Origin of the sequence: Ponticaulis profundi, from assembly GCF_042659465.1 — a bacterium.
Taxonomy (GTDB): Bacteria; Pseudomonadota; Alphaproteobacteria; order Caulobacterales; family Hyphomonadaceae; genus Ponticaulis; species Ponticaulis profundi.
The window spans coordinates 1-57,398 of sequence record NZ_JBHSSW010000066.1 but is presented as its reverse complement, the minus strand read 5'-3'; the positions used below and the strand labels follow the sequence as shown (position 1 = coordinate 57,398).

At 56.6% G+C, this 57,398-nt stretch carries 53 protein-coding genes (1 of these 53 running past the window's edge); 30 read left to right on the top strand and 23 right to left on the bottom strand.

The annotated features are described in order from the left end of the window. The 4 genes from topA to rpmG form a co-directional block, all read left to right on the top strand. Positions 1 to 1,693, top strand: partial view of a type I DNA topoisomerase gene (gene topA / locus ACFQDM_RS16270; protein ID WP_377380872.1) — the 3' portion only. 887 nt of this gene lie to the left of the window's left edge; only the last 1,693 of its 2,580 coding nucleotides appear in the window; its start codon lies beyond the left edge, outside the window; its stop codon occupies positions 1,691 to 1,693. Continuing rightward, the gene (gene rnr / locus ACFQDM_RS16265; RefSeq protein ID WP_377380869.1) at positions 1,690 to 3,945 is read left to right on the top strand and encodes a ribonuclease R; all 2,256 of its coding nucleotides are present in this window, start codon (positions 1,690 to 1,692) and stop codon (positions 3,943 to 3,945) included. Before topA ends, rnr begins: the two co-directional genes overlap by 4 nt. Then, on the top strand, positions 3,942 to 4,679 hold the full coding sequence (locus ACFQDM_RS16260) for an NUDIX hydrolase (protein WP_377380866.1): 738 nt from the start codon (positions 3,942 to 3,944) through the stop codon (positions 4,677 to 4,679). The genes rnr and ACFQDM_RS16260 overlap by 4 nt, the downstream gene beginning before the upstream one ends. A gap of 72 nt (positions 4,680 to 4,751) precedes the next feature. Then, positions 4,752 to 4,919 (top strand): 50S ribosomal protein L33, encoded by a 168-nt coding sequence (rpmG, locus tag ACFQDM_RS16255; protein ID WP_022695665.1) that lies wholly within the window; start codon positions 4,752 to 4,754, stop codon positions 4,917 to 4,919. A gap of 85 nt (positions 4,920 to 5,004) precedes the next feature. On the opposite strand, the gene ACFQDM_RS16250 is transcribed toward rpmG, so the two are convergent. After that, complete coding sequence (locus tag ACFQDM_RS16250; protein WP_377380862.1) at positions 5,005 to 6,369, bottom strand: PleD family two-component system response regulator; 1,365 nt, start codon at positions 6,367 to 6,369, stop codon at positions 5,005 to 5,007. Further along, positions 6,366 to 6,758, bottom strand: a complete 393-nt coding sequence (locus tag ACFQDM_RS16245) for a response regulator (RefSeq protein ID WP_377380860.1) — start codon at positions 6,756 to 6,758, stop codon at positions 6,366 to 6,368. Before ACFQDM_RS16245 ends, ACFQDM_RS16250 begins: the two co-directional genes overlap by 4 nt. A gap of 114 nt (positions 6,759 to 6,872) precedes the next feature. Here ACFQDM_RS16245 and ACFQDM_RS16240 point away from each other — a divergent pair, with 114 nt between their 5' ends. Genes ACFQDM_RS16240 through ACFQDM_RS16220 form a run of 5 tightly spaced genes read left to right on the top strand, consistent with a single transcriptional unit; the run spans position 6,873 to position 11,023 of the window. Next, positions 6,873 to 8,207 (top strand): DNA polymerase IV, encoded by a 1,335-nt coding sequence (locus ACFQDM_RS16240; RefSeq protein WP_377380858.1) that lies wholly within the window; start codon positions 6,873 to 6,875, stop codon positions 8,205 to 8,207. A gap of 23 nt (positions 8,208 to 8,230) precedes the next feature. Next, positions 8,231 to 8,689, top strand: coding sequence for a RidA family protein (locus ACFQDM_RS16235; protein WP_377380855.1), 459 nt, complete (start codon positions 8,231 to 8,233; stop codon positions 8,687 to 8,689). Further along, positions 8,689 to 9,414: a glycerophosphodiester phosphodiesterase family protein gene (locus tag ACFQDM_RS16230; protein WP_377380852.1), complete on the top strand. Its 726-nt coding sequence runs from the start codon at positions 8,689 to 8,691 to the stop codon at positions 9,412 to 9,414. Before ACFQDM_RS16235 ends, ACFQDM_RS16230 begins: the two co-directional genes overlap by 1 nt. A 10-nt stretch (positions 9,415 to 9,424) precedes the next feature. Next, positions 9,425 to 10,588 carry a GNAT family N-acetyltransferase gene (locus ACFQDM_RS16225; protein WP_377380849.1) on the top strand — a complete coding sequence of 388 codons (1,164 nt, stop codon included), beginning with the start codon at positions 9,425 to 9,427 and terminating at the stop codon, positions 10,586 to 10,588. A gap of 3 nt (positions 10,589 to 10,591) precedes the next feature. Continuing rightward, a complete protein-coding gene (locus ACFQDM_RS16220; RefSeq protein ID WP_377380846.1) occupies positions 10,592 to 11,023 on the top strand; it encodes an HIT family protein in 432 nt (143 codons plus the stop codon). A 338-nt stretch (positions 11,024 to 11,361) separates the two neighbouring features. On the opposite strand, the gene ACFQDM_RS16215 is transcribed toward ACFQDM_RS16220, so the two are convergent. The 5 genes from ACFQDM_RS16215 to ACFQDM_RS16195 form a co-directional block, all read right to left on the bottom strand. After that, positions 11,362 to 12,648: a S41 family peptidase gene (locus tag ACFQDM_RS16215; RefSeq protein ID WP_377380843.1), complete on the bottom strand. Its 1,287-nt coding sequence runs from the start codon at positions 12,646 to 12,648 to the stop codon at positions 11,362 to 11,364. Positions 12,649 to 12,844: 196 nt separating this feature from the next. Further along, on the bottom strand, positions 12,845 to 15,202 hold the full coding sequence (clpA, locus tag ACFQDM_RS16210) for an ATP-dependent Clp protease ATP-binding subunit ClpA (protein ID WP_377380841.1): 2,358 nt from the start codon (positions 15,200 to 15,202) through the stop codon (positions 12,845 to 12,847). Between the two features lie 9 nt (positions 15,203 to 15,211). Further along, a complete protein-coding gene (gene clpS, locus ACFQDM_RS16205; RefSeq protein WP_377382477.1) occupies positions 15,212 to 15,553 on the bottom strand; it encodes an ATP-dependent Clp protease adapter ClpS in 342 nt (113 codons plus the stop codon). A 109-nt stretch (positions 15,554 to 15,662) separates the two neighbouring features. Beyond that, positions 15,663 to 16,070: a DUF1499 domain-containing protein gene (locus ACFQDM_RS16200; protein ID WP_377380838.1), complete on the bottom strand. Its 408-nt coding sequence runs from the start codon at positions 16,068 to 16,070 to the stop codon at positions 15,663 to 15,665. A 101-nt stretch (positions 16,071 to 16,171) separates the two neighbouring features. Beyond that, positions 16,172 to 16,612 (bottom strand): phasin family protein, encoded by a 441-nt coding sequence (locus ACFQDM_RS16195; protein WP_377380835.1) that lies wholly within the window; start codon positions 16,610 to 16,612, stop codon positions 16,172 to 16,174. Between the two features lie 221 nt (positions 16,613 to 16,833). Between ACFQDM_RS16195 and ACFQDM_RS16190 the strand changes: the two genes are divergently transcribed. Continuing rightward, positions 16,834 to 17,793 carry a D-alanyl-D-alanine carboxypeptidase family protein gene (locus ACFQDM_RS16190; RefSeq protein WP_377380832.1) on the top strand — a complete coding sequence of 320 codons (960 nt, stop codon included), beginning with the start codon at positions 16,834 to 16,836 and terminating at the stop codon, positions 17,791 to 17,793. Between the two features lie 112 nt (positions 17,794 to 17,905). Continuing rightward, positions 17,906 to 20,341: a TSCPD domain-containing protein gene (locus ACFQDM_RS16185; protein ID WP_377380829.1), complete on the top strand. Its 2,436-nt coding sequence runs from the start codon at positions 17,906 to 17,908 to the stop codon at positions 20,339 to 20,341. A 73-nt stretch (positions 20,342 to 20,414) separates the two neighbouring features. On the opposite strand, the gene ACFQDM_RS16180 is transcribed toward ACFQDM_RS16185, so the two are convergent. Both ACFQDM_RS16180 and ACFQDM_RS16175 read right to left on the bottom strand, forming a co-directional pair. Then, positions 20,415 to 20,927, bottom strand: coding sequence for a MarR family winged helix-turn-helix transcriptional regulator (locus tag ACFQDM_RS16180; RefSeq protein WP_377380827.1), 513 nt, complete (start codon positions 20,925 to 20,927; stop codon positions 20,415 to 20,417). 142 nt (positions 20,928 to 21,069) lie between these two features. Beyond that, positions 21,070 to 22,137 carry an enoyl-CoA hydratase/isomerase family protein gene (locus ACFQDM_RS16175; RefSeq protein ID WP_377380824.1) on the bottom strand — a complete coding sequence of 356 codons (1,068 nt, stop codon included), beginning with the start codon at positions 22,135 to 22,137 and terminating at the stop codon, positions 21,070 to 21,072. A gap of 224 nt (positions 22,138 to 22,361) precedes the next feature. Here ACFQDM_RS16175 and ACFQDM_RS16170 point away from each other — a divergent pair, with 224 nt between their 5' ends. From ACFQDM_RS16170 to ACFQDM_RS16160, 3 genes are read left to right on the top strand one after another with little or no spacing between them, the layout of a single operon-like run. Further along, positions 22,362 to 22,985, top strand: a complete 624-nt coding sequence (locus ACFQDM_RS16170; RefSeq protein ID WP_377380823.1) for a GNAT family N-acetyltransferase — start codon at positions 22,362 to 22,364, stop codon at positions 22,983 to 22,985. After that, positions 22,982 to 23,983, top strand: coding sequence for a porphobilinogen synthase (gene hemB / locus ACFQDM_RS16165; RefSeq protein WP_377380822.1), 1,002 nt, complete (start codon positions 22,982 to 22,984; stop codon positions 23,981 to 23,983). The genes ACFQDM_RS16170 and hemB overlap by 4 nt, the downstream gene beginning before the upstream one ends. Positions 23,984 to 23,988: 5 nt before the next feature. Continuing rightward, a complete protein-coding gene (locus ACFQDM_RS16160) occupies positions 23,989 to 24,699 on the top strand; it encodes a GNAT family N-acetyltransferase (RefSeq protein ID WP_377380820.1) in 711 nt (236 codons plus the stop codon). A 49-nt stretch (positions 24,700 to 24,748) separates the two neighbouring features. On the opposite strand, the gene ACFQDM_RS16155 is transcribed toward ACFQDM_RS16160, so the two are convergent. Then, complete coding sequence (locus ACFQDM_RS16155) at positions 24,749 to 24,997, bottom strand: hypothetical protein (RefSeq protein WP_377380818.1); 249 nt, start codon at positions 24,995 to 24,997, stop codon at positions 24,749 to 24,751. Between the two features lie 101 nt (positions 24,998 to 25,098). Beyond that, a complete protein-coding gene (locus tag ACFQDM_RS16150; RefSeq protein ID WP_377380815.1) occupies positions 25,099 to 25,530 on the bottom strand; it encodes a winged helix-turn-helix transcriptional regulator in 432 nt (143 codons plus the stop codon). A gap of 84 nt (positions 25,531 to 25,614) precedes the next feature. Here ACFQDM_RS16150 and ACFQDM_RS16145 point away from each other — a divergent pair, with 84 nt between their 5' ends. Then, entirely contained in the window at positions 25,615 to 26,487 is an 873-nt protein-coding gene (locus ACFQDM_RS16145; protein WP_377380812.1) for an SDR family oxidoreductase, read from the top strand. Positions 26,488 to 26,531: 44 nt separating this feature from the next. Here the strand turns inward: ACFQDM_RS16145 and ACFQDM_RS16140 are convergent, their stop codons facing one another. The 3 genes from ACFQDM_RS16140 to ACFQDM_RS16130 all read right to left on the bottom strand — a co-directional run bounded on the left by ACFQDM_RS16140 (position 26,532) and on the right by ACFQDM_RS16130 (position 28,635). Next, on the bottom strand, positions 26,532 to 27,146 hold the full coding sequence (locus ACFQDM_RS16140; RefSeq protein ID WP_377380810.1) for a hypothetical protein: 615 nt from the start codon (positions 27,144 to 27,146) through the stop codon (positions 26,532 to 26,534). Between the two features lie 109 nt (positions 27,147 to 27,255). Further along, a complete protein-coding gene (locus tag ACFQDM_RS16135; RefSeq protein WP_377380807.1) occupies positions 27,256 to 28,122 on the bottom strand; it encodes an NAD(P)-dependent oxidoreductase in 867 nt (288 codons plus the stop codon). 3 nt (positions 28,123 to 28,125) lie between these two features. Continuing rightward, a complete protein-coding gene (locus ACFQDM_RS16130) occupies positions 28,126 to 28,635 on the bottom strand; it encodes a flavin reductase family protein (RefSeq protein WP_377380805.1) in 510 nt (169 codons plus the stop codon). 61 nt (positions 28,636 to 28,696) lie between these two features. Here ACFQDM_RS16130 and ACFQDM_RS16125 point away from each other — a divergent pair, with 61 nt between their 5' ends. Genes ACFQDM_RS16125 through ACFQDM_RS16100 form a run of 6 tightly spaced genes read left to right on the top strand, consistent with a single transcriptional unit; the run spans position 28,697 to position 35,698 of the window. Then, positions 28,697 to 29,614 carry a flagellar motor protein MotB gene (locus ACFQDM_RS16125; RefSeq protein WP_377380802.1) on the top strand — a complete coding sequence of 306 codons (918 nt, stop codon included), beginning with the start codon at positions 28,697 to 28,699 and terminating at the stop codon, positions 29,612 to 29,614. 31 nt (positions 29,615 to 29,645) lie between these two features. Continuing rightward, positions 29,646 to 31,499, top strand: a complete 1,854-nt coding sequence (locus ACFQDM_RS16120) for an SLC13 family permease (protein WP_377380800.1) — start codon at positions 29,646 to 29,648, stop codon at positions 31,497 to 31,499. Between the two features lie 18 nt (positions 31,500 to 31,517). Then, positions 31,518 to 32,276, top strand: coding sequence for an arginyltransferase (locus ACFQDM_RS16115; RefSeq protein ID WP_377380797.1), 759 nt, complete (start codon positions 31,518 to 31,520; stop codon positions 32,274 to 32,276). Between the two features lie 53 nt (positions 32,277 to 32,329). Then, positions 32,330 to 33,454: a TRAP transporter substrate-binding protein gene (locus ACFQDM_RS16110; RefSeq protein WP_377380795.1), complete on the top strand. Its 1,125-nt coding sequence runs from the start codon at positions 32,330 to 32,332 to the stop codon at positions 33,452 to 33,454. A gap of 11 nt (positions 33,455 to 33,465) precedes the next feature. Then, positions 33,466 to 34,128, top strand: coding sequence for a TRAP transporter small permease subunit (locus tag ACFQDM_RS16105; protein ID WP_377380792.1), 663 nt, complete (start codon positions 33,466 to 33,468; stop codon positions 34,126 to 34,128). After that, positions 34,118 to 35,698 (top strand): TRAP transporter large permease, encoded by a 1,581-nt coding sequence (locus tag ACFQDM_RS16100; RefSeq protein WP_377380790.1) that lies wholly within the window; start codon positions 34,118 to 34,120, stop codon positions 35,696 to 35,698. The genes ACFQDM_RS16105 and ACFQDM_RS16100 overlap by 11 nt, the downstream gene beginning before the upstream one ends. Positions 35,699 to 35,783: 85 nt before the next feature. Here ACFQDM_RS16100 and ACFQDM_RS16095 read toward each other — a convergent pair whose 3' ends face one another. Beyond that, positions 35,784 to 36,347, bottom strand: a complete 564-nt coding sequence (locus ACFQDM_RS16095; protein WP_377380787.1) for a LemA family protein — start codon at positions 36,345 to 36,347, stop codon at positions 35,784 to 35,786. A 247-nt stretch (positions 36,348 to 36,594) separates the two neighbouring features. On the opposite strand from ACFQDM_RS16095, the gene ACFQDM_RS16090 reads away from it, so the two are divergent. The 7 genes from ACFQDM_RS16090 (at position 36,595) to ACFQDM_RS16060 (ending at position 42,480) form a co-directional block, all read left to right on the top strand. Next, entirely contained in the window at positions 36,595 to 38,157 is a 1,563-nt protein-coding gene (locus ACFQDM_RS16090) for a Vps62-related protein (protein WP_377380785.1), read from the top strand. 232 nt (positions 38,158 to 38,389) lie between these two features. Further along, positions 38,390 to 39,040 (top strand): PepSY-associated TM helix domain-containing protein, encoded by a 651-nt coding sequence (locus ACFQDM_RS16085; protein WP_377382474.1) that lies wholly within the window; start codon positions 38,390 to 38,392, stop codon positions 39,038 to 39,040. Between the two features lie 10 nt (positions 39,041 to 39,050). After that, positions 39,051 to 39,578: a DUF2271 domain-containing protein gene (locus tag ACFQDM_RS16080; RefSeq protein WP_377380782.1), complete on the top strand. Its 528-nt coding sequence runs from the start codon at positions 39,051 to 39,053 to the stop codon at positions 39,576 to 39,578. Between the two features lie 30 nt (positions 39,579 to 39,608). Continuing rightward, a complete protein-coding gene (locus ACFQDM_RS16075) occupies positions 39,609 to 40,421 on the top strand; it encodes a DUF4198 domain-containing protein (protein WP_377380779.1) in 813 nt (270 codons plus the stop codon). Positions 40,422 to 40,513: 92 nt separating this feature from the next. After that, positions 40,514 to 41,362, top strand: coding sequence for an FAD:protein FMN transferase (locus ACFQDM_RS16070; protein ID WP_377380777.1), 849 nt, complete (start codon positions 40,514 to 40,516; stop codon positions 41,360 to 41,362). Positions 41,363 to 41,431: 69 nt separating this feature from the next. After that, the gene (locus ACFQDM_RS16065) at positions 41,432 to 42,295 is read left to right on the top strand and encodes a hypothetical protein (protein WP_377380774.1); all 864 of its coding nucleotides are present in this window, start codon (positions 41,432 to 41,434) and stop codon (positions 42,293 to 42,295) included. A 38-nt stretch (positions 42,296 to 42,333) separates the two neighbouring features. Next, positions 42,334 to 42,480 (top strand): hypothetical protein, encoded by a 147-nt coding sequence (locus tag ACFQDM_RS16060; RefSeq protein ID WP_377380772.1) that lies wholly within the window; start codon positions 42,334 to 42,336, stop codon positions 42,478 to 42,480. Between the two features lie 20 nt (positions 42,481 to 42,500). Here the strand turns inward: ACFQDM_RS16060 and ACFQDM_RS16055 are convergent, their stop codons facing one another. Together ACFQDM_RS16055 and ACFQDM_RS16050 are read right to left on the bottom strand one after the other, a co-directional pair. Continuing rightward, complete coding sequence (locus ACFQDM_RS16055; RefSeq protein ID WP_377380769.1) at positions 42,501 to 45,698, bottom strand: hypothetical protein; 3,198 nt, start codon at positions 45,696 to 45,698, stop codon at positions 42,501 to 42,503. 254 nt (positions 45,699 to 45,952) lie between these two features. Further along, positions 45,953 to 46,099 (bottom strand): hypothetical protein, encoded by a 147-nt coding sequence (locus ACFQDM_RS16050; protein ID WP_377380766.1) that lies wholly within the window; start codon positions 46,097 to 46,099, stop codon positions 45,953 to 45,955. A 204-nt stretch (positions 46,100 to 46,303) separates the two neighbouring features. Between ACFQDM_RS16050 and ACFQDM_RS16045 the strand changes: the two genes are divergently transcribed. Continuing rightward, positions 46,304 to 46,543, top strand: a complete 240-nt coding sequence (locus ACFQDM_RS16045; RefSeq protein ID WP_377380764.1) for a hypothetical protein — start codon at positions 46,304 to 46,306, stop codon at positions 46,541 to 46,543. A gap of 63 nt (positions 46,544 to 46,606) precedes the next feature. Here ACFQDM_RS16045 and ACFQDM_RS16040 read toward each other — a convergent pair whose 3' ends face one another. The 6 genes from ACFQDM_RS16040 to ACFQDM_RS16015 form a co-directional block, all read right to left on the bottom strand. Beyond that, positions 46,607 to 47,770, bottom strand: coding sequence for a hypothetical protein (locus ACFQDM_RS16040; RefSeq protein WP_377380761.1), 1,164 nt, complete (start codon positions 47,768 to 47,770; stop codon positions 46,607 to 46,609). Continuing rightward, entirely contained in the window at positions 47,767 to 48,771 is a 1,005-nt protein-coding gene (locus tag ACFQDM_RS16035) for a hypothetical protein (protein WP_377380758.1), read from the bottom strand. Before ACFQDM_RS16035 ends, ACFQDM_RS16040 begins: the two co-directional genes overlap by 4 nt. Then, positions 48,764 to 49,507, bottom strand: a complete 744-nt coding sequence (locus tag ACFQDM_RS16030) for a hypothetical protein (protein ID WP_377380755.1) — start codon at positions 49,505 to 49,507, stop codon at positions 48,764 to 48,766. Before ACFQDM_RS16030 ends, ACFQDM_RS16035 begins: the two co-directional genes overlap by 8 nt. Positions 49,508 to 49,966: 459 nt before the next feature. Further along, positions 49,967 to 52,201 (bottom strand): DNA topoisomerase IV subunit A, encoded by a 2,235-nt coding sequence (gene parC / locus ACFQDM_RS16025; RefSeq protein ID WP_377380752.1) that lies wholly within the window; start codon positions 52,199 to 52,201, stop codon positions 49,967 to 49,969. A gap of 204 nt (positions 52,202 to 52,405) precedes the next feature. Next, positions 52,406 to 53,200, bottom strand: a complete 795-nt coding sequence (locus ACFQDM_RS16020) for a hypothetical protein (protein ID WP_377380750.1) — start codon at positions 53,198 to 53,200, stop codon at positions 52,406 to 52,408. Between the two features lie 121 nt (positions 53,201 to 53,321). Continuing rightward, a complete protein-coding gene (locus tag ACFQDM_RS16015; RefSeq protein WP_377380747.1) occupies positions 53,322 to 54,161 on the bottom strand; it encodes a hypothetical protein in 840 nt (279 codons plus the stop codon). Between the two features lie 284 nt (positions 54,162 to 54,445). On the opposite strand from ACFQDM_RS16015, the gene ACFQDM_RS16010 reads away from it, so the two are divergent. Then, positions 54,446 to 57,040, top strand: coding sequence for an AMP-binding protein (locus tag ACFQDM_RS16010; RefSeq protein ID WP_377380744.1), 2,595 nt, complete (start codon positions 54,446 to 54,448; stop codon positions 57,038 to 57,040). Positions 57,041 to 57,398 lie beyond the last annotated feature (358 nt).

Here is a 57,398-nt window from a genome sequence, read left to right as displayed (position 1 = left end):
GCGTACTGACGGTGTGCAGATGGCAGAGGAAGCCTATCAGGCGGCCCGTTCTGAGATCCGTTCCAGCTATGGCAGCCAGTATCTGCCGGAAAAGGCACGCCGCTATTCCTCCAAGGCCAAGAACGCTCAGGAAGCGCACGAAGCCATTCGTCCGACTGACTTCGGCCTCAGCCCGAAAGAATTCCGCGGTGATGCCGATCTCGCCCGCCTTTATGATCTGATCTGGAAACGTGCGGTCGCGTCGCAGATGGAAGCCGCGCGTTTCGAACGCACAACCGTCGACATTGTCTCTGCAGACAAGACCGCAGGCCTGCGCGCAACGGGCTCGGTCCTGATGTTTGATGGCTTCCTGACGCTTTATCAGGAAGGCCGTGATGAGCCGTCTGACGATGATGATGACAGCCGCCTGCCTCAGCTGAAGCAAGGCGAGCAGCCTGCCCTGCTCGAAGCAAAGTCCAGCCAGCACTTCACAGAACCGCCACCGCGTTTTTCAGAGGCCTCTCTCGTCAAACGACTGGAAGAGCTCGGCATTGGTCGTCCGTCGACTTACGCGTCCATTATTTCCGTGCTCCAGGACCGTGAATATGTGCGCCTCGACAAGAAGCGCTTCGTCCCGGAAGACAAAGGCCGTCTTGTGACCGCCTTCCTGGAGAGCTTCTTCCGACGCTATGTGGAGTTCGACTTCACAGCGTCACTCGAAGAAAAGCTCGACCTCGTCTCCGACGGCAAGCTTGCCTGGAAAGCCCTGCTCAACGAGTTCTGGAAAGAATTTCAGGCTGCGATCAATGACATTTCAGATCTGCGCGTCAGCGCGGTTCTGGATGCGCTCAATGAAGTTCTCGGCCCTTATGTCTTCAAGCCAGCCGAAGGCGCAGACGAAACCGCCAATCCGCGCACCTGCCCGAATTGCGGTGATGGGCTGCTCTCGCTGAAGCTTGGGCGACATGGCGCATTTGTGGGTTGCTCCAACTATCCGGAATGCAAATTCACGCGCGCCTTCTCTGTCGATGCTGAAGATAGCCAGAACCCGGTCAATCCAGAGGGCAATGTGCTGGGACAGGACCCGGAAACGGGCAAGGATGTCTCTCTCAAATCCGGACGCTTCGGCCCTTATGTGGAACTGGAGCCGGATGAAGGCGAAAAGCCGAAACGTGGCAGCATTCCGAAAGGCTGGGATGTTGAATCCCTGAATCTGGAAAAAGCGCTGATGCTGCTTTCGCTGCCGCGTGAAGTCGGCAAGCACCCGGAAGATGGGGAGCCGATCCTGGCGAATATCGGGCGTTATGGCCCATATGTTCAGCACATCAAGACCTATGCGAACCTGCCGACCGTCGACGAAGTGTTTGAAATCGGCCTGAACCGTGCGGTCTCTGTCATCGCGGACAAGAAAGCCAATCCGGGGCGACGCGCCGCCGCAGCCAAGGTCTTGAAAGATCTCGGCAAGCATCCAGATGATGAAGCGCCGATCCAGGTGCTGGAAGGTCGCTATGGACCTTACGTCAAGCATGGTAAGACGAATGCGACCCTGCCGAAGGATCAGAAACCCGAAGACGTCACGCTGGAACAGGCTGTCGAACTGATTGCCGCGAAAGCCAAGTCTCCGCCGAAAAAGAAAAAAGCCGCGCCGAAGAAAAAGGCACCTGCCAAAAAGAAAACGGCGGCCAGCAGCAAAACCAAAGCAAAGAGTGAATGACCGAAATCACGCGCCAGAATGTTCTAGATTATCTCGCTGAAAATCCCGGCGAGACCAACAAACGGGATATTGCGCGAGGATTGGGGGTCAGCGGTGAAGCACGCCGCGAACTTCGCCTGATCCTCAGGGATCTGGAGAATGAAGGCTATCTGTCGCGCGTCGGCAAACGTGCCTTTGCGCGCGTTGATACGCCGCCGCCAACTGGCGTGGTTCAGTTCGAACGCATCGACGAACATGGCGACCTGATTGGCCGCGCAAGTGGACGCGATGGCCTGTTCGGGCCGGATATTCTCTATGCCGGTCAGAAGGGCAAACGCCGCGATTCAGATCCCGGCGTTGGGGATCGTGCGCTTTGTGATGTTGAAAAAGGCAGTGATGACATCTGGCGCGCACGGATGATCAAAAAGCTGCTAGCGCCCACCAACACGCTGCTTGGTGTCTATGAAGCACATGCCCGTGGCGGCCGCGTGGAAAGCACATCGCGCAAGGACAAACGCACGCTTGTCATCTTCCCCGGTGACCAGAGCGAAGCCAAAGACGGCGATCTCGTTCGTTGCGAGGAGATGCGCTCACGCGGGTATGGTCCGAAACGTGGCCGGGTCATTGAAGTCATCGGCCAGTCCGATGACCCAAAGGCTGCGAGCCTGCTCGCTATGGCCGCTTACGACATTCCGGATGAGTTCGATGATGCCGTCATTGCAGAAGCCGAGAGCGCGCAGCCAACCGATGTGCCGCGAGAAGATCTCACCGGCATTCCGCTCATCACCATCGACCCGGCAGATGCGCGCGACCATGACGATGCGGTCTATGCCGAACCCGATAGCGACCCGAAAAATCCCGGTGGCTGGCGTGTCATCGTCGCCATTGCTGATGTTTCTGCCTATGTGCATTTCGGCTCGCTACTCGATCGGGAAGCTTATCGCCGCGCAAACTCAACCTATTTCCCGGACCGTGTGGCCAGCATGTTGCCCAAAGCCCTTTCGGCAGGCGAATGCTCGCTGAAGGAAGGCGAACTGCGGTGCTGCATGGCGATGGAGATGATCTACTCCAAACACGGCGCCAAGCTTCGTCATCGTGTTCTGCGCGGCATGATGCGATCCGCCGCCGGGCTCTCATATGAAGAGGCGCAGGCGGCCATTGACGGCGATCCGAGTGACCGTGCCGGACCACTTCTGGAACCTGTCCTGAAGCCGCTCTGGGCGGCCTGGAAAGCGCTCGACAAGAAACGCCAGGAACGGGCACCGCTCGATCTCGATATTCCTGAACGCAAGATCAACCTCTCTCCGGAGGGAGAAGTGATTGGCGTGTCCGTCCGTGACCGTTTCGATGCCCACCGCCTGATCGAGGAATTCATGATCCAGGCGAATGTCTGCGCGGCTGAATCGCTCGAGGAAAAGCGCCACGAGCTGATCTATCGCGTGCATGATGAGCCGTCTGACGAAAAGATCATCGGTCTCACCACCTTTCTCGACACGCTCGACATGGAATGGACCAAGGGTGAGAAGATCACGCCGGGCCGTTTCAATCGATTGCTCGCCATGGCGCGTGAAACCGACCGGCATCACGAGATTTCTGAAATCGTTCTGCGCACGCAAAGTCAGGCGATCTATTCCCAGAACAATCTCGGGCATTTCGGGCTGAACCTGCAGCGCTATGCGCATTTCACCTCACCCATCCGTCGCTATTCCGACCTGATCGTGCACCGCGCCCTGATCAGCGCCTATGGTCTGGGACCAGACGGCCTGCCTGATGAGCAACGCGTAAGCCTGGAATCGATTGCCACCCATCTGGTCGAACGTGAACGCGCCAGCATGGCGGCAGAGCGCGATGCGTCCGACCGCTATCTCACAGCCTTTCTGGCCGACCGGATTGGCGCAGAGTTCACCGGGCGCATCACAGGCGTGGCCAAATTCGGCCTGTTTGTCCGACTGGATGAAACAGCCGCTGACGGGTTCATACCGGCCCGCTCTCTTGGTGATGAGTACTGGTATTATGATGAGTCCGCGTCAGCCCTCGTCGCCGAACATTCCGGCCGCCGTTATGAGCTCGGACAACCTGTTACCGTGAAGCTTGAGGAAGCCGATGCCATGTCTGGCTCGCTTCTCCTTGTGATGCTCTCCGAGCCGCGCCCAAAGAAAAAAGGCGAGAAACCGCCCGCCCAAATGCGCCATAAACGTGTTATGATGCATAAAAAGCCTGGAAAAGGCGGGGGCAAACGCCCTGGGGGACGGAAAGGAAAACGCCGGCGATGACAGCCGAACAACTGGATGAAACACAACGCCCTTTCGATCAGATGGAAGATGGCGACGTCGTAGATCGCTCCAAGCCATCCGTCAGACCGAAAGACGCTGCAACGCTTATTCTCGTGCGCCGGGATGGACCAAAGCCCCGGATCCTTGTCGGAAAACGTTCCAACCGTCACGACTTCATGCCTGACAAATACGTTTTCCCGGGCGGCCGAGTGGACCCAACCGACGCGCGGGCCCCAGCAGCCTCAGAGCTGCACGAAACGGTCGAGAGCGACCTCACCATCAGATCTCGTCGCAAACCGCGCGCATTCGGCCTGACAGCCGTCAGAGAGACATTTGAAGAGACCGGGCTCATCATTGGTCAGCCCCGCAACATCGATTCCAGCGGTCCGCAGAACTGGCAGCCCTTTCTGGAACAACGCGCCCTGCCCTGCCTGACGCATTTGCAATTCATCGGACGCGCGGTGACGCCGCCTTACCGGCCCAAACGATTCGACGCCCGATTCTTCATGGCGGAGGCCGAGCAGGCACTGATTGATGAGCGTCCGGCAGCAGTCAGCCCTGAACTGGTGGATTTGCGCTGGATTGACTTCGATGAAGCCGAAGATATGGGCCTGCCGGGCGTCACATTGCACATGGTGCGCGAAGCAAGGCACCGAATAGAGCAACCTGAAACAGAAATCCGGCCCGCATACCTGCGATATGTGTCAAAAGGTCAATTGATTACCAGACTTTGAGCATTCCCCCCTTGACTTAGGGGGGCGAGACAGTGTTTAAGCGCGCTTCGAATTCAATCCGAGGTCTGCACCATGGCGAAGCCAGCAACAATCAAGATCCGCCTGAACTCTACTGCAGGCACCGGCTTCTTCTACGTCACGAAGAAGAACCCACGTAACATCACCGAAAAAATGGTGATGCGTAAGTACGATCCGGTTGTACGTAAGCACGTCGAGTTCAAAGAAGGCAAAATCAAATAAGCTGATCTTCAGCGTTTGATTCAAAAAGGGCCAGCGCGTTTGCGACTGGCCTTTTTTCATGTCTGAATTCTGAATTGAAAGAGGATCAGGCTGCCCGGCTTTTCACCTGATTGCGACCGGCATGCTTGGCTTCATACAGCGCTTCATCAGCGCGCTTGATGACATCATCTTCCGTTTCGCCAGCAGAAAGCGTCGTAGCGACACCCAGACTGACCGTCACATCCAGACGCCCCTTCCCGCTATCGATTCGGAAAGGCTCTCCGCAGACATGGCGGCGCACGCGTTCGGCAACCGAACTTGCAACATCGCCTGCCGTGTTCGGCATGATGACGACAAATTCTTCTCCGCCCTGACGACATGGAATATCCGCCGGACGCACATTTTCTCGCATGCGTTCGGCAAACTGCTTCAGCACTTCGTCGCCAACATCATGCCCATAGGTGTCATTCACGCTCTTGAAGTGATCAATGTCCGCAATGAAGACAGATAATGGCCCATCGCCGCGATTGGCACGGTTCAGGAACTGGCCAAGCTGATTGAGCATATGGCGGCGGTTATACAGCCCCGTCAGCTGGTCGGTGATCGCCAGCTCCATGCTCTCATCCAGGCGGCGTCGCATCGCATCGACATATCGCTTCTTGCGCACCTGCGTTTTCACGCGCGCAGACAGCTCTTCAGTATCGATCGGGCGCATGATGATATCACTGGCACCAAGTTCCAGCGCACGCATGCCGCGCGCTTCATCCTCAAAGTCTGCAATCACCAGAATCGGCAGATCGCGTGTCCCGATGGCTGTCTTGAAATGAGCACAGATGCGCAGCGGGTCGAATGATTTCGATTCCAGTGACAGAATCAAAAGATCAATGCCGGTATTCTTGTTGCCCGACAAACCGCCTGCTTCCTGAATGGTCATCGGAAGATGGTCATCCTTCAGAGCCAGACTGATCCGTCGCGCCTGACGCTCATTGTCATCAACAATCAGTATGCGTGCGGGTGACATCTGACCATTCGGGTCATCACCTTCAATCACGCCCATCCGACGCCCACTCGCCTCGCGCGAACGTAGCTCATCCATGACAAGCTTGTATTTGGTCAAAGCCCGGACACGCGACAACAGCGCGAAATCATCAACAGGTTTGGTCAGGAAATCGTCGGCACCCGCAGAAAGCCCTTTCAGACGGTGCTCACGGTCGCCGAGCGCGGTGACCATGACGATTGGAATGTGCTGGGTGCTGCGATCTGCTTTCAGAATCTCGCAGGCTTCGAAGCCATCCATGACAGGCATCATGACGTCTAGCAGGATGATGTCCGGCTGTAGCGCACGTGCGAGATCCACAGCCTCCTGACCATTACAGGCCGTACTGACCTGAAAGTATTCATGGCTCAGCTTCGCCTGAAGAAGCTTGCGGTTGGCCAGAATATCGTCAGCTACGAGGACATGGGCACTCACCGAACAGTTTCTCCACCGGTCAGGGATTTCACCTTACTCAGGAAAGAGGTCATCTGGATCGGTTTGGACATATAGGCTTCACAGCCCGCCTCGCGAACCCGGTCTTCATCTGACCGCATCGCAAAGGCTGTGACCGCCATGATCGGAATATCCGCCAGGTCGTCATCATCCTTGATCCATCGCGTCAGATCGAGACCGGAGACTTCCGGCAGATTGATGTCCATGATAATCAGAGATGGATGATGCTCGCGGGCAATCTCAAGGGCTTTCAGGCCATCACGGCTTTGCACAGGCTCATAGCCGAATGCGCCGAGCAGGTCACAAAAGAGCTTCATATTGAGCTCATTGTCCTCAACGACGAGAACCTTCTTGCGAATAGCCTCTGACATAAGCCCTGACATTTCCTTGCGATTCGGACGACCTTCAGATCAGCTTATGGATAACCCAAATAGTCTTAAGCCTTATTTACAGTAACTCAGTGAAGGTTTCGCGGACACGTTAATATGCCGGCAAGTTATGATAACAAATTTTCCGAAAATCACGTAGCGCTCTGCCGGAAATGCGCAAAAACCTTCGTGTATTCAAAATCTTGCCCCCAGTGCGGAACCCCTCCATATCTCGCACATCCTGAACTTGAATCCCTCGGCGTTGCGCACATGGATTGCGATGCTTTCTTCGCCGCCATCGAAAAACGTGACAATCCTGACCTCCTGCACAAGCCTGTTATTATCGGCGGTGGTAAACGCGGCGTTGTTGCAACCGCCTGCTATACTGCGCGGCTTTACGGCGTGCGCTCTGCAATGCCGATGTTCAAGGCACTGAAGGCCTGCCCTGACGCCGTTGTCGTCCCACCCAATTTCGACAAATACAAAGCCGCATCGCAGGAGATTCGTCGCCGCATGGACCGGCTGACGCCCCTCGTTCAGCAGGTTTCAATTGATGAAGCCTATCTCGATCTGTCCGGAACGAGCCGGCTTCATAACCGAAGCGCCGCAGAGCTTCTGTGTGACCTTCAGAATGAGATCGCGAGCGATATCGGAATCACGGTGTCCATCGGTCTCTCCTTCAACAAGTTTCTCGCAAAATCTGCTTCTGAGCTCGACAAGCCACGCGGTTTCGCCGTGATTGGCCGGGAGGAAGTGAAAGACTTCCTGTCTGACAAGTCAGTCGACTTTATCCATGGCGTCGGCCCTGCCCTTGCGCGCCAGGTGCGTGGCAAGGGCTATGAAACGCTCAGCGATATTCAGCGCACAGACCTGAAAATGCTGATCCGGCAATTCGGTGAAACAGGCCAGTGGCTGCACGAGCGCGCCAATGGCGTCGACAAACGCCCTGTCGACCCGAATACCGAGCGCAAATCAGTCTCGTCGGAGACAACCTTCTTTGAAGACATTCGCGACCTCGATCAGCTGGAGGACCACCTCTGGTTCCTCAGTGAGAAAACCGCCTTTCGCGCCAAGCAGGCAGGCGTTCAGGGTCGGGTGATCACGCTGAAACTCAAAACGGCGGACTTCAAGACACGCACGCGACGGCTGTCTCTGCACGATGCCACACAGCTTGCCCGCATCATCTTTCAGCGCGGTCGCGATCTGCTCCGAAAGGAAGTTGATGGCACAGCATTTCGTCTGCTCGGCATTGGCATCAGCGAGCTGGAACCAGCACAGGCCGATATCGCTGATCTCATTGATCCGGGCGCCCTGAAGCGCGCAGACGCAGAACGCGCCGCGGATAAAGCCAAACTCAAATTCGGCAAGCATATTGTCACCACCGGAAGAGGTATGAGACTGCTTGCGGAAAAGGCCGCCAAGCGTAATAGCGATACCAAAGACAAAACCTGATCCCGCCATGAAAGGAACATGCCGTGTCCACACCTGAAGAAAAGCTTGCAGAGCTCTCCATCACCCTGCCGGAACCGGCCAAAGCCGTCGCAAACTATGTTCCCTTCGTGATTTCGGGCAACCAGCTGTTTGTTTCTGGCCAGGTCAGCCTCGGCCCGGATGGTCTGGTCAAAGGTCGCCTTGGTGAAACCATGTCCCTCGAAGAAGGTCAGGCTGCCGCCCGCCTGTGCGGCATCAATTTGCTGGCACAATGCAAGGCAGCGCTCGGTGATCTTTCCAGGATCAAGCGCGTGGTAAAACTCGGTGGCTTCGTCGCTGCAGCGCCTGAATTTGTTGAAATCCCGCAAGTCATCAATGGCTGCTCGGATCTGATGGTCGATGTCCTCGGCGATGCAGGACGTCACGCGCGCTCTGCCGTCTCCTGTCCGGTTCTGCCTATGGGTGTCGCGGTGGAAGTCGACGGAGTTTTCGAGATCGCCTGATGGCGCCTCGTCTCAACCTTTCAGGGTTTCGGTTCGCACATCGCGGCTTGTGGGATGCGAACCGACCTGAAAATGCGCTCAGCGCGTTCCGGGCAGCAAGCGCACATGGCTTTGGCGCCGAATGCGACGTCCATCTTTCAAGCGATGGCGTACCGATGGTGTTTCATGACTTCGACCTTGTACGAATGACAGGCCATTCGGCCCGCCTTCAGGATGTCGACTGTGAAACACTCTCAAGTCTCTCTCTCAACGGAACCGATGAGACCATTCCAACACTTCAGGCGGTGCTGGACGAAATGTCCGGCGCGCCTTTACTCGTCGAGCTGAAGGCGAAACGAGGCACAGACATCGCAGCGCTCGCCGCTGGCACCCTGGCTGTTGTATCCGGCCACGACAATCTGGCTCTCATGAGTTTCAGCACAGACCTGCTCAGAGAAATCCGCCGCCTCCAGTCAGATGTCATGCTGGGCTGGTTGATCGAACCCGGCCAGATGCCTGCTGCCGAAGAAGCAGAAAGCTTTGTCAGCACTCAGAAGATCGACTTTCTCGGTCCGAATATAAAGGATCTTCTGCCGGTTTCGGCCATTGCGAAATCTCTGCGCATCCAGAACGCCTGCTGGACGATCCGGAATATGGACGACCTCTCGCAGTGTTTCGCCGCGCAGGCCGCACCAATCTTCGAAAAACTCAATCCAGCCCTCGTCAGAGGGACTTTGAAACACTAACTTGTAGCCAATGGCCGATCTGACGCTCCGAACCGTATCCAGCCTGACGTCTGTCGATCGCGACAGCTGGGATGCCGTGGCAAATCCGGTTGGCGAACCTTATGATCCCTTCCTCAGCTGGGACTTCCTGGAAGCACTGGAATCCTCAGGCGCCGCCTCCCCGCACACAGGCTGGTCTCCACTCCATCTGCTGATCGAAAACCCGGACGGCGAATTGCTTGCGGCCATGCCGCTCTATGGCAAAACGCATTCGCAGGGTGAGTTTATCTTCGACCATAGCTGGGCTGACGCCTTCATGCGTGCAGGCGGCGAATATTATCCGAAACTCCTGTCAGCTGTTCCTTTCACCCCGGTTGCCGGGCGACGACGCCTTGTGCGCGCCGGAGAGCCAGACGCCGAAGGCCTGAGAAACGCGCTGCTGGCCGGTGCTGTTCAGCTTGCTCAGACCCATCATCTTTCTTCCCTGCACATGAATTTCGTCGAGCAGAACGAATATGAACATCTGGGTGATGCTGGCCTTCTGCAGAGAACCGATCAGCAATTTCATTTCGAAAATCACGGATACGAAAACTTCGATGCGTTTCTGGCTGCGCTCTCATCATCAAAGCGCAAGAATTTGCGCAAGGAACGCGCGAAAGCTCAGCAAGGCTTGCGCTTTGAGTGGCTGACCGGCGACACGCTCACCGAAGAGCACTGGGACATCTTCTTCGAATTCTACATCGACACAGGCAGCCGCAAATGGGGCAGCCCTTATCTCAATCGCGAGACGTTTCAGCTGATCCATGAACGCATGGCCGACAAGGTCTTGCTGATCTTTGCCTATGATGGCGAAGAGGCCATCGCCGGAGCTCTGAACTTCATTGGCTCTGAAACCTTGTATGGGCGCTATTGGGGCCGGCTCGAAGAACGCCCCTTCCTGCATTTCGAAGTCTGTTATTATCAGGCCATCGACTTTGCGCTCGAACGCGGCCTCAAGCGTGTCGAGGCCGGCGCACAGGGCGGACACAAACTTGCACGCGGTTACGTGCCGACAACAACGTATTCAGCGCACTGGATCGCCCATGACGGGCTGCGTGACGCCATCGAACATTATTTGGAAAGCGAGCGCTATGCGGTATCGCAGGACATTGAATACCTGAATGATCGCACACCGTTCCGAAAGACAGGGGAGTAAATCATGAGCCTCACTGGCACGTATGAAGACGACAATATTTTCGCCAAAATCCTGCGCGGCGAAATTCCCGCCGTAAAAGTCTATGAAGATGATGTCGCGCTCGCTTTCATGGACCTCTTCCCTCAGGCGGAAGGCCACACGCTTGTGATTCCCAAAGTCCCGGCACGCAACTTTCTGGAGTTTCCCGGCGATTATCTCGGCTCTTACATGCAGAAGGTCCAGAAGGTCGCCAAAGCGGTCACGGCCGCCACCTCACCAGACGGTGTTGTCGTCATGCAGTTCAACGGCGCACCAGCCGGTCAGACCGTCTTTCACCTTCACTTCCACATCATCCCGCGCAAGGAAGGCGAATCGATGAAAGGCCACGGCCAGTCGTCTAAGGCTGACCCGGCGGAACTTGAAAAGCTTGCAGAAAAAATCCGGGCTGCTTTTTAGGCAGTTCCTGCCGGAAAGCAGGCAGCGAGCCTCATGTCACAAAAACATGACCTTTTCGCTGGTGTTTGCCGCCTCTGAATCCTGCTAGGGATGAAGTCCCTGTTCAACAGTAGAAAGGAGGTGATCCATGTCGAGTGAGATCAAGCAAATGTCGGGAATACTTTTGAGGGTAATTGACCGGTTAGAGCAGCCTCCGATCTGCCAATAACCCACATTGAGGTCATCTTCGGATGACCGGGTATTTTGAGACCTAGCTTCTCACGGGGCCGCACTTATCTGGTGCGGCCTTTCCGTTTTCAGGAACCCATCATTCTTTTGATCAGACGAGAAAAACGCCGCTATTCGCAGCTGTCTCCGATGACGCAATATAGCGCGGTGTCGAGCGGCTCATCCTGACCGCTTTCGCCAGGTGCATCAGCAAATTCAAAATAGCGACGCGGATGGAAATCCTCGCGCGGTGTGCCATCCACATGCTGAAGCTGCTCTGTGGTCAGCTTCACCAGAACATTGGTCGCTGGCAGACGATGGTCGGTAATGCCGCCCAAAAGCCCCGCCATGTCAGTCCCGAATGTCGGAATGCCCAGCGCATCGAAGGCCACGGTCAGCCCCTCGCCCATGCTCGCAGTCCAGCGGCCAGAGACAACCGCAACCGGCTTGTCATACATCTCACCGCGCGGGTGCACTTCCTCCAGCCATGAACGAACAACGCCGAAGTCGCGCTCTTCATTGGGCAGGATATGACGCTGATAGACAGTTGGCTGCGAGATAAAGCGCGAGAGAATGCCGCGCGCGACCAGCGTGTTGCCGCCGCTTGCCGTATCTCTCAGATCAATCACCAGCCCGTCGGCTTCAGCGACTTCATTGAGAGCGCGATCAAACGATTCAATGGTTTTCGCATTGCCCAGACTGTCATTCAGACGGATCACGCCAACGGTCTTGTCCTCAACGTCATAGAGGCTGACAGCAACCGGTCCCGCTTCACGCACCAGGCGCGCCTGATACAGGTTTGGCAGTTCCAGCGTCCACTCCAGCCCATCGCGCTCAAGCCCGATCCGGCGGATGCGATCACGGCGCCCTGCCAGCAGCACACGCGCCGCATAAGCCAGACGCTCGTCATCAGAATGTTCATACGCCGGGCCGATAAAGTGCTGAACGGCCTCATCAATCGGGCGTCCCTCAACACTCACCACACGGCTACCAGGACGAATGCCAGCCTTCAGAGCCGGAGAGCCCTGACGGACATCCATGACCATATAGTTGCCATCGACATACTCGACCCAGAGGTCTGCAAAACTCGGCACCAGACCATAGGCATCAGCCAGGCCAGAACCCGTAATGGAGTGGTGATCATACAATGCATGAAATGCACGCTGCGAGAATGCGATCAGATCCGTCTTTGAATTGAGGAAAGGAATACGCCCTTCCAGTTCTTTACGAACGGACTGAACGCCCTTCGGATAGCGCGCCGGGTAAGCATATTGCTGCTCAATCAGTTGCAGGAGTGCGAAAGCATCGCTCTGCACTTCGAGCCGGAGCTGTTCGGTAACGGATGGCGTGTGGGTGGTTGCAGGCTGCGCATTGGCAGTTACTGCAGCATTGTTCGAGACAAGCGTCAGTCCACTCAAAAGCCAAATCCTCCAATTTATCAGCACCAGAATCGGCGCATTTTTTCTTAGTTTGAAATGCGAGAGTAAAAATTGAGTAATGCTTGTTAAGCCCGATATCATCATTGCTTGTGAGTTATCCGCAGGATGAGCACCAAAAATGAGAAAGCCGGTCGACTGACCGGCTTTTCATCATTTTCGAATTTGCTGCCTATGGCTAGTTCACCGGCGCTTTTTCATCCGGAGACGATCCATCGCTGTCATCATCAGCGCTGTTCTCTTCAGCCGCTGGTGGCTCCGGAGCGATAAAGTATTCGAAGGTCAGCTCACCAGCGCCATCCTTGGCCTCCGGATTCAGATCAACCTTCACAGCACCGCCGCGTTTCAGATCACCAAATAGCAATTCGTCGGCCATCGGCTTCTTGATGTGCTCCTGAATGACCCGGGAGAGAGGCCGCGCACCGAAGTCCGCATCAAAGCCTTTCTTGCCGAGCCATGCTTTTGCAGCATCCGTCATCTCGATGGTGACATTGCGGTCCGAAAGCTGAGCTTCCAGCTGCAGAACAAACTTCTCGACAACGCGTTCAATGATTGGCTGCGAGAGACCCGCAAACGGGATGGTCGCATCCAGGCGGTTGCGGAATTCCGGCGTGAAGAGCTTTTTGATCGCCTCTTCGTCTTCGCCATCCTTCTTGCCACGGCCGAACCCGATAGAATTCTTCGCCGCTTCCGAAGCGCCCGCATTCGTTGTCATGATCAGAATGACATTGCGGAAATCGATCTTCTTGCCGTTGGAATCGGTCAGCGTGCCATTGTCCATCACCTGCAGGAGAATGTTGAACAGTTCCGGATGCGCCTTCTCGATCTCGTCGAGCAGCAGCACGCAGTGTGGGTGCTGATCGACGCCATCGGTGAGCAGTCCGCCCTGATCATAACCGACATAACCTGGAGGCGCGCCGATGAGACGGCTGACCGTGTGACGCTCCATATATTCCGACATGTCGAAACGCAGCAGCTCCACGCCCATAATGCTCGCCAGCTGACGGGCAACTTCCGTCTTACCAACACCGGTCGGACCAGAGAACAGATAGCAACCAATCGGCTTGTTCGGTTCACGCAGACCAGCACGTGCGAGCTTGATCGCAGAAGACAGCGCCTCAATGGCATTGTCCTGACCATAGACCACACGCTTCAGATCAACTTCCAGACCTTTCAGCGCTTCGGCGTCAGACTTGGTGACCTGTTTCGGCGGAATGCGCGCCATTTTCGCAACGACGGCTTCAATCGTCTCAACGTCGATCTCTTCCATGCGTTCGTCTTCAGGCTTCAGCCATTGGCTGGCACCCGCCTCGTCGATCACGTCGATGGCCTTATCGGGCAGCTTGCGATCCGTCATATAACGCGCAGACAGTTCAACAGCCGCCTTGATGGCGTCATCTGAATATTTGAGACCGTGGAATTCTTCGAAATGCGGACGCAGACCTTTGAGAATCTTGATCGTGTCAGGAACCGTAGGCTCCACCACGTCGATCTTCTGGAAGCGACGCGCCAGTGCGCGGTCTTTCTCAAAGTGCTGACGATACTCCTTGAAGGTGGTCGAGCCCATGCAGCGCAGGCCACCATTCTGAAGCGCAGGCTTCAGAAGGTTTGACGCATCCATGGCGCCGCCAGACGTCGCACCCGCACCGATGACGGTGTGAATCTCGTCAATGAACAGGACGGCTTTTTCCTGGCCTTCCAGCTCTTTCATGACCGCCTTAAGGCGTTCCTCGAAATCACCGCGATAGCGTGTGCCGGCGAGCAAAGCGCCCATATCCAGCGAATAGATCACGGCATCATTCAGAATGGCCGGCGCTTCGCCGTCGACAATACGCTTGGCGAGACCTTCCGCGATGGCAGTTTTACCAACGCCCGGATCACCGACCAGAAGCGGATTGTTCTTGCGACGACGGCACAGAACCTGAATGGCGCGCTCAACTTCAAGCTGGCGACCGATCAGCGGATCGATTTTGCCTTCGCGCGCCTTCTCATTGAGGTTCACGCAATACGCGTCGAGCGCCTCATTGGCTGGCTTGGCGGGCTCTTCTTCCTTCTCACCGGTTGGACGCGTTGGCTTCGGCTTGGACATGCCAGGCTTTTTCGCAACGCCGTGAGAGATAAAGTTCACCGCATCATAGCGGGTCATTTCCTGCTCCTGCAGGAAGTAAGCCGCATGGCTTTCACGTTCAGAGAAGATCGAAACAAGCACGTTTGCGCCGGTCACTTCATCGCGACCAGAGCTTTCCACGTGCAGGATGGCACGCTGGACAACGCGCTGGAATGCAGCGGTCGGGCGAACCTGATCATCGAGCTCGTCAACGACGAGGCTGGACAGATCATCATCGACATAATCCGACAGGTCTTCCTGAAGCTTTTCCAGATCCACCTTACAGGCGGTCATCACTTCAACGGCTTCTTCGTCTTCCGTCAAAGCCAGAAGCAGGTGTTCCAGAGTGGCGTATTCGTGATGGCGCTCGGCCGCGAGGGCGAGTGCCTTCTCAAGTGCGCGTTCCAGGCTTGGGGTCAGTGATGGCATGTGAGGCCCCTAATCTTCTTTTTCCATTGTACACTGGAGCGGGTGTTCATTCCGCCGAGCCAGATCTAAAACTTGTGCGACCTTCGTTTCTGCGACCTCGAAGGTAAAAACACCGCACACCCCGACCCCGTGATTGTGAACATGCAACATGATCTGCGTTGCCTGCTCACGAGACTTGTTGAAGTAACGTTCCAATACATAAATCACGAATTCCATCGGCGTGTAATCATCGTTCAGCAGTAGAACGCGATACATGGATGGGCGCTTGGTTCGCGTGCGGGTCCGCGTTGCGATGCCTGTTCCGACATCATCACCGCCACCGACAGAACCATTATCCTCATTGCCGTTCATGCGGACGATGAAGGGACTTTCACTGAGGGATTTTTTTACGATGCCGTGCATAGCTCTCAAATAGTGACGAATTTTCGTTCTGAAAGCCTGACCTCAAAACCAATGAGGTTCAAGCCCCCTTTTGCGCTTCAATCAGTTTGTTGATCCACTCATCAACACGTTTGGCATTTGTACCGAGATCGGAATATCCGACACGCGATGCCGAGTAGATGATGAAGCTTGAAGCGGCTTCATTGATGGACACAAACTCGACCTGAATATCATCCTTGAACCGCAAAATCGCGGTCCGGGCGATGAAGTGCGCCTTCAGCCCGTCATCTGATCGGGTCTCCAGTGAAACGCGGTCCTGACCGCTCCATACCTGACAGGCCAGATCCGCCAATGCCGAGACCGGCATGGTGAATTCAGGCGTTTGCCGATCAGCTTTTGCGGTGAGGCTGACGCCGGCTGGCGCCGACAGAGCGGTGTTTGGTTTGTCCGGGCGTTCGAGCGTGCGCAGGTCTTCGAGTGTGTTCATACACTATAGAGTAGAGTGTTTTGCGCCACTTCCCAGAGGCCAGATGCAAAAAAGCCGGCCCAAAAGCCGGCTTTTTCGAAGAATTCTGATCTGCCGCTGCGTTAAGCAGACTTCTGCATCATAGAGACAAACTCGCCTGCCTGCGAGTTCAGTGGCGCGCTTGCTTCACGGAAAACGGTCGCAAACATGCCGGACATTGCGTTCACCTGCTCAAGATAAGCTTCGAAGGCCGATTTTGTGTAATTGGCTTGAAGTTCCATCGCTTCCTGTACGGATTGAGCGCCGCTGAACGAACGTGCAGCTTCTACGCCCTTTTCGAAAGCGTCGCGCGAATAAGACGCCGCGCGTGAACTGATCTCTTCAATGCCCTTGGTCGTGATGCGGGACGATTCCGCCATCGCTTCCATGTTCTTTTTGTTGAAATCGGTCATCTCGCCCATGAGCTCGACAGAACGTTCATACGATTTTTTGAAAGCTTCATTCGCCGTGGAAGACATAGTTTCGAATGCCTTACCCGCGGTGTCTGCTGCGGTCTTCGCCATCTGAACATCCTTTCTCAGTCTGGGGTCTTTACCATATACCTTAGTCTATGTGCGTTTGCAACATTTTTTGTGCGGCGCACAATAAATTAGTCAAAATCGAAATGCCTTTTTAATGTGCAAACCGTAATCATGTGAAATTCCTTACAGTTTCGGGTGTTGCATTAACCCTCCAGAAACGATGAAACGAGAGAGTGTAGACTTCAAACCAAGGAGCTCGCTCTATGTCTCTGACCGCTTTGCTTCCTAGTAATATTATTCGCAAATTAGCGGCCACTCTAACGATTATCACGCTCGCTGCCGTCACACCCATGGTGTCCCAGGCCGACGAGAAGTACGCGTCCATTGTCGTGGATATGGAAACCGGACAGGTTCTTCATTCGCGATATGCGGACTCGCCCCGCTACCCAGCCTCCATCACAAAGGTCATGACCCTTTATATGGTGTTCGACGCGCTGGATAATGGCGAGCTGACGCTGACGGAAAGACTTCCCGTATCCCGCGAAGCTGCCATGGCGCCGCCTTCCAAGCTTGGCCTCGCACCGGGTTCAACCATTTCCGTTGAGGATGCCATCCTCGCGCTCGTGACGAAGTCCGCCAATGATGTTGCCCGCGTTCTGGGCGAGCGTCTCGGTGGATCGGAATCGCGCTTTGCTGCGCTGATGACGGTCAAAGCCCGCGCGCTGGATATGAACAATACGCGTTTCTACAATGCGTCAGGTCTGCCGGATGCACGCCAGGTCACCACAGCGCGCGATCTGTCCAAGCTCGCAACGCGCATGATGGAAGATCATGGCGACTATTACCGTTATTTTTCCACAAAATCCTTCACCTATAACAGCCGCAATTATGGCAACCATAATCGCCTGCTTGGCACGGTCGAAGGTGTTGATGGGATCAAGACAGGTTACACGAACGCTTCAGGCTATAATCTGATGGCATCCGCTGTTCGTCAGGACCGCCGCGTGATCGCGATCATGCTGGGTGGTGCAACGTCCAAAGCGCGCAATGATCATGTCACCGACCTTCTCGAGGCCGCATTCACCGCGATTGCAGCAACAGCGCCGTCTGCACCCGATCTTCGCACACGCATCGCATTTCAGCAGGTTCAGGAACCTGGCGCTGATACAGCCAGCATTCTGGCGAGCAATGTTCAGCTGGAGCAAGGCTCTGCCGCTGAGTAACTTCCTAGTCTGAAATCTACGCACGAATTGAGCCGACGTTCCAAAGAATGTCGGCTTTTTTCATGTCGAAAGAATTGAAGCCCGGGACTCGCCCGAATCGGCTGAACACGTCATGCTGCTCACAACACAATGGAGCATTTCCATGCATGATGATGCGGGCGCGCCGGTTGCGACAGAACAGCTGACGGCGCAAATTCTCGAAGCTGGCCAGAACACCCTTGTTTTTGATCCCGATCTTGAAGATCAGGCGATTTCCAACAGCCCGGAATGGCAGGTCTATCATAGCCTGCTCGCCAATCTCGGTATCGAAGATGGCGCGCTGGATGCGATGATGACTGGCGTCGATACACGCCTCGTCTCGCCCCTGCTGCCATTGAAGGCGCTTCTGCAAATTCCGCCCGGCGCGACAAAGCCCCTGTCAAAATCGGCGATTGATCAGGCACTGGCCGACCTGACCCTGCGAAATCTGGAATCGGATCTCCTGCGCAGTGCCGCAGAAGAGCTGGAAATGCTCGGCCCTGCACCGCGTGATCCGGAAATTGCCGAAGCCATTGAAGGCGGCATGAATATCGACTTGCTCGAGCGTGCCCTGGCCCACCCCGATGGCGTCTATGGCTGCGCAGAAGCGCTGCGCCTTGCGGCATCCGATACCCGCCCACTCGGGACACCGGGTTTTGAGACCACACAAATCGGCGAAGAAGACGCGGCCAATCTGGTACGCCTGCTCGACAGCGGATCGGAGATGGTCCTCGCATCGCCTGCCCTGCAGGCTGCAGCCCAGCCTGACAAAGGCTTTGCGATCAATCTGGCAGGTGCCATCACAGGCGGCGAAATCACGCCAGCATTCGTGCACAATGCCGCGCTCGCCATGATTGAAGCCGTCCGCACCTTCCCGAACAAGCGTGTTCAGATCGTCTTCATCGGTCTGTCAGAAGCCCTCCTGCGCACGGGCAATCCGGGCACCACGCCGGACGAAAGGCTGGAGGCTGCGTTCAATCTTCTGACTTCCATCAGCGCGCCACTCGTCGCAGCCGCTGCGCAGTGGAATGTTCAGCCAGTCTTTTCGCTCGACTACGCACATCCTGACCTGATCCCACACTTTGGCAGCCTCTCGAATGGCCTCGAGCCGGTCGCAATGACGAGCGAGCAACTTGGCTCCAATCCGATCCTGCTCTCAGCCTGCCGCGAAGCGCTGTCAGCGGCCCGGCCGGAACTTCGCGAGCGATTCGACGAGCATCTGTCCAACATCCACCGTCTGGTCGGCGTTCCGGGCATTGATCGCTCGCGCCTGCTCGCAAGAGGCTTTTCAGACGCAACACTCGACAGCATTGAGGCACGTCTTGGCGAAGGCATGAGCCTGACACAGGCCTGCTCGCTCTGGATGATCGGCGAAGAGGTCGTATCGAAAGAGCTGAAGCTTGATCTCGATGTCTTCGACGAAGACGAAGACCAGTCGGTGCTCCGCCTGCTCGGCTTCTCGAAGAAAGACATCGGCCTTGCGCAGAACCATCTGAGTGTGGAGCGCTGGCAACGCGTCGCTGCCCTCTTGCGTGATGCGGGCCTGATGATCGATCATACACCGGAAAGCGCCCTCAGCTTTGCAGCCAATCTCTGCAAGCAGGCTGATATTTCGGGAACGACATCGATCAGCTTCAAAACGCTTCCGGACGGTGCCTCGCTCGAGAAACTGCTCTCGGCTGCGGACTTCTCACGTCTGTCCGTCTTCATGTCCTGCGAAACGGCCGCACGCAAAGAGCGCGCCGCCGAGCGTATTCGTCACGCGCTCGATCTGGTCGAGGAAACCCGCCAGGCTGAGAAAGAGATGGACCCGACACTGCCAGCCGAACCAATGGCAGGCTCAGGCAGCCCGTCCGACGAAGCGCAGGGCCGCGAACGGCGTTACCGCCTTCCCGATCGCCGCAAGGGCTATATTCAGAAAGCCACGGTCGGCGGCCACAAGGTCTATCTGCACACAGGCGAGTTCGATAATGGCGAGCTCGGCGAGATCTTCCTCGACATGCACAAGGAAGGCGCGGCTTTCCGCTCGCTGATGAACAATTTCGCCATCGCGATCTCGATCGGCCTGCAATATGGCGTACCGCTGGAAGAATTCGTCGAAGCCTTCGTCTACACGCGCTTTGACCCGGCTGGTGAAGTCACAGGTAACGACTCCATCAAGCGCGCGACGTCCATTCTGGACTATATCTTCCGCGAACTCGCCGTCTCCTATCTCGGACGCGACGACCTTGCAGAACTGTCGGAAGGCCAGTCACATGACGGCCTGGGACGTGGCATCAAGGATGATGTCTTCCAGTTCCCGGCTGAGGCAGCTCAGATCGTCTCTCGCGGCTTCAGTCGTGGTCAGTTGCCAGACAACATCGTCATTCTCGACCGCCGTCGCAAAGATGCCGACGAAGAAGAAGTGGAAGAATCCGTCGATTACATGGGCGATCCCTGCCCGTCCTGCGGACATTTCACGCTCAAGGAAACCGACGGTGAAATCCGTTGTGAGGCGTGCGGTCAGCTCGCCGCTGACAACAACAACTGATCTTCCAGTCAGCAGACACAAAAAAGCCCATCGCCTTTCGGTGATGGGCTTTTTGTTCTTTTCCGGGTGCCGACTAGAGGCGGAAACGGATCTGATCTGACCAGAAGCGCTCCAGACGTGTGGCCGTGCGGTTGAAATGATCCAGGTCATCCGGGCGGACGCTGGCTGTCGGCTCAAGCGCATTTGCCTGACGCTCGAACAGTGCTGCAACGCGTTCGCGTACATCCTGGCCTGACGGGGTGAGTTTCAGGCGCACCGTACGACGGTCGTCATCAGAGCGGGTCTGAACCAGATAGCCGCCTTCCTGAAGCTTTTTCACGTTGTATGACATCGACGTACCCGCAAAGGCACCACGCGCACGCAGCGTGCTGGCTGGCGTCTCGCCATCGCCGATTTCATAAAGCAGCAGAGCCTGAACACCTGTCAGGGAGCGCTCACCGGAACGCTCCAGATCATCTTTCACAACATCGTGCAGACGACGATGGACCTGCTCAAGAAGAGTCAGGCTTTTCAGGAAGGTTTCTCCAACCGTAGCTTCGGCTACATTATCTCGGCTTTTTGCCTCAATCATCATGTCAACACCCATGTAATTTTGTTTGGTTTTCAAACGTATTACATGAGCAAAACTAAGAATTCGCTAATCGCGCCGTTTAACCATAGTAAAGAAACACTTAAGAAAAGCCGGAATTAAGCAGAAAATTCATACTTTTGTTCCGTTCCGGTACACTTTACTCGAAAGTCAGCTCATCTGCCCCAAGTGGCGAAAAAATTTCTTCAATTTTTTTCTCTGAGACGTTTTCTAGACTCTGAGACGGCCAGACTGGATTCTGATCCTTGTCGATAATCACCGCGCGCACGCCTTCCTGGAAATCCGCGCTGCGCACCTGACGCCAGCCAATCCGGAACTCGTTCTTCATATTCTCTTCGAAGGTTTCAAAGCCCGCACCCTCGCGGAGCTGACGAAAGGCCACTTTCAGGGTCTGAGGTGATTTGGTGGCCAGCACTTTGATCTGCGCCTGCGCCCAGTCATCCTGCTCAGCCTCCAGGGCCTCAATAATTGCTTCCACCGAGTCTTTGGAGAAGCATCGATTGATCATCTCCATATTGTCAGAGAAGCCGCCACGAACCGCTGGCTTGTGACGCGGCGCCAGAATGGTGTTCACCAGATGTGCGGCATCGTGGGAAAGGTCGGCATTCAGGAGTTCGGACTTGAGATTGCCGATCAGCTCGGCCGGGACGAAATGCGTTGCAACGCCTGCGGCCTGCACGTCTGCCCCTTTCAGCCGCGCACCGGTCAGCGCCAGCCACATTCCGAGCTCCCCCTTCAGACGCGGCAGGAACCAGCCGCCGCCCACATCCGGGAACAGGCCAATCCCTGTCTCCGGCATGGCAAACAGTGTGTTCTCCGTTGCCACGCGATGCGAGCCATGCACCGAAATGCCAACACCGCCGCCCATGGTCACGCCGTCCATCAGCGCAATATATGGCTTCGGAAAGCGTTTGATCAGCGTATTGAGCCGGTACTCGGCTGCGAAGAAGTCTGTCGCTTCCTTGCCATCGCCCTTCCCGCTCTCAGCCAGCATACGAATGTCACCACCTGCGCAGAAGCCGCGTGTGCCCTCTGCATGGTCAACCAGCACAGCACCGACACTTGCATCATCCCGCCATTTGCGCAGCGCATCCGTCATGATCTCGCACATCTCATGGTCCAGAGAGTGCAGTGCTTTCGGACGGTTCAGCGTAAGGCGACCGATAGACCCTTGCGTCTGAACGATAACGGGTGCGGTGTCTGACATGAAAAACTCCTCGACCATGACTTTAGCAAGCCGGGCTTGCCTATTGAATTATCTGGCAAATCTATAGACGAGCGCGTTTGCATGCTCCAGCCCCAGTTTCGCCAATCGGTCCTGCACATTTGCAGTTTCCGCCTCGGGCTGAGATTTGCGAGAATCTCTTTATATATAAGGTGCGTGACAAACCTCTCGTTCCACAGAGGGTTCGCTTAGAAGGAATGAGAGGCATGACAAAGGCCTTTGCGCGGTTTCGGCTGGGAACTGAAGAGGACATCGCGGACCTGCAGCGCATTGATCTGGCGGCGTCCAGACTCTTTGAACCGACCGGCCTGATTGATGAAGGCCCCGATGGCCCGACGCCCATTCCGGAAGCCGCCCTGCAGAACGGTATCGCGAAAAAGCTGCTCATCGTGTCATTGTCAGATGACACCGGCTTTCCCAATGGCTTTGCCCTGATGAGCCGGCACTCTCCGGACCTCTATCTCGATCAGATTTCGGTGGACCCGGCTCATGGCCGACGCGGCATAGGCGCAAACCTGCTTGGCCTTGTGATCGCAAGAGCTGACGCCCTGAAACTGCGCGGCGTTGTCCTCTCGACCTTTCGGGACCTCGCCTGGAATGGTCCTTTCTATGCCCGCCATGGCTTTGTCGAGCTGGCGCGTGAGGACATGAAGAAATGGATGCTGGAGCTGGAAACCATCCAGTCAGAGACCATGGATGTCTCACTGCGCTGTTTTATGCGACGACCTGGCGCGCTCGATAAACACTGGTTTCGGTTGCCTGACCTGCCCGTTGGGCGTTACCCAGAAACTGACACGTCTACAGACAAACCAATGAGTTCCGACACATGACACAGATCGTTTCTTCCGAGTTCCCGATGACCCGTATGCGCCGCAACCGGCAGGCAGACTGGGTCCGCCGGGTCACACGCGAAACGGTGCTGACCAAAGGCGATCTCGTCTGGGCGCTGATTGTTCATGATGGTGAAACGCCGCGCATCCCTGTGGAAGCCATGCCGGGCGTTGATCGGCTGAACCTCGATGAGGCTGTCAAAGCTGCCGAACGCGCCAAAGCACTTGGCATTCCTGCCCTTGCGCTCTTTCCGCATATTGATCCCTCGAAGAAAGACGCCGAAGGCTCTGAGGCACTGAACCCGGATGGCTTCGTCCCGCAGGTGATCCGGGCCATCAAGCGTGCGGTGCCGGATATCGGCATTATGTGCGATGTCGCGCTCGACCCGTTCACCACGCATGGTCATGACGGCGTTTTGAATGCGAAAGATCAGATCGACAATGACGAGACCATCAAGCGTCTGGTCGAGCAAAGCCTGGTTCAGGCCAAGGCCGGTGTCGATGTGGTTGCCCCCTCCGACATGATGGATGGACGCATTGCCGCCATTCGCAAGGCGTTGGAAAGCCATGGCTGCACCAACACCATGATCATGTCCTATTCGGCCAAGTATGCGAGCGCCTTTTACGGGCCTTACCGTGAGGCCGTCGGGTCTGGAGAGCTCCTGAAGGGCGACAAGAAAACCTATCAGATGGATTACGGCAACACCGATGAGGCGCTGCGTGAAACCGCGCTCGACATTCAGGAAGGCGCCGACATGGTGATGGTAAAGCCGGGGCTGCCATATCTCGATATCGTGTACCGCGTATCATCGACCTTCAACGTGCCAACCCTCGTCTTCCAGATCTCCGGCGAGTACGCACAGATCAAACTTGCCGCTCAGGCTGGCTGGCTCGATGAAGACAAGGCCATTCTCGAAACGCTGTCCGCATTCAAACGCGCTGGCGCAGACGGCATTGTCACCTATTTTGCCGAGCAGGCCGCCGAACTTCTGAGCTGAACACTATGAAAGATCTTTCGAACTTTTCGCCTCGGCCTTTGCCGGGTGCCTCAAGCTTGCCCGGTCGTCTGGTCCGTCTTGAGGCCTATCAGGCAGATCAGCATGCGCCCGGCCTCGCCAAAGCCGTGGGCGGGCCGGAGAATGCCGACACCTGGACCTTCATGCCGTTTGCGCCCTTCCCCGCAGGTGAGGCCTTCGCCCCCGCCTTCAAATCGGTCTCCATTGAACGTGGCTGGCTGCCCTATGTCATTATCGACAACAGCTCGAATGAAATTCTGGGCACGGCCAGCTTTATGCGCCTTCGCCCGGAACATGGGAGCTGCGAAGTTGGCTGCGTGGCTTTCAGCGACAAGCTCAAACGCACAGCCCACGCCAGTGAGGCTATGTATCTGATGGCGCGCTATGTTTTCGACGAGCTCGATTACCGCCGCTATGAATGGAAATGCCACAATGAAAACCTCGCCTCCCGGCGCGCCGCTGCGCGCTTTGGTTTTCAGTATGAAGGCGTGTTCCGCAATGACATGGTGATGAAGGGCAAGAACCGCGACACCGCCTGGTTCGCCATGACCGATGATGACTGGCCATACATCAGGGCGGATTTTGAAGCCTGGCTTGCCCCGGAAAACTTCGACACGGATGGCATCCAGAAGATCAGCCTGTCATCGCTGCGGGCCCGACGTGCACAACAGCAACAACAGCAGCAACAGCAGCAATAATCTCTGTCAGAATGGTGAGATCCGCTTCCCCGCACTTACAGGATCGCGGCTACTCCTTTTCACCCGCAGCCTCCGTTTCAGTCGCGGCTTCGTTGGCATTTTCATCCGGACATTCACGGCCTGCCGGGACATTCGCATAGCTCGGTGCTCCGCCCGGCGTAACGGGCGGCTGATAGACCTGCTGATAAAGAATGCGGCACCCATCTTCATCGTAAGGCGTGGTCGAACAGGCAGACAGCATTGTCAGCCCGGCAAAGCTGCAAGCAAGACCCGCCAGGTTCATCTGTTTCCGCGTCATGGCTTCCCCCTCCATGAATGACACAAGCGAGGTCATGCCTCGCGCCTGAAACACCATCCTGACGGCTGTGGCGATGCGGTCAAACGAAATTCTCGGGCGTCTCAGTCAGCAGCCGCGTCAAAGATCTCACGCGCATTACGGATGGCATCATGATGGGCTTCTGCCCATTCGGTCAGCTGTGCAATCGGCGTGAGCGCCGAGACGCCAAGCGGCGTCAGCGTATACTCAACTGCTGGCGGCGTGGTCGGATAGACTGTGCGCGAGATCATCCCGTCCCGCTCCAGCTGTCGCAAGGTCTGGGTCAACATGCGCTTGGAAATATCGCCGACAGCGCGCCGGACACTCGAAAATCGCCTCGGCCCTGCTTCCAGCGAAATGAGCACGAGGATCGTCCATTTCTGGCCGACCCGGTCGAGCACATCGCGCACCGGACAGGCTTCCGGGTTCTCCGGAACGCCCTCTGGAAAGAAGAACCGACGCAGCACACTGCCCTGATCGGCATCCGGGTTACCTGAAGGTTCCCTGGTGATCATTTTGTGCCTCCTTTACCGACAAAACGACAAGGACTACATCCGAGACCTTGTGATGGTTTGAGACTATTTAGGAAAGGAAGACCCATGTCGTCTAGTATTAAATACATGGTCACAGGTGCGTCCGGCCAGCTCGGCGCCCTCACGATCGACGCCCTGCTGAAAACGGTTCCAGCTTCAGACATTGGCGCGCTCGTCCGCCGCGAAGAGGCCGCAGCGCCGCTCAGAGCGAAAGGCGTCACCGTTCGCATTGCGAGCTATGATGACGAAGCCGCCCTGGTTTCTGCCTTCAGGGATGTTGAACGACTGCTGCTCATTTCCTCAAGCGAGGTCGGCCAGCGCGCGCGCCAGCACGCCAACGTCATTGACGCAGCAAAAGCCAATGATGTCGATTTCATTGCCTACACATCTCTGCTTCGCGCCGATACCTCACCGCTCACGCTCCTCGCCGGCGAACACAATGCGACGGAAAACGCCCTCGCCGCTTCCGGCCTCACATATGCGGTGCTGCGCAATGGATGGTATACGGAAAACTATGCGATGAGCGCCGGTCAGGCGGTTGAACATGGCACCGTGCTCGGCGCGGCCGCTGATGGCAAAATCTCCAGTGCCGCGCGGGCAGACTATGCTGACGCCGCAGCCGCCGTTCTTACCGGTGACATTCCTGCGTCCGGCACGATCTATGAACTCGCGGGTGACACCGCCTATACCCTTGCCGAGTTTGCAGACGAGATCAGCAAACTCAGCGGCAAAACGGTCACTTATACCAACCTCTCGCAGGCAGACTATGAGCAAGCGCTCAAGGATGCAGGCCTGCCGGACCCGGTTGCCGACATGCTGGCCAACAGCGATGCCGGCGCTGCGAAGGGCGGCCTTTACAGCGCAGAAACAACGCTCTCAGACCTCATCGGTCGCAAGACCACGCCATGGCAGGACACGCTGAAAGCAGCCCTGTCCTAGCCTGCCCCATGGCCATCACCCGCCCCTGACAAGGCGGGTGGTGTCTATTCTGCGACGGCACGCTGCTCCTGAAACTGCAGTTCCACAATCCAGCCGGATGGACCGCTGCGTCCGCGCATATACGGCGTGTAGGACATTTTCAGGAAGATCGGATCGACGGTAAAATCGAACGTATCAGCTCCGGGTCTGCCGCTGACGGGCTCGAAAACCAAATTCTGATAGACTTCGAAATCATTGTGCTCAGTGGTTTCCTCAACCGCCCAATCATCACCGAGACAGCCTTTGATCGTGTCGCTCACATCCGACATGAGCGCCCGGGCCTCAGCTTCTGTGGTCTCTCGGTCGCTCGAGCGAAGCGCCGTAAACAGCTCGCAGCGATAAAGGCTGATGTCCGTCCCCATCATTCCGCTTATCACACCGATCTCGCAGTGCTCACCAAAAGCGGGGGTTTTGGCAATCCAGGTGTCGTTCAGCACCCGCTCACCCTGCATTTTCGGCTCACCGCGCAAAGAGCTGTAAGGCACAGTCTCCTGTCCTGCTGCCAGCACACTGCGAACGGCGTCACAAGAACCCGGCTCGAAAGCCGCTTCCTTTGTACCGCCGCCCCCACCGCAGCCTGCCAGAACCAGAAGCGATAGCGCGAAATAAGCTGTTTTCATTTTGTTTTCCTGAAGATCGCCGAGTTGGGCACACTCTAAAGCCGGACGCATGCCCGGCTATCCCCCGTTCAGGGGATCGCATCACCTTTCGCCAAAGGAAGAAAAGACGCTAGCGCTTCAGTCGCGTGATCAGGCTGGACGTATCCCAGCGCTTGCCACCATTTACCTGCACATCGGCATAGAACTGATCGACCAGTGCGGTGACCGGCAGGCTGGAACCATTCTGGCGCGCTTCTTCCAGAGCGATCCGTAAATCCTTGCGCATCCAATCTACGGCAAAGCCATAATCGAACTTGCCGTCCACCATGGTTTTCCAGCGGTTTTCCATCTGCCAGCTTTGCGCTGCACCTTTGGAAATTGCTTCAATCACCTTAGCCGGATCGAGCCCTGCATTCTCTGCAAAGGCAAGGCCTTCCGAAAGCCCCTGAACCACACCTGCAATACAGATCTGATTGACCATTTTGGCCGTTTGACCGGCACCCGGCCCGCCAATCAGTGTCATTTGTTTGGCATAGCAATCCATGACCGGCGCAACACTTTCAAACGCTGCCTCATCGCCGCCGCACATAATCGTCAGCTGCCCGGCTTCTGCCCCTGCCTGACCACCGGAAATCGGCGCATCCACGAACGCAATGCTTTTGTCCGCCAGCGCGGCATAGAGACGGCGCGCCAGATCAGCGCTCGCCGTTGTATGATCAACCACCACCGCGCCAGGCGTCAGCGATGCCATCATGTCTGAATAGACCGCCTCGACATCCGGATCGTCACCCAGACAGGAAAAGACGAACTCTGCGCCCGAGACCGCGTCCGCAGCCGTTTCCGCCATGCTTGCTGACGACGCCCCCTGCGCCTCCACCCAGGCTGTTGCCTTCGCGGTGGTCCGGTTCCAGACGGTCACATCATGCCCGGCCTTGACCAGATAGCCCGCCATTGGCGCGCCCATTACGCCGAGCCCGAGAAAGCAACACCTGGCCATGTCCTAGTCCTTCTTTTCGATCAGAGGCGTGTAATCACCCTTGAAGAAGCCGAGCCCGTTTCCGGCCTGCGCATCAAAGCCGATCACATTGCCAAAAATCACGACATGATCACCGGCTTTCTGGCGAAACCCTGTTTCACATTCCAGGTATCCAAGCGCATCAGCGTACAGCGGAATACCGTGTTGCCCGACTTTCAGCTCTGCGCCGGAAAGCTCTGCATCCACATTTCGGGCAAACTCAGTCGACACATCGCCATGATGTTCGCGCAGGAAACTGACACCAAAATGGTCAGCGCCCGCAAACAGGTCATAGCGGTCGGAATGCACATCAATGCACCAGAGAATGATCGGTGGGTGTAATGAGACGCTGGAGAAACTGTTGGCTGTGATGGCGCGCGCACGTCCGGCTTCGTCACGCGTGGTAATCAGGCAGACACCTGTGCCGAAACAGCCCAGCGCATCGCGATACCCGCGCACATCGAAAGCAGATCCGTCGGATTTTACAGTGCTCATGCACACCCCTTTAACCACACTCTGTTAGAGCTACACCTCTAGAAGTGAGACATGACACACCATGGCCGGCAATCAACCTATTGTCATAAAAAAGGTAAAGAAGGTTTCTGGCGGCGGCCACCATGGCGGCGCCTGGAAAGTGGCATATGCCGACTTCGTGACCGCCATGATGGCCTTCTTTCTGTTGATGTGGCTGATCAATACAACCAGCCCGGAACAGAAGCGCGGCATTGCTGACTATTTCGCCCCTGCCGCTGTTTCGACCTCGACCTCCGGTTCCGGCGGTGTCCTGGGTGGCACGGCCATTTCGACCGAGGGCGCGCGCTCTCAGGGCTCGAAGTCGATCATTGAACAATTGTCTCCTGAAACACCTCGGACGATTTCCAAGGAACCGCAGGAAATCACCGAAAAAACGCAGGCCGTAAAACGCATCGATCTGGAAGTGACCGAAGACGCCCTCGCCCAGGCGAAGGCCATTCGCGAGCGCGCCCAGTTCGAACGTGCCGAACAATCCCTGCGTCAGGCGATTGAAGATCTGCCGGAACTGGCGGAGCTTTCAAAACATCTCGTCATCGACATGACGGATGAAGGCATGCGCATCCAGTTGATCGATCAGGAAGGCCGTTCCATGTTTGATCAGGGCTCGAAAGAGCCAAATGCACGCGCGGTTCGTCTGCTCGAAGCCGTAGCGAAAATTGTCCAGCGTCTGCCGAATCGTATTGCCATTTCCGGCCATACAGACAGCCAGCCGAGCGGTGATCCCAATTACTCAAACTGGGAACTCTCTTCGGACCGCGCCAACATTGCGCGCCGTATCCTCAGCCAGAACGGCGTTCTGCAGGATCGTTTTGCGCGTGTCTCCGGAAAAGCGGGTTCAGAACCTCTCTACCAGGACGATCCGGACTTGCCAGGTAATCGTCGTATCAGCATAGTCCTCATGCGGGAGGCGCCTGTCCTGCCGCCAGAACACGGTCTGTAATACAGAATTTCGGGTTTGGACTGGAGTGGGAATGCTGGCGGAACTCTCCGCGAACTGGCCAATGCTGATCAGCGGGCTGGTCGTAATCGGTGCGATTTTCTTCTACACGCGTGATGAAATTCCGATGGAGGTTGTCTCCGTCTCGATCATCACTGTGTTGCTTTTATTGTTCTTTCTGGCCGAACGCATTCCGTCTTCGGCGTCTGGCATCACGACAGATGATCTGTTGTCCGGGTTCGGAAACCCGGCCCTCATCACCATCATGGCTCTGCTCGTTGTAGGTCAGGGCCTCTTCCAGACGGGCGCGCTCGATGGCCCGACGCGATTCCTCATGTCGTCCTATGAAGTACGACCACGGACGACCCTTGTTGCCGCTTTCGCTGCCGTTTTCATCACCAGCGCGTTCATCAACAATACGCCGGTTGTCGTGATGTTTCTGCCGATTATGTCGGCCTTTGCGATCAAAATGGGCATTTCCTCGTCCAAGATCATGCAGCCACTGAGCTTCGCGTCTGTCTTTGCTGGCATGACAACACTGATTGGTACCTCAACCAACCTGCTGGCCGCGGACGTCTATAAAAAAACCGAAGGCATTTCACTGGGGTTCTTTGAACTCACCCCGATCGGCCTGATCCTCGCAGGCATTGGTTTCGTCTATATGCTGCTTTTCTCGCGCGTGCTTCTGCCGAACCGCGAGGGCCTGGATGCAGACATCGTCTCCCGCTCCGGCCGTCAGTTTGTTGCCCAGATCGCCGTGACCGAAAACAACCCACTCGTCGGCAAGACAGCCGTCGCAGGCATGTTCCCGGACCTCACAGACATGACCGTCCGAATGATCCAGCGCGGAGAAGCCTCCATTCTGCCGCCTTTTGAAGACGTCACCCTTCAGCCGGGTGACGTTCTGATCATCGCCGCGACCCGTAAGAAGCTCACCGACACCTTCGCCTCTCAGCCGGACCTGCTGCGCCATATGTGGCAGCGCGGAGAAGGCCAGACCGAAGGTTTCACAGATCTCGAAGGCGGTACGCCGCGTCTCATGCTGGTCGAGGCCGTCGTGGCGCCGGGCTCGCGCATGATCGGCCGCGCCATCGAACATGTCGGCTTCCGCCGCATGACCAACACCTTCGTTCTGGGTGTGCAGCGCCGTTCGCGCATGATGCGCTCAAAGCTCGGGGACATTCGTCTCGAAGCTGGCGACACCCTCCTTCTGTGCGGATCATCTGCCTCTTTCCGCGATCTGCGTTCCAGCCGTGACCTGCTGCTGCTCGAATGGTCCCAGATCGAACTGCCTGTCACAGAGAAAAGCCATTATGCGCGATGGATCACGCTCGGCGTGGTGATTGCTGCGGCCACAGGCCTGCTCGGCATTCTGCATGCCTCCATGATCGGCGCTGTCCTCATGGTGATCACGGGCTGTCTCAACATCCGCCAGGCAACGCGTTCGCTCGATCTTCGGATTTTCACGCTGATTGGCGCAGCCATTGCGATGGGCACGGCGCTCGACAAGACCGGCGCGGCCATGCTCCTCGCCGAAAGTGTTGTGACGCTGATGTCGCCATTCGGCACCCTGGCCGTTCTGTCTGTCCTGTTCCTCTGCGTGGCGTTCCTGACGAACATTCTGTCCAATACCGCGACCGCCGTTCTGTTCACGCCGATTGCGATTTCCGCAGCGAATATCCTTGGCACAGACCCCAAACCCTTCGTCCTCGCCGTCATCTATGCGGCGAACTGCTGTTTTGCGACGCCGATTGCCTACCAGACAAACCTGCTGGTCATGGGTCCGGGGCACTACAAGTTCGGAGACTATCTGCGTTTTGGTGGTCCGCTGGTTCTGGTGATCTGGATTGCCTTCACCATAATTGCCCCTTTACGCTTCACCCTGTGACGCGTTTAATTGGTCCTTATGAAGATCATCGATTCTCCATCCGTTCGGGGCCTTGGACACAGACAGCTGCGGTTTTACCTGACCAATGCGTCTCCCTGCCCCTATCTGGACGGGCAGATCGAACGGAAAGTCTTCACCAATCTTGCAACGGAAGACGCAGACAATCTGCATGATGCGCTGTCACACAGCGGCTTTCGGCGCTCTCAGAACATTGCCTATCGCCCGGCTTGTCCGGCCTGCAATGCCTGCCGTGCAACACGCCTGCCCGTCGCAGACTTCGAGCCGAAAAAGCGCTGGCGGCGTGTCTGGAACAAGAACAAACATTTCATCCGCACACCGCGCCAGCCCATTGCCACGCGCGAACAGTTTCGTCTTCTGAAAACCTATCTCGATCACCGCCATGAAGACGGCGGCATGACGCAGATGGATTTGCGCGACTATGTCGCCATGGTCGAAGGCTCACCGGTATCGTCCGTCATCTTCGAATATCGCGAGAGCGACGCAGAGGATGCCCCGCTTGTGGCCGCCGCGATTACGGATGTTCTGAAGGATGGCCTGTCCATGGTCTATTCCTTCTTTGATCCGACCCGCGCCAGCCAGGGCATCGGCAATTTCATCATTCTCGATCACATCGAGCAGGCCCGCGCGCTCGGGCTTGACTATGTTTACATGGGCTATTGGGTCGAGGGCAGTCCGAAAATGGGCTATAAAGCGGACTTCAGGCCCCTCGAAGTGCTTTACGGCGACGAATGGCGCATACTAAGAAACGAAACATAATCGTTCCAACTGTCCGCTAAGAGACAGTTTAGCCGTCTGGCTGGGGAGAAAACATGATCAACCGACGCAACCTGATTGGCGCAGGTCTGCTTGGCGCAGGCGGAGCCGCTGCAGCCTTTGCAAATCCTGAGCGTGCTGCCGACCTCGCCGCACCCGCCATTTCCCGCAATCGCCGACGCCTCAACATGGTGACGACCTGGCCGAAAGGTCTGCCCGGCCTCGGGGAAGCACCAGAGCGTGTCGCCCAGCGCATTCAGACCATGTCCGAAGGTCTGATCGAAGTGAAGGTCTTTGCCGCAGGCGAACTCGTGCCTGCCTTTGAATGCTTCGATGCCGTCGCCAACGGCTCAGCCGATATGTATCACGGCGCCGAATATTACTGGCCGGCAAAATCCAGCGCCTATCCTTTCTTCACCGCCGTACCTTTCGGGATGACAGCTCAGGAAATCATGGGCTGGATCGATTTTGGTGGTGGTCAGAAGCTCTGGGACGAACTGTCTGCCGACTTTGGCATCAAGCCGATACAGGCGGCAAATACCGGTCACCAGATGGGCGGCTGGTTCCGCAAGGAGATCAACAGTCTCGATGATCTGGTGGGCCTTCAGATGCGCATTCCGGGGCAAGGCGGCGACGTGCTTCGCGCGCTCGGCGGATCAGCCCGCACCCTTCCCGGCGGTGAAATCTATCAGGCGCTTCAGACGGGCAATATCGACGCGACTGAATGGGTCGGCCCGTGGAATGACTACGCGCTCGGCTTCTATCGCGAAGCTCCTTACTATTACGGCCCCGGCTTCCATGAACCGGGCGCATCGCTCGCCGTTGGCGTCAACCTTCGCCTCTGGAACGAGATGACCGAAGGCGAACGCGCCATGATCACCGCCGCCTGCGAGAGCGTCAATCACACCTCGCTCGGTGAGTTCACCTATCAGAATGCGGTCTATCTCGACATCCTGCAGCGCGAGCATAACATCCAGCTTCGCTCCTTCCCGGATGACGTCGTGAAAGCCATGTCAGACGCAGCGCAGGATGTCCGTGCCGCCTCTGGTCGCGACGGCATTGAAAAGCGCATCTATGAGAGCTTTGAAAGCGGCCTGAAGAAAATGCGTGACTGGGCTGCCGTGTCCGAAGGTCCATATTATGCGGCCCGTGAGCTCGGCGCCCGCGCCTCTGGCACCTAGGGGCACCGCGTATGGATCCGCAATTCTTTCTGCAGATTGGCAGCGTGCTCGGCTGGATTGGCCTCTGCCTCTTACCACTGTTTCTGCTGCCACTTCTCACCCTCGTCGTGCCCGGCCTGGTCGAGCCGGTTTCCAAATGGCTCTACAAAGGGATTGATCGCATCACAGACGGCGCCGCTGCCATCTCGATCTTTACCGCGATTTGCCTTCTGGGCTTCCAGCTTGCCGCCGTCATCGCTGCCTATGCCTTCGGGCTTTCCTGGACATGGTTGTCAGAGCTTGTGGTCTATGCGTTCGCCGCCACCTTCATGATCGGTGCCTGCGTCGCTCTTCGCGACAATGCGCATGTACGCGTCGACATTCTGCGCCCGCGCTTTGGTGAGACCGGTCGCAACTGGATCGAGCTGGTCGGCATTTATCTGCTGCTCTTCCCGATCTGCGTGCGCATCCTTCAGACCGGCGAGCAGGGCCTTGCCCGCACATGGCTCCTGTTTGAAGGTTCACGCGAAAGCGATGGCCTGCCACTGCTTTTCCTCTTCAAGACGCTCGTTCCCATCTTCGCAGTCCTGATGATCTCTCAGGGGCTCTCTGAAGCCCTGAAAGCGGCCCTGCGCCTGACGGGTAAGCTTGCCCCCGCAGACGAAGCCGAAGCGGAGGTGCATTATGGAGCTTGAAGTCATTCTGGCTGTGCTGATGTTCCTGACGGCCATCGGCGCACTGCTCTCCGGGTACCCGGTCGCGCTCACCCTTGGTGGTGTGGCACTGCTCTTCGCACTCGTTGGCATCGGACTTGGGGTCTTTCCAGAACCCATGCTTCGATCTCTGCCGAGCCGCATTCAGGGCGGCTCGATCATGCAGAACGAAACGCTGATCGCGGTCCCGCTCTTCATCATCATGGGTGTTATTCTGGAACGCTCACGCGTGGCAGAAGACCTGCTCCACATTGCGAGCCGCCTGCTGGGACGCGTCCGCGGCGGGCTTGGCTATGCCGTCATTCTGGTGGGCGCTCTGCTTGCCGCCTCAACCGGCATTGTCGGTGCGACCGTCATCACCATGGCGCTGATTGCCCTGCCCACCATGCTGCGCCAGAAATACGATCCGCGCCTTGCCTCCGGAACAATCGCCGCTTCCGGCACGCTGGGCCAGATCATTCCGCCGAGCATCGTCCTCATCCTGCTGGCGGACGCAGTGTCCAACGCAGCCAGCCAGGCCGCGAGCCAGATGGGCGGCGGCGCATCCTTTGTTGTCTCCGTTGGTGATCTTTTTGCAGGCGCACTCCTGCCCGGCGTCATCCTGGTTGGCTTCTACCTGGCCTATGTCGCCTTTACCGCACTGACCCGGCCATCTGCCTGCCCACCTGTGGAACAGGAAGAAGATGACCCGCTCACAATGCAGGAAATCCTCTTCGGCCTTGGTGCACCCCTCTTCCTCATTATTGCCGTGCTGGGCGCGATCCTTGCCGGTATCGCACCGCCGACACAGGCCGCCTCCATTGGCGCTGCTGGCGCGCTCCTGCTCGCTGGCATTCGATTGTCAGATGAGAAACAGGCCGGTCTGCGCAAGCTGATTTTCGTCGCGCTTGTTTCCATCTTCGTGATCATCCTGTTGAAGAACACCCTCGACCTGCGCATGGGGGTTGATCAGATTGCGACAATCAATCTGATCGGTATGGTCGTCACACTGTTTGCTGTCCTGACCTTCCTCGCAGGTGTCGCCGCCGGCATGCTGGTCCTTCACCGCGCTGGCCAACTGATCCCGGCATTAAAGAGCGCCGTCGAAATCACCTCCATGGTCTTCCTCATCCTGATTGGCGCCAGCCTGTTCAGTCTGGTGTTCAGAGGCTTTGGCGGTGATGATCTGGTGCATGAAATGCTCAGCGCCACACCCGGCGGTAAATGGGGCGCACTGGTCATCGCCATGCTCGTCATGTTCGTTCTGGGCTTCTTCCTCGATTTCATCGAGATTGTCTTTGTCGTCGTACCGCTGGTGACACCAACGCTCATCATTGCGGGCTTCGACCCGGTCTGGCTTGGCATTCTGATGGCGCTCAACCTTCAGACAAGCTTCCTGACTCCGCCCTTTGGCTTTGCACTCTTCTATCTGCGCGGGGCCGCACCAGACGATCTGCGCACGCTCGACATCTGGCGTGGCGCGATACCGTTCATTGGCCTGCAGCTCGCTATGATCCTGCTCGTCGCGCTGATCCCGGCACTGGCCACCTGGCTGCCGAGCCTGACGCGCTAGACACCCTGACATAAAAAAAAGCCCGGACACGTGTCCGGGCTTTTCGTATGCATGTCACCGGGCCAGCCCCCGATGGTGTCAGCGATCAGAACTTCACTTCCGTCACAACGGAAAGGTCAGCGCGTGCCTCTTCACCAACATCGAAGAAAGGCTGTTCGTGAAAGCCAAACATGCTGGCAAACACAGCCGCAGGGAATGTCTCGCGCGCTGTGTTGTACTGCATGACAGCAGAGTTGTAGAAGCGACGCGCCGCAGCCAGCTTGTCCTCGATATTCGACAGTTCGCGCTGCAGTTCGAGAAAGTTCGTGTTCGCTTTCAGGTCCGGATAGGCTTCTGCCAGAGCAAACAGCTTACCGAGCGCCTGTGTCACCATGCCTTCGGCTTCCGCCGTCTCGGCTGGGCCACTTGCTGAAACCGCCGTGTTGCGCGCCTTGATCACCGCATCCAGCGTCTCTTTTTCATGGCTGGCATAACCCTTCACCGTCTCAACGAGGTTCGGGATCAGATTGCGGCGCTGTTTCAGTTGAACGTCCACATCGGCAAAAGCCTGCTTGCATTGCTGCCGCTTCTGCACAAGGCCGTTATAAATGCCAATGACGATGATCGCCAGCACAGCGATGATGCCAACGACGACTAATAATTCCATCATTTGATGTCCCCCAGATAGATGCTTGAGAGCTACCCGCTTTCTTCGAATTCGACAAGCAGGCGATACAGGAAAGCCCGCCCAGTCAAAACGCAGCAGGTTCGACTTCGCAACCGGGCGTCAAATATACAATGAAAGTCACTTGCGCATTTAATGAAATATTATGCGCAAGTCCCTACCCCTTTTCTTTTCAGAGTGGGCCATTCCGCTCTGATTTAACGAATCTTTTTTGGTTCAGGGGGCGAAATACATGACGAACAACACCCATCGGAAAACGCTGAAAGCCTTCAGCCTGTCAGCCTGCAGCGCGCTTGCGCTGACGGCTTTTGCAACACTGCCAGCCATTCCGGAGGAAGGCGTCGCACGTACCGGTGTTTTCGAGGAACACGCGTCCCTGCCATCCTGCGATAACGCATGGTCCTCTATCAAGAGCGGCATTGATAAGGCCTATAGCGAAACCGCAGGTGCCATCGCCTCTGAAGCGGACTCCATCGCGAAGGCGACAACCGACCTCGCCGTTCATGGCAATCCGGACGGCATCGCGGACTTTGCCGCGTCCAACTGGAATGAAGCCAAAGAAGCCGCCAAAGAGGCTGGCAGCATCTATGTGAAGATCAACGCCATCACCTCCAAATATGCCGTCTACCAGCTCCTGCCGGACGGCAAGGTGAAAAGCTTCCTCGACAAGGCGAACAATACGGTCGCCGAAATGCAGGGCGCGATGCCACTGCAGACGCTTGAAGGCTTTCAGGGCGATGTCAGCGAAATCGGTTCCGACGGCTGGAGCCTTCTTTCCTCGATCAATGATCCCAAGGAATTTGCCAAGAAGTTCGCTGAGCTGAACCAGAAATGGGACCCGGCATACACCTGGACCTATCTCTTCACGAGCGACAATATTGACGAAGGCATCATGCGCGCGGCGCATGCCTATAATCGTCAGGCCGAAATCATCGCGGCATATGGCGACGATGCCGGCGTGGATCCGGAGATCGTTGAGGCTGCTGTCATGTATGGAAACATGCAGACGGCCAAGCAATTCATCGACAAGATGACCGATGAGAACGAAAAGAAGGCCGCTCAGATGATGCTGATCGCCTTCACGGGCGAGGCGCTTCGTGGCTCGGTCGATCCGGCAGACCACCCATTCTACAAGAAGGCCAGACTGCAAAACACGCCAGCAACCCTCGTCTGGGATGACCGCGGCTCAGGCGGACACCACGATATCTCACTCTGGAAGGGCGATGTGACGAGCTCGAAGTATTCGAGCTGCATCTCGCTCGGTGATTATGCCGAGAACAACTACCACAAAGTGGATGGCCGAACCGTGATCTGCGACGCCATGGATGGCCGTGGTGACTGGTGGGAACGACCAACCGATTTCACGCTCGTCTGGTCAGACCGATGCTCGGGCGCACATATGCACGGCAGTGTCTGGGCGCCTGTCTGCCCTGATGGCTATACCGGTGTTGGCTTTGTCGCTGAAGCGAGTGATGGCTATTCCAAGCCTCTGCCAAACCAGATCGCCTGTCTGAAGAAGGATAGCAGCCTGTTCCACTACACCACCGGTCGGTCAGGTGGCATGCACTGGCTCCTGAATGACAAAGGCTCTGGCGCCAAGATGAATCTGGAAATCGTCACACGTGACTTTGCCGGACAGCCCATGATGTGGGCCTACCCAACCCATGGCTATGACTTCCTCGACTCCATTATTCCGGTGGCCTGGGGCAAACCGGGCCGAGACGTCTATTCGGTTGCCGATGACCTCAAATCCATCGACGACAAACGAAAAGCCGCATACGAAGCCAGCAAATAAGCTGCACAAAGGCCAGAGTTTATCTCTGGCCTTTTTCATTCTGTGATCGCACGAACGGGCGTCAGAGACGATTGATCGTATTTTCCGATCTCCCCTATCGCCAAAAGTCGCAGACCGATATGCGTTTTCTACTTGCGAATGCCTTGCATTAAAAGAACCTCATGCTAGCAGTGTCCTCGACAAACGAAATCAGCAATGAGAACAGGGCCACATGCCGCTAGACACAACGGATATGACAGCCACAAGCGGCAGAACGGCACCCAAAAAACGCAAGAAAGCCGGTAATTTCTGGAAGAAGCAGGCCCGCATCTGGCACTGGATTTCCGGTGCTGTCTGTCTCATCGGCATGTTGCTGTTTGCTTTCACAGGGATCACGCTGAACCATGCGGGCGACATCCCTGCGACCCCCGTCACCAAGGCGTCCGAGATGACCTTGTCCGAAACGCCCATGGCTGATCTTGCCGCCGAACCGGAAGAAGGCACCACGCCATCCCTGCCGCGCTCCATTGTGCGTGATATCCGCTCAGGCCTCGGTGTGAATGTCGCCGGAAAGACAGCGGAATGGACCGACTTCGATGTCTATGTCGCCCTGCCCCGTCCGGGCGGCGATGCCTGGCTCGCGATTGATCGTGAAACCGGCCTCGTGGAATACGAAACCACCAGCCGCGGCGCCATCTCCTACCTCAACGACCTGCACAAGGGCCGCAATACCGGGCTTGGCTGGGCGATCTTCCTGGATGTGTTCTCACTGGCCACGATCTTCTTCTGCCTGACCGGGCTCTGGCTGTTGCAGATCCATTCGGGCAAGCGCGCCATTACCTGGCCGCTCACAGGCCTTGGCCTGATCATTCCCCTCATCGTCATCATTTTCTTCATGCATTAAAGAGGTCTCTATGAAAGCCGTCCTGAAATTTCTTGGGCTTGGCGCTGCTGCCGGCACGCTGGTCTCCGCCGCAAATGCCGGTGACATGGCGCTCTCTGTGGAGCTGCCTCGCCTGAATGTGGCTGAGTATCACAAGCCTTATGTCGCCATCTGGATCGCCCGTCCCGATCACTCCGTCGCTGCCAATCTTGCTGTCTGGTACCAGCTCGAAGCCGGCCCTGAAGGTGAAGGCGAGACCTGGCTGAAGGATATCCGCCAGTGGTGGCGCCGCACAGGTCGCTCACTGGACATGCCGGTCGATGGCGTTTCCAGCCCGACCCGTGGACCAGGCGAAAACCTCGTTGAGTTCAGCGCCGATGATGGCCCGCTCGCCGACCTGCCGGAAGGCGAATACATTCTCTACGTCGAAGCCTCCCGCGAAGTCGGTGGCCGCGAGCTGGTCCAGATCCCATTCACATGGGATGGCACGGCCTCTGAAACCCAGACAGTCTCTGGCGAGACAGAGCTCGGCGACGTCTCTCTCACCATTCTTCCATAAATTTCAGACCTTTATAACGGAGCCAATCTTATGACTCATTTTCGCAAACTCGCTGCTGGCGTTGCCGTCGCTCTCGCCCTGTCTGCACCGGCACACGCCCACCGCGCCTGGATCCTGCCATCCACTTTCACGCTTTCCGGCGACGAACAGCTGATCACCGTTGATGGTGCCATTTCAAACGACCTGTTCTTCCCGAACCACGTCGCCATGCGTCTTGATGACATGAAAATCACCGCCCCGGATGGCACAGTCACCGGCGTTGAGAATGGCTGGACCGGCAAGATCCGTTCGACCTTCGATGTGACACTCGATCAGCAGGGCACGTACAAAATCGGTAATGGCGGCAATTCCTTCTTCGCAAGCTGGGAAGAAGATGGCGAGCGTCGCCGTGCCCGCGGCACCTATGAAGGCTTCAAGGAAGAAGGCGTTCTGGACAAGGACGGCGTTGAGCTGACCAAAATGTCTCGCCAGACAGCGACCTTCGTCACGCTTGGCGCACCAACCGATGACGTGTTCGCGACCACAGGTGAAGGCCTCGAATTCACACCGGTCACGCACCCGAACGATGTCTATACCGGCGAAGAGATCACCTTCGGCTTCACGCTGGATGGCGCACCGATCGAAGGCATGGAAGTCGAGATCGTGAAAGGTCATGACCGCTATCGCGACGAACAGGGCACGCTGGAGCTGACCACAGACGCTGACGGTCAGATCACCTTCACACTGGAGGAATCCGGTCGCTACTGGCTCGAAACCGGCACTCAGGGCACCACCATGGTTGATGGCAAGGAAATTGGCGCGCGCAGCGGCTATGTCATCACATTCGAGGCCCTGTCCTTCTGAGCCTGATTGAGGTTCTCATTCCACCCGGTCTGTCGCAAAGCAGTCTAGCCCTGCCCCGCACAGACCGGCTGATGGATCTTTCGGGTGAGACCATGGGAACGACATGGTCTGCCCGCGCTCTGGTGCCTGATGGCATCACAAAAGCCGACCTGCATGACGCGATCACAGGTTCGCACCACGCTGTCATTGATGTGTTCAGCACATGGGACGCCGGCTCCTTCATCAGCCGCTTCAACGCTGCCCCTGCTGGCACGTGCTTTACGCCGGACGCCGCCTTTCAAACCGTCTGGAGCGAAGCCGTCCGGATTGCTGACCTGACACATGGCGCATTCAATCCAGCGCATGGCGCGGAGACACGCGCGCGTGGGTTTGGCCCCACAGATACAGGCTTGAGCGCCTTCACGGCGCGGCAGAGCTGGACAGGCGATCCCATCACACGTCCTGATGGCCAGATCCGCCAGCCAGGCGGTCTGGAGCTTGATCTCTCTGCCATTGCCAAGGGCTATGGCGTCGACGAAATGGCGCGCGCCCTCTTGGCGCTGAACGTCCCGTCCTTCCTTGTCGAGATTGGCGGTGAATTTTACGGCCACGGCATTCGCGCAGATGGCCAGCCCTGGTGGATTGATCTGCAAAGCCCTGATCTGGACCGCCCGGCCTGGCGCGTCGCCGCCTGCGGGATCGCCATTGCAACGAGCGGCAATCTCTATAAGTCGAGGCAGGGCCGCTCACACATCATCGGCGCGCCAACCCATGACCGCATTCACACCAGTATCAGCGTGTTTGCATCCAGCGTCATGCTGGCGGATGCCTGGGCGACCGCCCTTTATGCAGCAGGCGATGACGCCCTCCCACTTGCCAACGCGCATGACATCCCCGCCCTGTTTCAGAGCGCAGGCCAGCCCCCCCGGCATTCCGAGGCGCTAAAAGCGTATTTCGACTAGATCAGACTCGCAATCCTCGCGTAGATATATCCCCGATTGAAGTTCCAACACTTTCAGAACGAATTACCTATGCGATTATTTCAGATCATCTTCGCCGCATTCATCGCGACAGCGCCTCTGGCAGCCCTTCCAGCTCAGGCAGAGACACCATATCTCCGCAATCTCGATTGTAAGGCATTAGTCAGTGACATCGACGGCAAGATGCGGAAATTGAGCATGTACCTGTTCAACCGCCCGGTCGTTCTTGCTGAGTTAATGCACCACAGCGAACAGGCGGGCGATGAAACATTCGATTATTTAAACTTCAGCAGAGAAAATGTTCTTTGGCTCGTCAGGAGGGTTGGGCGGGGTAGTCGGCCTGAATTATATTTGGAACTTCCAAATGCGTGCGACTTACTTGAAGAGCGAGGTATTTCGAAAAGTAACATCACCAGGTTCTCCATGTGCTACACCGGGGCCGAGCGCATTCTTCTTCGGCTTGAAATGCATCCTTCGAAGCATTACGAGCCCGTGCCGGAAAATCTGTTTGAGGGGACAAGATACGGTGAAATTCTGAAGAGCGCGTATCCGGAATACTCAGGCCAATTGATTGGCTCGATAGATAAAGTGCTCTCCGATCTGTACGCCGAGACGAAGTTTGCTTTCAAACTCAGTATAGAGTCGTCGCCAAGCGGTGAAACCTACGTTCCGGTTGCCGGATATTATTTCGAGCGACATATCATTATTGAAGATGATGCTATCATCGCGCATCTGAATTTCATCGACAGAGAAAGCGGCGAAGTGATTGTAAACTTCCAGAACTTCTTTGTTCCTTCGACGTTAGAGCCGATTTGCGCCTCGGAACTTGAGCATGCGTATGGAGGAGAGTTTCTTTTCTTTGATGGGCACTTTGAACTTTTCATTTCTAATATTCTGATGCTCAAAACGGATTAGCGGGCTCCAATAGGTTTCTTCACACCAGTATCAGCGTCATGCTGGCGGATGCCTGGGCGACCGCCCTTTATGCAGCAGGCGATGACGCCCTCCCACTTGCCAACGCGCATGCCATCCCCGCCCTGTTTCAGAGCGCAGGCCACCCGCCCCGCCATTCCGAGGCACTAAAGGCGTATTTCGACTAGATCAGACGAGACTGAGCGGCTCAATTTTCAATCGCGCCACCGGGCGTATATGGCGCGTCAGGATCCACAGGCTCACCCCTCAGGTTTTCCCAGGCCTTTCGGGATTCGACCTTTTTGACCTCCAAACACGCCTCATATTTCGCGATAGCGGCATTACAGGCGGTTTCATCAAGCCCTCGGCAGCTCCATTCGCAAGGCGGCGTATAATCCACTTTTTTATACGGAATCTGACGCGAGCTGCCTCCCTTGGTCTCTCCCTGATCAGATCCCGCTGAAGCGTCCGCAGCTCTACGATCGGTTGGCATTGAGCTGCCAACCCGCTCGAGCCGGCCATCAATCATCACAACCGGCCCGATTGATCCATCGCCGCCTTCCATCAGGCTCTCACGGCTCAGACGCTCGGCTGTCTCGCCAGCACGACGCTCCAGCTCCGCTCGTTGTGCCTCCGGTGTATTTCTGAGATCGCGATCAATGGCAGCCAGCCCTCCGGCAATACCGGCGGAAAGCGATTGCTGGTCCATCTGCCGCTCATAAGCACGTGTCGCGGCGAGGGTCTCGGCCTCTTTCCGGTTTCTTGCTGCCAGATTTCGTTGCCGCTGCGCGTCAATATCCGCCCAATAGGCCAAAGCCTCAGGTTTGAAACGACCATATTCAATCAGCTTATCGATCACCCACTCCGCGCGCGCTTTCTGCGCTGGCATTTTCAACGCTTTTTCAAGTTCCGTATAAAGATTGGGTCGGCTTCTGACGCGGCGCTCTATGCCACCCGGTGCCATCGGGTTCGGCTTTAGCTGATAAAAAATACAGGACTGTTCCGGGTCGCCAAGTATCGGACTATCGAGATCCGGGCCGTCATCCAGCCAACTGCGAATACCGGCCAGAAGGAAGATCAGTTTCGATTTCGCCTCTTCGAGCTGGGTCGAAGCGTTCGGCGCGCTGATATAGGAATACCAGACATGCATCAGCACCGGGCATGTGTCGTGCGTGGATCCAAACTGAGCATATTCGCTCTGTCCACGTTGGACTGACGTCAGGTTCAATTGATCGCGTGAGATTCGCGGCTTGCCGACACTCGAGCGCCCGGCATGAATGGCATCCAGAAAGATCCTAAACTGGTCATGAGGGCCGTATGCAGCCGCGTGAACAAGCACCTGATAATTGTCGAAGTCCGTGACGTCGATGCGCTTCGCCAACTCGTTGCTCAATAGCATTTGCTGTTTTGCGCTGAATTGGTTTTGAACGCGCGGGGTATTCAGACGCAAATACGGGCGAATACCTTTAGGGCTCACCCCGGGCGAATTCGCCTGAGAGAGATTGGCCATGACGCCATCATAGTCACCTCGCAGCAAGGCCTTGTGGATGGCTGGCTCCCGGCGATCAATGGGAAGAGATGCCAGCTGTTTCTTTAGCTGTTGCTTGTCATAAGCGTACTGGCGCTGCCCTCTGATTTCTCCCAGAACGGTATTGATCCAGGATTCAGCATGGGTCTGCGCCTCCTCGCTCCACAGGCCCGCCGCCTGAAGAATGTTGATCCCCGCCTGAGCGTTTTGTTCGCTCTCGGAAAGCACGCCGATCAGAAGCATGAGCTCGAACATCGAAAGATCGCGGAATCTCATGCTTCTCACTTTGCCGTCGTTAAACCGGCACGCGGGCTGATTGCGCAGAATATCTGTCGGCACGATCTCCAGAAGCGCCATCAGGTTTTCCAGGCTCTCCCGAGAGGCGGGCGTACCGAACTCCCTGGAAGCAACGCTCCAGGAAATCATGCCTGCCGGAGAGCAGCTCACTATGCTTTCCCAGGAATCGAAAAGCGGCTGCCCATATGTCGCCGAACTCGAGAAATCGCCGACCACAGGAAAAAGGCTATTGATGGACGTTGTTCGTAGCCGGTCAGGGGTGTCACTCTCCGGCATGTGCTCGACCATTTCCGTGAGCAGTTCCCGAACCAGTTCAGGTGGGCCGTTCAGGTAAGCACTTGGGAGCCCGGTTGGCCCACCACCTGCTTCAGATAATTCCCGGATCATCTGCATTCTGACATCGGCTGGCACGCTCTCCTGAACATCCTTCATTGTCAGACGCGCCATTGGCGGCAAACCGCGCGGCGAATAACCCTCTGCTTCCGGATCATCCAGCGCGCGCCTGAAGGCCTTCAGATCGCCGCGCATGATCGCCTTGTGAATTGCCGGTTCCTTTGAATCCGGCCTGAGCGTCGGTTTCAGTTCGATCGTAAAGTCACGCCCAATGGTATTTCGAAAAGGCTGTAAAATCGATGGGTCGATCGTCGGTCCGCGACCCGACGAAACCGCCGTCACCGGCGGCGCAGATGCAACCTGTTGTTTTTGGGTTTGAGGCGGACCCGCAATGGTCTGCTGAGCCAACCGTAACTGCCGCTTATCCTCCAGGCTGTCAGCCAGCGGTGCAAATTTTGCGAATGACGCCTCATAGTCTGCTTCGTCATACAGCCCCTGATCCATCAGCGCGGCTTTCGCGCTCTCAAGCCCGATTTCATTTCCATAAATCCCGCCAGCATAGGCGAGCCAGTCATGAACGGAAATCTTGCTCTCCGCGATGTCGACGCCGTCCGGGGCCTTCAGAAAACGACACACCTCATCCAACTGAAGCGTTTCCTCGTCAAAATACAGAAAGCCGTAAAATAACTTATTCGTCGCTTCATACTGCGCTGAAGACCCTTCATCGGTGACCATGGCCCCCAATAAGGCAAAGCCCATTGGCGTGCATTCGATGAAATCGTCAGAATACCAATACGGATCGAATGCCCGAGACACCGGGTAGTACGGCATCTCCCAGTCTGCGCCCGCGTCCAACGCATCAAGCGCTTCATTCGATAACTCTGTGAGAACAGGATCGATCACAATGAGCGGAGCAAAGGCATAAAGAGCGCCTTCATAGCCCACATAGCCGGGCAGACTCAGGTCCGCTCCATCCGGCCCCAATAGCTTTTCCAACAGATCGACATACGACCGCGTGTCCAGCACCTCATCTGCCTCAGGGGTCAGCAGTCGGAGCAATGGCCGGATACCCTGTGGTGAAACTCCGGGGATATCCGGATCATCCAGATGTTCCCAGATCGCATCCTCATCACCATCCAGAATGGCCTGATGGAGCGGGGGTTCGACTTGCGCGAGCGCAACATTTGCACAAAAGGCAAAGAAGCCCGCAATGCCCGCCCCAATCGTGACTCTGTTCAGAAATGCCATACTGCCCCCCATCAGCATTTGCAAAAAGCCTAATTTGATAGGTCTATGGATGCAAGTTCATGACTGCGATGGGACTTTTCGGACGAAGGTTCATTGCCTGCAGAAAAGCGAAAGGCTGCCTGAAGCGGCAGCCTTTTTTACATGGTCAACAAAACCTCAGGTTTGCGCACTTACCCCTCAAAAGTCCCGTTACGTGGGAAGCCGCGAGGTGCCATGCGGCCTGCGCCCGCGCGTCGACCAACCCATCACCGCATTCAGACCAGTATCAGCGTGTTTGCATCCAGCGTCATGCTGGCGGAGCCAAGGCGACCGCCCTTTATGCAGCAGGCGATGACGCCCTCGCGCTTGCCATACCCGCCCTGTTTCAGAACGCAGCCCCCCACCCCGGCATTCCGAGGCACTAAAGGCGTATTTCGACTAGATCAGACTCGCAATCCTCTCGTAGATATATCCCCGATTGAAGTTCCAACTCTTTCAGAACGAATTACCTATGCGATTATTTCAGATCATCTTCGCCGCATTCATTGCGACAGCGCTTCTGGCAGCCCTTCCAGCTCAGGCAGAGACATCACATCTCCACAATCTTGATGGTAAGGCATTATTCAGTGACACCGACGGCAAGATACGGAAATTGGACAGGTATCTTATGGACGGCCCCGTTTGGTTTAAAAGACGACAACTTCCGCAAAGAAGTCGCCATCTATGAGCGAGATCCGTCTACAGGTCGCGACAGCGTTCTCAAAGGGGCTTTTGAAATTGTACAGGCTGGTCGCCCAAAACGGCATCCTGCTGATAAGACCGATACCGAGTATTGCATCAATCTCTACAAGGGTGTGTATAAGTGAGTAAAGACGTATACAAAATCTTTTCGCTCCACTCCGGAACTAAGGTTTTGATATACTGACAAACTAGTCGACATCGAAGGGATTAGGTGCGACAGATCTCACACGCTGTTGTTCTAGAATCCGGAAATTATCGATCCGGGACGCTGCGGCGTTAAACTGGACACGAAGCCCCCTCGCGATCACAGGCCGGTTGAAACGGCAGATAATTTCAGACCAATCCATGATTTCAGACCCCGAACAAGATGCAGATACCTTGTTCCACGCTCCGCCATCTCCAGGACGAAACTGATTGAGGTAGACGATATTGTTCGGATAACCGATTTTTCCTTTGTACTGGAAGCCTTCAATCACTCGGTCGAGATCGCCAAGATCTGTTTCAATCGTGAAATACACTCCATCATGGGGATTGAAGAACCTGTTGCTGCCTCTACCACTCAAATCCTGCAAGCTGTCGTTTGTTAGCTGACCGCGAGTACCGGTTCCGCCACCCTTGATCAGACTAAAACCGCTGACATTCACATTTGACATGAGTTCCGGAGACACCGGTATGAGAGTGTCGTACATCCGATCGGATATCGTTTCTGCTGGTATAATGCGGATGCCGCCGGTTTCCGCTCCACTAACAAACCCTATTAAACGGTTCGTCGACGGAACTTCCCCATAGCGGTCTAAGCTAACCGACATTTGCCATATCGACATACCACTATCACTTTGCACGAATGACTGTTCAGAAGATACTGGCGACGCAATGATCGTGTCGTTTGCAACCTGTTTTACCGTCAGCGCGACACTCTCCACCCCTCCGGCGCTGCTGCTCACGCGCAGACCGTAGATTTTGTTACCGATCATTTTGCTCAGATCTGACACGGGCACATATTCAGTCGATGTAAGCGCATTGAACCTTGGCCGCAGCGAATTGACGTGGCCATAAATTTTCGTCGCCACTGCAATATCCACATCCGGAAGCTGAGCAGCTAAATCATAGATCTCTCGTTCACCACCCACTGTCGTCGTAGTCATGGTTGGGCCAGACTGCAGATGGTTGGCAGTTACGAGCATATCCCACCAGATCGCGGCCGCGTCCAGATCACGATATGATCGTATCAGAATGCCTTGCCCTTCACCTCCGGGGGTTTCCACAAATCGCGGAGACATCTGAGCGTGAGCACACAATGAAAGCGCCGACATCGCCAGAACGAACAGGCTCTTCGACCAGGAACGTGTCATCTCTCGGACTCCTTCTCCGGCTTTGACGGTTGCGAACTGAAGAACTGACTAAACGCCAGCAGAACCAAAATAATTCCGTAGATGTAACGGAGGTTCGGATCACCAATTAACCTTGCAACTAACGTCAGTGACAACGTGTCACTTGTCGACTCTGCATCACCTTTAGAAAAGTCGAGAGCTGGATTCGAGATTTGTATACTCTCGGTATTTGAAGCTGCGCCGACGGATAAAGTGGATGACGCGCTGGACCACTCAGCATACCCCCACCAGTCGGTGCTCGTCCTTTTCTGTTTTGTTTGATCAGACGGCACAAGAATTTGAGAATTGGGGGGAAGTTCGAACTTGTCGACCAGATATAGCGCACCGGGCTGAAACGGCTCAAATCGCAGGGGCAAGAACCATATTTTTTCAATAGCACGCCCATAAACGGTCAGCTCGCCACCGCGCAATGTCTGCGGATGATAATCGAAAGACGACGCCGACTGAACGTCATCCCCCACGTTGAGCGCGCCATGAATAGGGAATTTTAGTGTTTCAGAAACAGAACAACTGCTCGTATCAACCGTGAAATGTACGGGCGAAGTCGTCGAGATTTCCATCTCATCTGTTTCGGTGACGAAGCTAGCACCACCTGTAACAACAATTTTTAGTACATCTCCTGTCTGATATAGCGCCACCCGCGCTCCACTGAACGGTGTAATCAATACGCGCTCAGGAACACATTCGGGCTCGGTTGTTGTTGTCCAGTCTGCATCCACTTCATCGATCCAAACGGCTGCTCCTGGTAAAATGAATGATGATGTTGCTGTCGAGATAGGTTGGTAGGACAGAGACTCAGTTTGCGCCTCAAGCGCCACAAAAGTGCGAGGGCTTGGCAAACCGAACATCACAAGTAAGACCACGGCGATAAGCATCAATGCGAATTTATTTCGCCGAATGGCGGACAATCGGCGACCGGGATGAAGCCAAGCCAAATTGCGTTTCGCTTTGGATTTAGCCACCGACACTCACTCCAATCTGATCAACTCGAGGAGGACCGGAACGCGGAACTCGGCGAATGAAAACTTCGAGGTTCCCGACTCCCACTTTGCCGAGATCGAACCGACAAACCGTATCAAATGCCCTACTAGACCCTTCCGACTTTTTGGAACACTCACCATCAACAGTCGAGCTGTCGGGGCGTACCGCTTTCGACTGAACGTTTGTCGCACGCTGCGAATTAACTTGCACGATAAGCGTGTCCGGTTCTGTCGAAAGCTTTATCGGAATGGCCGTCTTAGCCGAAGCGAGTGAACAGCTTTCAGCATCAAAAACCATGCCTGCGATGTCGTCTCGATCATATTCTTTAAGTGGCTCTTGGTAGGACCACCCTCGCTCTGACGGAGGCTTCACAGGGGCGTAATGTGTCGCGGATGAAGGCACGCTACCCGAGGCCACATAGCGCCCATCACGTGACGTAAGCAGAAGACAACTCGGTTGACCAGAAGCCGCAGACCGCAACTGAAGATCGGAAATCTGAAAGCTTCCGCTCATTTCCGAGGCCATAACAAGCCCCAGGCCGACGAATAAATGTCCAGACATAGGAACAAAGTCGCTGAGATGTTCCTCAAAGTTATCAATGGCGATCACTTCACTCTGAGAAGAGGCCGGCGGCACACCGAAGGATAACGACATTATGGCCGCTGGAAACAAGCGCCCGCAGTTGAGCAAGCTCCATTTCATTTCGATTCTGACCAATCGAACCTCCGTTCTCAATGCCCGAATTCTGGCTTGCACATCATGGCGTCAATCTATCCACAAGCTGAGCGCTTTACCGTTGCAGAATTTTGCGCTTTTTCAAATCAAAAGCGGTCGATTTTCAGAACTTTACGCAGCGTCGTTTCGCTCATTCAACTGATGCCCCAGTATACTAAGCGAATATCAACGCGTTTACGAAAAGCCCCCATGCAAATCGTGCGCCTCCCAAATTGGGATGCACCGACATTCTGCAACATCTGGCTTGAGACAAGCTGCAATTCAATATCAGAATTACAGCCCTGAGCACGCTCCGCCCACTTACACCCGATTGCCCCAGATCTCTTGCCCCCGAGTACAGTCTTGAGCGCGCTCTGTGCGGAGACATTCGTCTCGCTAGAGCAAATAGAAATTACGCAGGCGCAGCAGCCGGAGCGTCAGCTCCGAATAGCTACGCACCGGCTACCCTTCAAAAGTTCCGTTACGTGGGAAGCCGCGAGGTGCCATGCGGCCCGCGCCCGCGCGTCGACCAACCCAGTCGCGCCAGTCCGGGAAGGTGCGCTGACGCCCGGAACCATCCGTCACCGAGAACCCATCCTCGCCATTGAAGAGCTTGGCATCAGCCAGTCCGCCATCTTTGTAGGATTGCAGCTTCACGCCCTTGCCGCGCGGCATTTCCGGCAATTCGCTTGCTTCATAGATCAACAGCTTGCGGTTCTCACCAATCACGGCGGCCATATCGCCTTCCGCTGGCTTGCAACACAGAAGCACGCTGTCGCCCGGACAGTTCACAACCTGCTTGCCGGCTTTACGTGCCGAGAGCAGTTCCGCTTCCGGACAGATAAAGCCATAGCCCGCCGTCGACGCCATGAAGCGTTTCTGATCGGCCGTGTATTTGAACATGTCGATGATGGCTTTTTCCTGCTCCAGATCGATCTGGAGCCGGATCGGCTCACCCTGCCCGCGCCCGCCCGGCAACTTGTCAGCGCCCAGCGTAAAGGCCCGACCATCGCTCGACATCAGGATCAGCTTGTCGGTGGTTTCCAGCTTGCAATAGAGATGCAGCGCGTCGCCATCCTTGAACTTCACCTTGTCCAGATCGTTCGAATGGCCTTTCAGCGCGCGGATCCAGCCCTGCTCAGACAGGACCACCGTGATTGGCTCACGCACGATCAGCGCTTCGGCGACCATATCACCATCATGGATCGGCGCCTCACCAAAGACAGACCGGCGGCGCCCCAGGTCAGTTTCCGGGTCGAACACCTTGCGCGCCTCTTTCAGGCCCTTCGCGACTTCTGTCCACTGGCGACGCTCGCTCGCGATCAGAGCCTGAAGGCTGTCGCGGACTTTCTCCAGTTCTTCATGCTCCTTGCGGATCTCGAACTCTTCGAGCTTGCGCAGAGAACGCAAACGCATGTTCAGAATGGCTTCGGCCTGATTTTCCGTCAGGTCGAATGTCTTGATCAGCTCGGCTTTGGGATGATCCTCCTCGCGGATAATGCGGATCACCTCATCAAGGTTCAGGAACGCGATCAGATAGCCTGCCAGAACTTCCAGACGCGCTTCAGCCTTGTCGAGGCGGAACTGCGCCTGACGCGTGATCACTTCACGGCGGTGCGCCAGATAGGCCAGCAGCACATCTTTCAGCCCCATCACCTTCGGCGCGCCGCGATCCAGAACGTTGAGGTTCATGGAGAAGCGGTTTTCCAGATCGGACAGCTTAAACAGGCTTTCCATCAGCATGTCCGGATCGACCGTTTTCGATTTCGGCTCCAGCACCAGACGAATGTCCTCGGCGCTTTCATCGCGCACATCGCCCAGCAGAGGCACTTTCTTGCCGTCGATCAGTTCAGCCAGCCGCTCGATCAGCTTGCCCTTCTGAACCTGGAACGGAATTTCCGTGACAACGATCTGCCAAGTGCCACGGCCAAGATCTTCCTTCTCCCATTTGGCGCGGACGCGGAAACCACCCCGTCCGGTCTCATAGGCTTCCAGAATATTGGCCTTGTCCTCGACCAGCGTACCGCCGGTCGGGAAATCCGGTCCCGGCATCACTTCCAGCAGCTCTTCGGTCGTTGTGGATTTGCGCTCAATCAGCATCAGGCAGGCATCAATCAGCTCCGCCGCATTGTGGGGCGGGATGCTGGTTGCCATGCCGACGGCGATACCGGTCGCGCCATTCGCCAGGAGGTTCGGATAGGCCGCTGGCAGGACGACAGGTTCGGAATCCTGTTCGTCATAGGTATCGCGGAAGTCGACCGCGTCTTCGTCCAGACCATCGAGCAGCAGCTTGGCCGCTGCCGTCATCCGGCTTTCCGTGTAACGCATGGCCGCGGCGCTATCGCCATCGATATTGCCGAAATTGCCCTGACCATCGACCAGCGGGTAGCGGACCGAGAAACTCTGCGCCAGACGCACCAGCGTGTCATAAATCGCGCTATCACCATGCGGGTGATAGTTACCCATCACCTCACCGACGATTTTCGCGCATTTGCGATAGCTCGCATCCGGGTTCAGCTTCAGCTCGCGCATCGCATACAGAATGCGGCGCTGCACCGGCTTCAGACCGTCGCGCACATCTGGCAGCGCGCGGGATGTAATGGTGGACAGCGCATAGGCGAGATAGCGCTTGGACAGCGCCTCGCTTAGCGGTTCGTCGATGATGTTTTCTTCACCGTCGTCGATCAGATCAGCCATGCAAACTCCTGGGGCGCAGCTTCAGTCCGGTCCCCACCGGTTATCCACCCGAAAATGCGCACAATACGATTGACGTCTCAGTTTATACGAGTCGCCGCCCATGTCGCGGGGGTAAGGCCGGGAATCATGGGGAGAAACCGCCCGGAATGCATTCCATATTATCGAAGCGATTTACGAACCACAGCAAAGCGCCCGGCTCAGACCTCAGAAATCCCACATCGGGTCCTGCAGACCATAGGGCTCAACCTGATTCAGTCCCTGCAGAATGGACAGCGTGTTTTGCTGCAACATGCCAGCCTGCGCCCGGATCATGGCCGTCTCGATCATGAACTGCTCGAAATGCGCTCTGAGACGTTCCGCCGCCTCCTCATCGCTCTGACGGCCAAACGCCAGGACATTGGCGGCAGGCGGGTTCGGATCAGAGAATGTCACATCCAGCAGATGCGCCAGCGGCACGATCACCCCGCCAAGATGTTCATACTCGGCCTCGCTGGCGAGGAAAAACTCCATGGAGGTGCCCGGATCACCATCTTCAGACGTCACAAAGGACAGGCCAGCCGCCTTCATCCGGCCCGCATCGCCTGTGCCGCTGGCGATCCACGCGAAAAACCGGCCTTTAGGCGTTCCGATGACATCCCGGAACACCTGTGCGATGTCGCCCGTCACCTCCAGGCGCTCATTCATGCGAACGTCGCGCACGCCTTCCAGCGACAGCGCAAAACGGAGCGCCTCTTCAAACCGGCTGGCATCGGTGATCGCATCCAGTTCCGGCCGCTTCACATTCGCAATCACAGCCGTCGAATAGCCATCAGTCCGCCGGATCAGGCGCTTTGGTGCCCAGTCCTTTGAGTCCGGCACCCAGCCTTCGAGCGATTCCCAGCTTTCGCCATCGACCTGGATCTCGGTCTTCACCGGCGCCACAGGCTCGAGCGCCTCTGAACAGCCCGCCGTAAAGGGCAGAACAAAGCATGACAGTCCGACAATCATCTGACGCAGCATAGACATCCACTCCGGTTTCCTCACCTGACTGAAGCTCTACCAATCGGATATGACAGCGGTAAGAAACTCAAAGTCGGACATGCAGCGTATTTGAACGCACGCCGTGCAGTGGAAAATGTATTCAGTCCGCCCCCAGCCAGGCCTCATATTCCGGACAACGCGCCAGCGCTCTCGCTTCTGAGGATGGCGTAAAGCGTTCGACATCAAAATAATGGTCGAAGGCCGGTTCAGGGGACGGAGTAAGCGGAACGCCAAATTCTGGCACCGCCATGGGCGTCCCTTCATGCAGGCCGCATCCGCCCGCCAGAACGCAGTTGCGCATGACGCCGCCTTCGGAAGCAACCAATCTCACCCGACTTATCGGCGCATCCCGCAGATAATATCCGGCATAGCCATCAATCTCTCCACTTTCCCGCGTGCTGAATGTGTTTCTCGCGTGACGCCAGCCCCCAAGCACCAGCGTGCGATGTGACGGAGAGAGGATTTCGCGAATCCGCCTGGCCCGCCCCTGTTCGTCATAGGTCTGATCAAAGGCCCCATTCTCGCTGATCCGCCCTTTGGCCGGACTGTGAAAATGAAACCTGACCAGCGGATGATCTGCCCAGGCCGTCAGCTCGCAAACAAGCTCAGGATTGGCGACCGTTGTCGCGCCGCCCGCGCTCTTCGGAAGAGCCCGAAGACGAAAGTCAGCCCGCTCGGACATTTCAAGCGATATCACGACCGGCTCGCCTGCTGACACGGTGTCCCTGATCAGACAATCCATCAGCTCTGCCGTTTGTATCTGGCCATGCATCTCGCCCAGAAAGAGCGCGTTCTCGCGGCCCAGCAATGTCGCCAATGCCTCATAGCGTGCACATCGGTCTCCCGCGTCGGACGTGACGGCCGCACGCCGCTCACCTTCATCCACTTGGGGCGTACACCCTGCGCTCATCAGCAGCGCAGCGAACGTGAAAAATACCATAAGACGCGACGAATTCATGGTGTAATGATATCACCTTTCAATCCTTGGTAAAGGCGCCCCTTCTCTCAGGACACACCGCCCACCTCTACCCCACCACCTTCCCACAACTGGAAAAAAGACAGCCAAAACAGGCAGTTTTTTCATCGCTGGCAAAAGAAACACCATTCAACTGCTGTTCACATAGCGACGATTATAAAATCCCGTTGTAGAATACCCCGACTCCTATAGAGGAGCGTGCGCCTGGCGAGCGTGCGAACGGGGCGTTATTTCGGGGCTTTTGCTACATGTTGTTTGGCGTTGAAGATCGGCAAGCCGATCATTCTGCTGCACTGATTGGTCCTGCGGGCCATGTCATCACATATCACGACCTCGCCGCACAGATTGCGGAAACGGCGACGCTTCTCGGCGCAGAACGCCGCCTTCTGGTGATCGAGGCACACCGCAATCTCGAAACGTTGGTCGCGTATCTCGGCGCGCTGTCAGCGGGCCATGCCGTTGCCATGCTCGCGCCAGACGATATGCGTGCCCTGTCCGGCTTCATTCGCGATTTCGCGCCCGATGGCGTGTTCGATGGTCAGGGCTGGGAGCTTCAGCCCATCACTGCCAGGCCGAAACTGCATCCTGATCTGGCGCTGCTGCTCTCAACATCGGGCAGCACGGGCGATTCCAAATTCGTCCGCCTGTCGCGCGAAAACCTGGTCGCGAATGCCCGCGCCATTGCCGACTATCTGCAGCTGACACCGCAAGACCGCAGCGCGCATATCCTGCCCCTGCAATACTGCTATGGCCTGTCGGTGCTCCATTCACACCTCATCGCAGGCGCGAGCGTCTATATCGCCCCATCCTCGGTGATTTCAGACGACTTCCTGCCCGCCATCGAAGCGCAGGGCTGCACAAACCTTTCCGGCGTGCCGCACACCTATCGCCTGCTCGAAAAGTCAGACTTCCGCGCCCGCCAGACCCGCCCGCTCCGCTTCATGACCGTTGCCGGTGGCAAAATGCCTCCCGACCTCGCCACCACCTATCACACGCATCTGAACAAGCGTCAGGGCGAGCTCTTCCTCATGTATGGCCAGACCGAGGCCACGGCCCGCATCGCCTATCTGCCGCCATCCGAGCTGACGAAGCACATGGATACGATTGGCCGCGCCATTCCCGGCGGCGAGCTATCCCTGCTCGACGAGCAAGGCCAGCCCTTTAACGACACCGGCAAACCGGGCGAGCTCATCTATCGCGGCCCGAATGTCATGATGGGCTATGCCAGCGCGCTGGAAGACCTGTCGCGCGGGCCGGAGATTGACTGGCTCCACACCGGTGATCTGGCAGAGCGCACAGCTAACGGCTTTTTCCGCATTGTGGGCCGGTTGAAGCGCATGTCGAAAATCTCCGGCAACCGGATCAGTCATGATGCCATTGAACAGGCGCTCTCGCGCGATGGCATAGACGCGCTTGTCACCGGCGATGACAAATCCCTGCTCATCCTGCACGCGACCACATGGTCGACCGATTACATTCTCTCGCGCACCGCACAGCTTTCCGGTCTGCCGAAAATGGTGCTTCGCGTGGATTATGTGCCCGCTTTGCCGCGCCTGCCGACCGGCAAGCCGGACTATCCGGCTGCACGCCAACGCCTAGAAGACCTGCGCGCCATCGAAGAACAGGATGCTCAGAGCGCAGATATCCGCGCGATCTTCCGCGAAACCTTCCCCGGCGCGCGCATTGACGACACAGACAGCTTTGTCTCCCTCGGCGGGGATTCCCTCAGCCATGTACAGATGTCCCTGCGCCTGGAACAGGTGTTTGGCGGCCTGCCGCGCAAATGGGAAACCCTCACCGTTGCCGAACTCTCAGACCGCAACAGCCCGCGCCCCATCCGCAGCGAAATCGGCTCTGACATTCTCATCCGCATTTCCGCCATTGTGCTGGTGGTCATCCATCACGCGACCCTCTGGCCGATCCCGGGCGGCGCCGCTGCCATGCTCATCATGGCAGGCTTCAGCCTTGGCCGGTTTCAGGCGACGTCAGCCCTGAAACCCGGCCAGCCATGGAAGCTTCTGACCGGCCTGCCCAAAGTCCTCTTGCCTTATGCCATCATCCTGATCGGCTATGGCCTCGCCTGGGGGGATTTCCCTTGGGCCTCTGCCCTATTGATGGGGAATTTCGGTTTCGCCGATCCCGTCAATCACGACATGATGCCCTATCTCTACTGGTTCGTAGAGATTTACGCCCAGCTCATCCTCATCATGTTTGGCCTGATCCTCATTCCGCCTGTGCGCCGCTTTGCACTCGACCGGCCCTTTGCCTTTTCGCTTTCGCTCATCGCGGCTGGCGTCGCCATGCGCTTTGGCTGGGCGCAGAACTGGGATTTCGGCAATCGGCAGATTTTCACCGTGCCATGGAATTTCTTCCTGTTCGCGCTGGGCTGGGCCGCCTCCACGGCGCGCGGCCTGAACCAGCGTCTGGTCATCTTTGCACTCGCCTGCGTGCTCCTGCCCCTTGGCGCATATTATGGTGGCAACTGGATTGGTGGCTGGATCAAGTTCATGCTGCAATTCCCGGTCATGGCGCTTTTGCTCTTTGTGCCGACCGTCGCGATGAGCAAGCGGCTGATCGCCCCGCTGCTGACCTTCGCGTCCTCCACCTATCACATCTATCTGTTCCACCGCATCGTGCCCGAACACTTTCCCGAATGGCTGGGCTCGACCTGGTCGCAGCCTTTCTTCGTCACGGTATCAATTGTGTTCGGCATTGCCTGTGGTATCGCAGCTTATGTCGCTCAGAACGCGCTGTTGAAATGGGTGTCGCGGCGCCTCATGCCAGAACTTGATGGGCTGATGTTCCGCCTGCGCCTTCGCAAATCCACCGAGGCGGCGGAGTAAGACATCCAGAACCTGCTACTCATGCTTAACTTAGCATGACTGATGGGTGCAATTACCGACATTTCGCTGAACACCACTTGAATACAGAGCTGGTGATTTATTTGACCACAAGATCAGAAACCTCCGCGCCGATCCGGTTCGCCACCTGATCACTTGTACATTGTGAGCGGCCTGTACATTGGGTTAACGCGCGCATGGTATTTCTCCGTCTCGATTGACCGCAATCTTAACCGGAAATTGCTAGTCCTCATTCGAATTCCAGAACGGGAGTTTGTGATGTTGACGAAATACCTTGCTGGGGCGCTTTTAGCGTCGCAAATAATTGTAACGCCGGCAGCATTCGCTGCCATTCCAAACG

Excerpts from the sequence above, each read along its gene's own strand:
- rnr (WP_377380869.1), top strand. The coding sequence starts at position 1,690 with ATGACCGAAATCACGCGCCAGAATGTTCTAGATTATCTCGCTGAAAAT.
- ACFQDM_RS16260 (WP_377380866.1), top strand. The coding sequence starts at position 3,942 with ATGACAGCCGAACAACTGGATGAAACACAACGCCCTTTCGATCAGATG.
- rpmG (WP_022695665.1), top strand. The coding sequence starts at position 4,752 with ATGGCGAAGCCAGCAACAATCAAGATCCGCCTGAACTCTACTGCAGGC.
- ACFQDM_RS16245 (WP_377380860.1), bottom strand. The coding sequence starts at position 6,758 with ATGTCAGAGGCTATTCGCAAGAAGGTTCTCGTCGTTGAGGACAATGAG.
- ACFQDM_RS16240 (WP_377380858.1), top strand. The coding sequence starts at position 6,873 with ATGCCGGCAAGTTATGATAACAAATTTTCCGAAAATCACGTAGCGCTC.
- ACFQDM_RS16230 (WP_377380852.1), top strand. The coding sequence starts at position 8,689 with ATGGCGCCTCGTCTCAACCTTTCAGGGTTTCGGTTCGCACATCGCGGC.
- ACFQDM_RS16225 (WP_377380849.1), top strand. The coding sequence starts at position 9,425 with ATGGCCGATCTGACGCTCCGAACCGTATCCAGCCTGACGTCTGTCGAT.
- ACFQDM_RS16220 (WP_377380846.1), top strand. The coding sequence starts at position 10,592 with ATGAGCCTCACTGGCACGTATGAAGACGACAATATTTTCGCCAAAATC.
- clpA (WP_377380841.1), bottom strand. The coding sequence starts at position 15,202 with ATGCCATCACTGACCCCAAGCCTGGAACGCGCACTTGAGAAGGCACTC.
- clpS (WP_377382477.1), bottom strand. The coding sequence starts at position 15,553 with ATGAACGGCAATGAGGATAATGGTTCTGTCGGTGGCGGTGATGATGTC.
- ACFQDM_RS16200 (WP_377380838.1), bottom strand. The coding sequence starts at position 16,070 with ATGAACACACTCGAAGACCTGCGCACGCTCGAACGCCCGGACAAACCA.
- ACFQDM_RS16195 (WP_377380835.1), bottom strand. The coding sequence starts at position 16,612 with ATGGCGAAGACCGCAGCAGACACCGCGGGTAAGGCATTCGAAACTATG.
- ACFQDM_RS16190 (WP_377380832.1), top strand. The coding sequence starts at position 16,834 with ATGTCTCTGACCGCTTTGCTTCCTAGTAATATTATTCGCAAATTAGCG.
- ACFQDM_RS16185 (WP_377380829.1), top strand. The coding sequence starts at position 17,906 with ATGCTGCTCACAACACAATGGAGCATTTCCATGCATGATGATGCGGGC.
- ACFQDM_RS16180 (WP_377380827.1), bottom strand. The coding sequence starts at position 20,927 with ATGGGTGTTGACATGATGATTGAGGCAAAAAGCCGAGATAATGTAGCC.
- ACFQDM_RS16175 (WP_377380824.1), bottom strand. The coding sequence starts at position 22,137 with ATGTCAGACACCGCACCCGTTATCGTTCAGACGCAAGGGTCTATCGGT.
- ACFQDM_RS16170 (WP_377380823.1), top strand. The coding sequence starts at position 22,362 with ATGACAAAGGCCTTTGCGCGGTTTCGGCTGGGAACTGAAGAGGACATC.
- hemB (WP_377380822.1), top strand. The coding sequence starts at position 22,982 with ATGACACAGATCGTTTCTTCCGAGTTCCCGATGACCCGTATGCGCCGC.
- ACFQDM_RS16160 (WP_377380820.1), top strand. The coding sequence starts at position 23,989 with ATGAAAGATCTTTCGAACTTTTCGCCTCGGCCTTTGCCGGGTGCCTCA.
- ACFQDM_RS16155 (WP_377380818.1), bottom strand. The coding sequence starts at position 24,997 with ATGACGCGGAAACAGATGAACCTGGCGGGTCTTGCTTGCAGCTTTGCC.
- ACFQDM_RS16150 (WP_377380815.1), bottom strand. The coding sequence starts at position 25,530 with ATGATCACCAGGGAACCTTCAGGTAACCCGGATGCCGATCAGGGCAGT.
- ACFQDM_RS16145 (WP_377380812.1), top strand. The coding sequence starts at position 25,615 with ATGTCGTCTAGTATTAAATACATGGTCACAGGTGCGTCCGGCCAGCTC.
- ACFQDM_RS16140 (WP_377380810.1), bottom strand. The coding sequence starts at position 27,146 with ATGAAAACAGCTTATTTCGCGCTATCGCTTCTGGTTCTGGCAGGCTGC.
- ACFQDM_RS16135 (WP_377380807.1), bottom strand. The coding sequence starts at position 28,122 with ATGGCCAGGTGTTGCTTTCTCGGGCTCGGCGTAATGGGCGCGCCAATG.
- ACFQDM_RS16130 (WP_377380805.1), bottom strand. The coding sequence starts at position 28,635 with ATGAGCACTGTAAAATCCGACGGATCTGCTTTCGATGTGCGCGGGTAT.
- ACFQDM_RS16125 (WP_377380802.1), top strand. The coding sequence starts at position 28,697 with ATGGCCGGCAATCAACCTATTGTCATAAAAAAGGTAAAGAAGGTTTCT.
- ACFQDM_RS16120 (WP_377380800.1), top strand. The coding sequence starts at position 29,646 with ATGCTGGCGGAACTCTCCGCGAACTGGCCAATGCTGATCAGCGGGCTG.
- ACFQDM_RS16115 (WP_377380797.1), top strand. The coding sequence starts at position 31,518 with ATGAAGATCATCGATTCTCCATCCGTTCGGGGCCTTGGACACAGACAG.
- ACFQDM_RS16110 (WP_377380795.1), top strand. The coding sequence starts at position 32,330 with ATGATCAACCGACGCAACCTGATTGGCGCAGGTCTGCTTGGCGCAGGC.
- ACFQDM_RS16105 (WP_377380792.1), top strand. The coding sequence starts at position 33,466 with ATGGATCCGCAATTCTTTCTGCAGATTGGCAGCGTGCTCGGCTGGATT.
- ACFQDM_RS16100 (WP_377380790.1), top strand. The coding sequence starts at position 34,118 with ATGGAGCTTGAAGTCATTCTGGCTGTGCTGATGTTCCTGACGGCCATC.
- ACFQDM_RS16095 (WP_377380787.1), bottom strand. The coding sequence starts at position 36,347 with ATGATGGAATTATTAGTCGTCGTTGGCATCATCGCTGTGCTGGCGATC.
- ACFQDM_RS16090 (WP_377380785.1), top strand. The coding sequence starts at position 36,595 with ATGACGAACAACACCCATCGGAAAACGCTGAAAGCCTTCAGCCTGTCA.
- ACFQDM_RS16085 (WP_377382474.1), top strand. The coding sequence starts at position 38,390 with ATGACAGCCACAAGCGGCAGAACGGCACCCAAAAAACGCAAGAAAGCC.
- ACFQDM_RS16080 (WP_377380782.1), top strand. The coding sequence starts at position 39,051 with ATGAAAGCCGTCCTGAAATTTCTTGGGCTTGGCGCTGCTGCCGGCACG.
- ACFQDM_RS16075 (WP_377380779.1), top strand. The coding sequence starts at position 39,609 with ATGACTCATTTTCGCAAACTCGCTGCTGGCGTTGCCGTCGCTCTCGCC.
- ACFQDM_RS16070 (WP_377380777.1), top strand. The coding sequence starts at position 40,514 with ATGGGAACGACATGGTCTGCCCGCGCTCTGGTGCCTGATGGCATCACA.
- ACFQDM_RS16065 (WP_377380774.1), top strand. The coding sequence starts at position 41,432 with ATGCGATTATTTCAGATCATCTTCGCCGCATTCATCGCGACAGCGCCT.
- ACFQDM_RS16060 (WP_377380772.1), top strand. The coding sequence starts at position 42,334 with ATGCTGGCGGATGCCTGGGCGACCGCCCTTTATGCAGCAGGCGATGAC.
- ACFQDM_RS16055 (WP_377380769.1), bottom strand. The coding sequence starts at position 45,698 with ATGGCATTTCTGAACAGAGTCACGATTGGGGCGGGCATTGCGGGCTTC.
- ACFQDM_RS16040 (WP_377380761.1), bottom strand. The coding sequence starts at position 47,770 with ATGACACGTTCCTGGTCGAAGAGCCTGTTCGTTCTGGCGATGTCGGCG.
- parC (WP_377380752.1), bottom strand. The coding sequence starts at position 52,201 with ATGGCTGATCTGATCGACGACGGTGAAGAAAACATCATCGACGAACCG.
- ACFQDM_RS16020 (WP_377380750.1), bottom strand. The coding sequence starts at position 53,200 with ATGCTGCGTCAGATGATTGTCGGACTGTCATGCTTTGTTCTGCCCTTT.
- ACFQDM_RS16015 (WP_377380747.1), bottom strand. The coding sequence starts at position 54,161 with ATGGTATTTTTCACGTTCGCTGCGCTGCTGATGAGCGCAGGGTGTACG.
- ACFQDM_RS16010 (WP_377380744.1), top strand. The coding sequence starts at position 54,446 with ATGTTGTTTGGCGTTGAAGATCGGCAAGCCGATCATTCTGCTGCACTG.